The 57,671-nt window shown below is 71.7% G+C and carries 48 protein-coding genes and 1 pseudogene (2 of these 49 running past the window's edge); 25 read left to right on the top strand and 24 right to left on the bottom strand.

What is annotated here, in order from left to right:
- Positions 1–108: the final stretch of a methylmalonyl Co-A mutase-associated GTPase MeaB gene (gene meaB / locus AB0B39_RS27305; RefSeq protein WP_357496048.1), read on the top strand. It extends 897 nt beyond the left edge of the window; 108 of the gene's 1,005 nt are visible here — the last part of the coding sequence; its start codon lies off the left edge, out of view; its stop codon occupies positions 106–108.
- Between the two features lie 33 nt (positions 109–141).
- Here the strand turns inward: meaB and AB0B39_RS27300 are convergent, their stop codons facing one another.
- Positions 142–1,845 (bottom strand): hypothetical protein, encoded by a 1,704-nt coding sequence (locus AB0B39_RS27300; protein WP_357575741.1) that lies wholly within the window; start codon positions 1,843–1,845, stop codon positions 142–144.
- Between the two features lie 3 nt (positions 1,846–1,848).
- Positions 1,849–2,415, bottom strand: coding sequence for a LemA family protein (locus tag AB0B39_RS27295; RefSeq protein WP_357496052.1), 567 nt, complete (start codon positions 2,413–2,415; stop codon positions 1,849–1,851).
- Between the two features lie 156 nt (positions 2,416–2,571).
- Between AB0B39_RS27295 and AB0B39_RS27290 the strand changes: the two genes are divergently transcribed.
- The 5 genes from AB0B39_RS27290 (at position 2,572) to AB0B39_RS27270 (ending at position 7,804) form a co-directional block, all read left to right on the top strand.
- A complete protein-coding gene (locus AB0B39_RS27290) occupies positions 2,572–2,982 on the top strand; it encodes an Asp23/Gls24 family envelope stress response protein (RefSeq protein ID WP_234582055.1) in 411 nt (136 codons plus the stop codon).
- Positions 2,983–3,115: 133 nt separating this feature from the next.
- A complete protein-coding gene (locus tag AB0B39_RS27285) occupies positions 3,116–3,376 on the top strand; it encodes a hypothetical protein (protein ID WP_357575740.1) in 261 nt (86 codons plus the stop codon).
- 198 nt (positions 3,377–3,574) lie between these two features.
- Complete coding sequence (locus AB0B39_RS27280; protein WP_234582057.1) at positions 3,575–5,263, top strand: methylmalonyl-CoA mutase family protein; 1,689 nt, start codon at positions 3,575–3,577, stop codon at positions 5,261–5,263.
- A 161-nt stretch (positions 5,264–5,424) separates the two neighbouring features.
- Positions 5,425–6,348, top strand: a complete 924-nt coding sequence (locus tag AB0B39_RS27275; RefSeq protein WP_357575739.1) for a tetratricopeptide repeat protein — start codon at positions 5,425–5,427, stop codon at positions 6,346–6,348.
- Positions 6,349–6,433: 85 nt separating this feature from the next.
- The gene (locus AB0B39_RS27270; RefSeq protein WP_357575738.1) at positions 6,434–7,804 is read left to right on the top strand and encodes an arginase family protein; all 1,371 of its coding nucleotides are present in this window, start codon (positions 6,434–6,436) and stop codon (positions 7,802–7,804) included.
- A gap of 133 nt (positions 7,805–7,937) precedes the next feature.
- Here AB0B39_RS27270 and AB0B39_RS27265 read toward each other — a convergent pair whose 3' ends face one another.
- Positions 7,938–9,902, bottom strand: coding sequence for a penicillin-binding transpeptidase domain-containing protein (locus tag AB0B39_RS27265; RefSeq protein ID WP_357575737.1), 1,965 nt, complete (start codon positions 9,900–9,902; stop codon positions 7,938–7,940).
- Positions 9,903–10,188: 286 nt separating this feature from the next.
- On the opposite strand from AB0B39_RS27265, the gene AB0B39_RS27260 reads away from it, so the two are divergent.
- The gene (locus tag AB0B39_RS27260; RefSeq protein ID WP_357496062.1) at positions 10,189–15,270 is read left to right on the top strand and encodes an NAD-glutamate dehydrogenase; all 5,082 of its coding nucleotides are present in this window, start codon (positions 10,189–10,191) and stop codon (positions 15,268–15,270) included.
- A 72-nt stretch (positions 15,271–15,342) separates the two neighbouring features.
- Here AB0B39_RS27260 and AB0B39_RS27255 read toward each other — a convergent pair whose 3' ends face one another.
- Both AB0B39_RS27255 and AB0B39_RS27250 read right to left on the bottom strand, forming a co-directional pair.
- Entirely contained in the window at positions 15,343–16,050 is a 708-nt protein-coding gene (locus AB0B39_RS27255; protein WP_234582061.1) for a class F sortase, read from the bottom strand.
- A 1-nt stretch (position 16,051) separates the two neighbouring features.
- Positions 16,052–17,257: a hypothetical protein gene (locus tag AB0B39_RS27250; protein WP_357575736.1), complete on the bottom strand. Its 1,206-nt coding sequence runs from the start codon at positions 17,255–17,257 to the stop codon at positions 16,052–16,054.
- A 585-nt stretch (positions 17,258–17,842) separates the two neighbouring features.
- On the opposite strand from AB0B39_RS27250, the gene AB0B39_RS27245 reads away from it, so the two are divergent.
- On the top strand, positions 17,843–19,648 hold the full coding sequence (locus tag AB0B39_RS27245; RefSeq protein ID WP_357575735.1) for a glycoside hydrolase family 6 protein: 1,806 nt from the start codon (positions 17,843–17,845) through the stop codon (positions 19,646–19,648).
- A gap of 121 nt (positions 19,649–19,769) precedes the next feature.
- Here the strand turns inward: AB0B39_RS27245 and AB0B39_RS27240 are convergent, their stop codons facing one another.
- The 5 genes and pseudogenes from AB0B39_RS27240 to AB0B39_RS27220 all read right to left on the bottom strand — a co-directional run bounded on the left by AB0B39_RS27240 (position 19,770) and on the right by AB0B39_RS27220 (position 24,245).
- Entirely contained in the window at positions 19,770–20,156 is a 387-nt protein-coding gene (locus AB0B39_RS27240) for a hypothetical protein (RefSeq protein WP_234582064.1), read from the bottom strand.
- A 117-nt stretch (positions 20,157–20,273) separates the two neighbouring features.
- Positions 20,274–20,582, bottom strand: a complete 309-nt coding sequence (locus AB0B39_RS27235; RefSeq protein ID WP_357496068.1) for a hypothetical protein — start codon at positions 20,580–20,582, stop codon at positions 20,274–20,276.
- A gap of 16 nt (positions 20,583–20,598) precedes the next feature.
- Positions 20,599–22,257 (bottom strand): sodium:solute symporter family protein, encoded by a 1,659-nt coding sequence (locus AB0B39_RS27230; RefSeq protein WP_234582066.1) that lies wholly within the window; start codon positions 22,255–22,257, stop codon positions 20,599–20,601.
- A gap of 819 nt (positions 22,258–23,076) precedes the next feature.
- Positions 23,077–23,319, bottom strand: a pseudogene (locus AB0B39_RS27225) (hypothetical protein); the annotation flags it as partial.
- A 326-nt stretch (positions 23,320–23,645) separates the two neighbouring features.
- Positions 23,646–24,245 carry a hypothetical protein gene (locus AB0B39_RS27220; protein WP_234582068.1) on the bottom strand — a complete coding sequence of 200 codons (600 nt, stop codon included), beginning with the start codon at positions 24,243–24,245 and terminating at the stop codon, positions 23,646–23,648.
- 229 nt (positions 24,246–24,474) lie between these two features.
- Here AB0B39_RS27220 and AB0B39_RS27215 point away from each other — a divergent pair, with 229 nt between their 5' ends.
- The 8 genes from AB0B39_RS27215 (at position 24,475) to AB0B39_RS27180 (ending at position 34,844) form a co-directional block, all read left to right on the top strand.
- The gene (locus tag AB0B39_RS27215) at positions 24,475–25,965 is read left to right on the top strand and encodes a catalase (protein WP_357496071.1); all 1,491 of its coding nucleotides are present in this window, start codon (positions 24,475–24,477) and stop codon (positions 25,963–25,965) included.
- 243 nt (positions 25,966–26,208) lie between these two features.
- Complete coding sequence (locus tag AB0B39_RS27210) at positions 26,209–28,653, top strand: nitrate- and nitrite sensing domain-containing protein (RefSeq protein ID WP_357496073.1); 2,445 nt, start codon at positions 26,209–26,211, stop codon at positions 28,651–28,653.
- Positions 28,653–29,075 (top strand): roadblock/LC7 domain-containing protein, encoded by a 423-nt coding sequence (locus tag AB0B39_RS27205; RefSeq protein ID WP_234582163.1) that lies wholly within the window; start codon positions 28,653–28,655, stop codon positions 29,073–29,075. Before AB0B39_RS27210 ends, AB0B39_RS27205 begins: the two co-directional genes overlap by 1 nt.
- Positions 29,065–29,454 (top strand): DUF742 domain-containing protein, encoded by a 390-nt coding sequence (locus tag AB0B39_RS27200; RefSeq protein WP_234582164.1) that lies wholly within the window; start codon positions 29,065–29,067, stop codon positions 29,452–29,454. Before AB0B39_RS27205 ends, AB0B39_RS27200 begins: the two co-directional genes overlap by 11 nt.
- Entirely contained in the window at positions 29,435–30,037 is a 603-nt protein-coding gene (locus AB0B39_RS27195; protein WP_234582070.1) for an ATP/GTP-binding protein, read from the top strand. The genes AB0B39_RS27200 and AB0B39_RS27195 overlap by 20 nt, the downstream gene beginning before the upstream one ends.
- Positions 30,038–30,188: 151 nt before the next feature.
- Positions 30,189–31,226, top strand: a complete 1,038-nt coding sequence (locus tag AB0B39_RS27190; RefSeq protein WP_234582071.1) for a lactonase family protein — start codon at positions 30,189–30,191, stop codon at positions 31,224–31,226.
- A 165-nt stretch (positions 31,227–31,391) separates the two neighbouring features.
- The gene (locus AB0B39_RS27185) at positions 31,392–33,146 is read left to right on the top strand and encodes a substrate-binding domain-containing protein (RefSeq protein ID WP_234582072.1); all 1,755 of its coding nucleotides are present in this window, start codon (positions 31,392–31,394) and stop codon (positions 33,144–33,146) included.
- A 213-nt stretch (positions 33,147–33,359) separates the two neighbouring features.
- The gene (locus tag AB0B39_RS27180; RefSeq protein ID WP_357496077.1) at positions 33,360–34,844 is read left to right on the top strand and encodes a sugar transferase; all 1,485 of its coding nucleotides are present in this window, start codon (positions 33,360–33,362) and stop codon (positions 34,842–34,844) included.
- A 10-nt stretch (positions 34,845–34,854) separates the two neighbouring features.
- On the opposite strand, the gene AB0B39_RS27175 is transcribed toward AB0B39_RS27180, so the two are convergent.
- On the bottom strand, positions 34,855–35,985 hold the full coding sequence (locus tag AB0B39_RS27175) for a PP2C family protein-serine/threonine phosphatase (RefSeq protein WP_357496079.1): 1,131 nt from the start codon (positions 35,983–35,985) through the stop codon (positions 34,855–34,857).
- Between the two features lie 57 nt (positions 35,986–36,042).
- On the opposite strand from AB0B39_RS27175, the gene AB0B39_RS27170 reads away from it, so the two are divergent.
- Complete coding sequence (locus AB0B39_RS27170) at positions 36,043–36,723, top strand: MarR family transcriptional regulator (RefSeq protein ID WP_357575734.1); 681 nt, start codon at positions 36,043–36,045, stop codon at positions 36,721–36,723.
- A 1-nt stretch (position 36,724) separates the two neighbouring features.
- Here AB0B39_RS27170 and AB0B39_RS27165 read toward each other — a convergent pair whose 3' ends face one another.
- A complete protein-coding gene (locus tag AB0B39_RS27165) occupies positions 36,725–38,398 on the bottom strand; it encodes a SpoIIE family protein phosphatase (RefSeq protein ID WP_357575733.1) in 1,674 nt (557 codons plus the stop codon).
- Between the two features lie 117 nt (positions 38,399–38,515).
- Entirely contained in the window at positions 38,516–39,754 is a 1,239-nt protein-coding gene (locus AB0B39_RS27160) for an ROK family transcriptional regulator (RefSeq protein WP_357575732.1), read from the bottom strand.
- Between the two features lie 78 nt (positions 39,755–39,832).
- Between AB0B39_RS27160 and xylA the strand changes: the two genes are divergently transcribed.
- From xylA to AB0B39_RS27145, 3 genes are all read left to right on the top strand, one after another.
- Positions 39,833–41,020: a xylose isomerase gene (xylA, locus tag AB0B39_RS27155; protein ID WP_234582078.1), complete on the top strand. Its 1,188-nt coding sequence runs from the start codon at positions 39,833–39,835 to the stop codon at positions 41,018–41,020.
- Positions 41,021–41,029: 9 nt separating this feature from the next.
- A complete protein-coding gene (gene xylB / locus AB0B39_RS27150) occupies positions 41,030–42,454 on the top strand; it encodes a xylulokinase (protein WP_234582079.1) in 1,425 nt (474 codons plus the stop codon).
- Between the two features lie 84 nt (positions 42,455–42,538).
- The gene (locus AB0B39_RS27145) at positions 42,539–43,972 is read left to right on the top strand and encodes an MFS transporter (protein WP_357496086.1); all 1,434 of its coding nucleotides are present in this window, start codon (positions 42,539–42,541) and stop codon (positions 43,970–43,972) included.
- Between the two features lie 105 nt (positions 43,973–44,077).
- Here the strand turns inward: AB0B39_RS27145 and AB0B39_RS27140 are convergent, their stop codons facing one another.
- The 5 genes from AB0B39_RS27140 to AB0B39_RS27120 form a co-directional block, all read right to left on the bottom strand.
- Complete coding sequence (locus AB0B39_RS27140; RefSeq protein ID WP_357575749.1) at positions 44,078–45,736, bottom strand: glycoside hydrolase family 13 protein; 1,659 nt, start codon at positions 45,734–45,736, stop codon at positions 44,078–44,080.
- A 33-nt stretch (positions 45,737–45,769) separates the two neighbouring features.
- On the bottom strand, positions 45,770–46,816 hold the full coding sequence (locus AB0B39_RS27135) for a LacI family DNA-binding transcriptional regulator (RefSeq protein WP_234582081.1): 1,047 nt from the start codon (positions 46,814–46,816) through the stop codon (positions 45,770–45,772).
- A 67-nt stretch (positions 46,817–46,883) separates the two neighbouring features.
- Entirely contained in the window at positions 46,884–47,852 is a 969-nt protein-coding gene (locus AB0B39_RS27130; RefSeq protein ID WP_357496088.1) for a carbohydrate ABC transporter permease, read from the bottom strand.
- Complete coding sequence (locus AB0B39_RS27125; protein ID WP_357496090.1) at positions 47,849–48,898, bottom strand: sugar ABC transporter permease; 1,050 nt, start codon at positions 48,896–48,898, stop codon at positions 47,849–47,851. The genes AB0B39_RS27130 and AB0B39_RS27125 overlap by 4 nt, the downstream gene beginning before the upstream one ends.
- Before the next feature lie 70 nt (positions 48,899–48,968).
- Complete coding sequence (locus AB0B39_RS27120) at positions 48,969–50,315, bottom strand: ABC transporter substrate-binding protein (RefSeq protein ID WP_234582084.1); 1,347 nt, start codon at positions 50,313–50,315, stop codon at positions 48,969–48,971.
- 250 nt (positions 50,316–50,565) lie between these two features.
- Between AB0B39_RS27120 and AB0B39_RS27115 the strand changes: the two genes are divergently transcribed.
- On the top strand, positions 50,566–51,339 hold the full coding sequence (locus AB0B39_RS27115) for a peptidoglycan DD-metalloendopeptidase family protein (protein ID WP_357575731.1): 774 nt from the start codon (positions 50,566–50,568) through the stop codon (positions 51,337–51,339).
- A 54-nt stretch (positions 51,340–51,393) separates the two neighbouring features.
- Here AB0B39_RS27115 and AB0B39_RS27110 read toward each other — a convergent pair whose 3' ends face one another.
- The 5 genes from AB0B39_RS27110 to AB0B39_RS27090 all read right to left on the bottom strand — a co-directional run bounded on the left by AB0B39_RS27110 (position 51,394) and on the right by AB0B39_RS27090 (position 53,880).
- Positions 51,394–51,888: a TspO/MBR family protein gene (locus AB0B39_RS27110; protein ID WP_357496094.1), complete on the bottom strand. Its 495-nt coding sequence runs from the start codon at positions 51,886–51,888 to the stop codon at positions 51,394–51,396.
- A gap of 151 nt (positions 51,889–52,039) precedes the next feature.
- On the bottom strand, positions 52,040–52,183 hold the full coding sequence (locus AB0B39_RS27105) for a GPGG-motif small membrane protein (protein WP_007464364.1): 144 nt from the start codon (positions 52,181–52,183) through the stop codon (positions 52,040–52,042).
- Positions 52,174–52,950, bottom strand: a complete 777-nt coding sequence (locus AB0B39_RS27100; protein WP_234582087.1) for a metallophosphoesterase — start codon at positions 52,948–52,950, stop codon at positions 52,174–52,176. Before AB0B39_RS27100 ends, AB0B39_RS27105 begins: the two co-directional genes overlap by 10 nt.
- A gap of 10 nt (positions 52,951–52,960) precedes the next feature.
- The gene (locus tag AB0B39_RS27095; RefSeq protein ID WP_234582088.1) at positions 52,961–53,236 is read right to left on the bottom strand and encodes a hypothetical protein; all 276 of its coding nucleotides are present in this window, start codon (positions 53,234–53,236) and stop codon (positions 52,961–52,963) included.
- Positions 53,233–53,880 (bottom strand): nucleotidyltransferase, encoded by a 648-nt coding sequence (locus AB0B39_RS27090; protein WP_255786510.1) that lies wholly within the window; start codon positions 53,878–53,880, stop codon positions 53,233–53,235. Before AB0B39_RS27090 ends, AB0B39_RS27095 begins: the two co-directional genes overlap by 4 nt.
- 119 nt (positions 53,881–53,999) lie before the next feature.
- Here AB0B39_RS27090 and AB0B39_RS27085 point away from each other — a divergent pair, with 119 nt between their 5' ends.
- The gene (locus AB0B39_RS27085) at positions 54,000–54,788 is read left to right on the top strand and encodes a thymidylate kinase (RefSeq protein WP_357575748.1); all 789 of its coding nucleotides are present in this window, start codon (positions 54,000–54,002) and stop codon (positions 54,786–54,788) included.
- Here the strand turns inward: AB0B39_RS27085 and AB0B39_RS27080 are convergent.
- Entirely contained in the window at positions 54,773–55,465 is a 693-nt protein-coding gene (locus AB0B39_RS27080; protein ID WP_357496099.1) for an SDR family NAD(P)-dependent oxidoreductase, read from the bottom strand. The genes AB0B39_RS27085 and AB0B39_RS27080 overlap by 16 nt on opposite strands.
- Positions 55,466–55,558: 93 nt before the next feature.
- Between AB0B39_RS27080 and AB0B39_RS27075 the strand changes: the two genes are divergently transcribed.
- The 3 genes from AB0B39_RS27075 to murQ form a co-directional block, all read left to right on the top strand.
- Positions 55,559–56,575 (top strand): NAD-dependent epimerase/dehydratase family protein, encoded by a 1,017-nt coding sequence (locus AB0B39_RS27075; RefSeq protein WP_357496101.1) that lies wholly within the window; start codon positions 55,559–55,561, stop codon positions 56,573–56,575.
- Positions 56,576–56,650: 75 nt separating this feature from the next.
- On the top strand, positions 56,651–57,565 hold the full coding sequence (locus AB0B39_RS27070) for a MurR/RpiR family transcriptional regulator (protein WP_357575730.1): 915 nt from the start codon (positions 56,651–56,653) through the stop codon (positions 57,563–57,565).
- Positions 57,566–57,594: 29 nt separating this feature from the next.
- On the top strand, positions 57,595–57,671 hold the start of the coding sequence (murQ, locus tag AB0B39_RS27065) for an N-acetylmuramic acid 6-phosphate etherase (RefSeq protein WP_234582094.1). 847 nt of this gene lie beyond the right edge of the window; only the first 77 of its 924 coding nucleotides appear in the window; the start codon lies at positions 57,595–57,597; its stop codon lies beyond the right edge, outside the window.

Genomic DNA, 57,671 nt, shown 5'->3' with positions numbered 1-57,671 from the left:
TCACTGCGCGACGGTACGCAGCTGAGCACGCTCGCCGCCTCGGTGGCCGAGGGTGCCCTCGACCCGTACGCGGCGGCCGACGAGCTGCTCGATCAGCTCGGCTCCTGAGCCGCCCGCTCGACAGCCCACCCCAGCGGTGGGTCAGGCACCCGTGAGGGCGTCGCGCGCACATCTGGTGAGCAGCCACGGAAGGTGCGGCGTCCCGAGCCGCCCGCTGCCGAGCGCGGTGAGCACCAGCGTGCTGTCGCCAACGCGCAGCACCACCTTGTTGCCGCTGGCGTACGCCTCGTCGCCGACGCCCGGTAGCGGGGTGGCGACGCCACGCGCGTTGGCCCGCCACGCGATCTGTCCCGCCGTACCGTCCGCCCAGGCGGCGCGCAGCACGGTGCTGTCGTCGCGCTCGGAGCGGAAGTCGACGCGCCGCGGCCCGCGTGCCACGCGTACGGGATGGCCGACGACCCGCGCGACGTCCTCGACGGAGATCGGGAGCGGCCCGGCCGGCACCTGGCGTACCTCGCCGAAGACGTCCGTGACCAGCGGCTCGGTTCGCGCGGTGTCCGGGCGTGCCGGCGAGCGTCGGGTGAGGGTGTCGACCCGGCGGCTCCACGGCCGGGCGGTGATCGTCACGACGTCGCCCGGCCGGCAGCGGTCGGCCCGGCCGCCGGGCGTCGCCCAGGCGGTGGTCCGGTCGGCGGTCCCGTCGTCGAGCACCAGGTGGACCAGGTGGCGGCTGTCCCGCTGGTGCGGGCGCAGCGCCAGCACCTGCCCGGTGACGGTCACCGACCGCACCCGGTCCACCAGCGCGCCGACCAGCAGGTAGGCGCCGCCGGCGAGCAGCGGATACGCCGGCAGCGAGTACCAGCTGGTGTAGCCGGTGACGGCCAGCACCAGTCGTCCCGACACCACCGCCAGCACCGCCTGCCAGAGCAGGGTGGGCGTGGAGCTGCCGTACCCGGGTCGGCCGCGCGGATAGCGCACCCGGATCCGGTGCCAGCCGCCACGGTAGGACGACCAGAGGTCGCGCTGGCTGCCGACGTCGAGGCCGAGCAGGTAACTGGCGCGGCGGGTCACGCCCAGCGCGGCGCCGTACGCCAGGTAACGGTCCCAGATCGCCACCGCCGAGGGTGGCAGCTCGGCGAACTGCTCGTGGCTGCGCAACCAGGCACCCACCGCGAGCCACCGGGAGGTGGCTTCCAGCCCCGCCGGGGTCGCTCGCTCGCCGACGCGCTGCACCAGGCCCGCGAGCACCAGGGCGACGGTGAGGGAGAACAGGAACGTCCACCTCAGGTGCGTGCGGTGCACCGCCACGAGGCCGCAGACCACGCCCACCGCGGCCGCGCCGACGTAGAGCGCGGTCATCATCGTCTGCCCGAATCGGCGCCGGGACAGCCCGGCCGCCCGGGCGTCGGCGACCACGGCGGCGCGCAGCTGGCTGTTCCAGTTCTTGGCCTCGTCCTCGTCGCGCAGGGCCAGCGCGGTCAGCGGCACCACCCCGTCGACGGCGAGCCCCCGAACCCGCGCCAGGACCTGCCGCTCGTACGGCCGCAGGCCGCTGTCGTCCGGACGGCCCCCGGCGAGATGGATGGTGGTGCGATAGGGGTCGGCGTCCGGCTGCCGCAGCTCGTAGTAGCCGGCTGCGGCGAGGTCGAGCAGGATCGACTCGGCCGCACCCGCGCGCGTCGACCCGCCGTTGACCAGCATGCTCACCACGGCGGGTGGTTCCGAGCCGAGGTCCATGGTGGCCGGTCGGGCCGCCGGTGGCGCCGGTCGGGTGGCGACCCGGCAGGCTCCGTACGCGAGGAGCCAGAGCCCGACGGCGGCGCCGGCGAGGAGGAGGTCCGTCACCGCTCAGAGACCGACCGCGATCACGCCACGGTCGGAGTCCGTGGCGGCGAACAGTCCGCGCCGCTGGAAGCCGAGCGGGCCGGCGACCAGGTTCGCCGGAAAGCTCTGGATCGCCGTGTTGTACTGCTGTACCGCGTACGTCAGGAACTGCCGGGAGTAGGCGATCTTGTCCTCGGTGGTGGCCAGGTCGCCCTGCAACGCCGCGAAGTTCTCGCTCGCCCGCAACTGCGGGTACGCCTCGGCGAGCGCGACGAGCCGACCCAGAGCCTGACTCAGCGCGTTCTCGGCTTCGGCCCTCCCCGGGTCGCCGGCGGTGTGCGTGCTGGCCTCGCCGCGCGCGGCCAGCACGGCGGCCAGGGTGTCGCGCTCGTGCGACGCGTACCCCTTGACGGTCTCCACCAGGTTCGGGATCAGGTCGTGGCGTCGCTTGAGCTGCACGTCGATCTGGGACCAGGACGCATCCACCTGGTTACGCATCCGGACCAGCCTGTTGTAGAGCCGAACCAGCCACACCGCGACCAGGAGGACGACCGCCGAGCCCGCCAGCGCGGCGGCAAGAATCCATGCCATGGGGGGCAAGATAGCGAACCGGCGCCGGCGGGGCCCCCTCGCGTTCACAGCGGACGGTGTGCGGGCTCCGGGAGGCAGTAGGCTCGCGCTCGCGCGGGCACCGCTCGCGCGGGCCCCGGGCGGGGTCGGTGCGGGACGACGGCAGGGGAGCGGGACGTGAGTGACGAGGCGACGCGCGAGCTGGGCACGGTGCCGGCGGTGGCCGGCGGGACGACGAAGGTCTCCGACGAGGTGATCGAGAAGATCGCCGTCGCGGCCGCCAGTTCGGTGCCCGGTGTGGCCGAGATGGGCGGGGACGTCGCGCGGTTCTTCAACGCGGTCCTCGATCGCGTCGGGCTGGACCAGGTCGGCGACGCCCGGCGGGGTTGTTCGGCCCACGTCACCGGGGACGCGGCCGTGGTCAACCTGGTGTTGGTGATCCAGGCCGGTCAGCCGGTCCCGGAGATCACCGGGCAGGTGCGGGCCCGGGTCACCGAGGCGGTCGAGGCGTACGGGCTGCGGGTCGACGAGGTCAACATCCGGGTCGACGACGTGGCGATGGGCGGACCCGCGACTCCCACGGTCTGACCTCGACGAGCCGGATCGGCCGGCGGCCTGGTCGGCTGCACGCATGTCGGGCCGTCGCTTCGACGATCTTGGGTGCCACTAGTCTCCTGGCGTCAGGGACCTGATGGACCAACTCGTCAGGAATGGACTGTAGATGGCGAAAATTTCGCGCCGCCCCCGCTCTCGTAACGTCATCGCCGCTGTCGCTCTGGCTGGCGGCCTGGTGCTGGGCACTGCTTCGCCGGCTTTGGCGGATTACAACAGTCCGATGTACCCGACGATGGCGGCGTGCAAGGCGGCACGGCCGACCTACGTCTCCACGTGGACGTCGCCGCAGCAGTGCTACCCGATGTACAACTGGAACGGCACCACGGTGGTCGGCTACGCGTTCCTGGTGAAGACCCGCAACTACTAGATCAGCGATCTGGCTCGGCTGCGGGCGCGGGTGGTCGTTGATCACCCGCGCCCGTCGCGTCGTCGACACCTCGGCCCGCCTCCCGACCTGGGATTCCCGCACCTCACGTTACCCACGGGTACGACGTGACTTAGCGATCGTTCAGGCCAGGGCTCTACACTCGATGTGCAATCGAGGAACCGAGGAGGAGCCCTGCGCATGGACGCCGACGAGATCGACGCCGGACGGGCGCGCTGGCAGGCCCGGTACGACTCCGCGCGCAAGCGGGACGCCGACTTCACCACGCTCTCCGGGATGCCTGTGGAGCCGGTCTACGGGCCGCCGGAGGGCAGCGCGTACCCGGGCTTCGAGCGGATCGGCTGGCCGGGCGAGTACCCGTACACCCGGGGTCTTCATCCGACCGGCTACCGCGGGCGGACCTGGACGATCCGGCAGTTCGCGGGCTTCGGCAACGCGCAGCAGACCAACGAGCGGTACAAGATGATCCTCGGCGCCGGCGGCGGCGGGCTCTCGGTCGCGTTCGACATGCCGACGCTGATGGGCCGCGACTCGGACGACCCGCAGGCGCTCGGCGAGGTCGGCCACTGCGGGGTCGCCATCGACACCGCCACCGACATGCAGGCGCTCTTCGACGGCATCGACCTGGCCGACGTCACCACCTCGATGACCATCTCCGGCCCGGCCGTGCCGGTGTTCTGCATGTACCTGGTCGCCGCGGAGCGGCAGGGCGCCGACCTGTCCAAGCTGGACGGCACGCTGCAGACCGACATCTTCAAGGAGTACATCGCGCAGAAGGAGTGGCTCTTCGACCCCGAGCCGCACCTGCGCCTGATCGGCGACCTGATGGAGTACTGCGCGGCGGAGATCCCGCGCTACAAGCCGCTGTCGGTCTCCGGCTACCACATCCGCGAGGCCGGTTCGACCGCCGCGCAGGAGCTGGCGTACACCCTGGCCGACGGCTTCGGCTACGTGGAGCTGGGCCTCTCGCGTGGGCTGGACGTGAACGTCTTCGCGCCGGGGCTGAGCTTCTTCTTCGACTCGCACCTCGACTTCTTCGAGGAGATCGCCAAGTTCCGGGCCGCCCGTCGGATCTGGGCCCGCTGGCTGCGTGACGTCTACGGCGCGACCAGCGAGAAGGCCCTGTGGCTGCGGTTCCACACGCAGACCGCCGGAGTGTCGCTGACCGCTCAGCAGCCGGTCAACAACGTCGTACGCACCGCCGTCGAGGCGCTCGCGGCGGTGCTGGGCGGCACGAACTCGCTGCACACCAACGCACTGGACGAGACCCTGGCGCTGCCCACCGACGAGTCCGCCGAGATCGCCCTGCGTACCCAGCAGGTGCTGATGGAGGAGACCGGTGTGGTCAACGTGGCCGACCCACTCGGCGGCTCCTGGTACGTCGAGGCGCTGACCGACAAGATCGAGGCCGAGGCGGAGGAGATCTTCGCTCGCATCCGGCAACTCGGCGGGGACGGGCCGCACCAGATCGGCCCGATGACCTCCGGCATCCTGCGTGGCATCGAGGACGGCTGGTTCACCGGGCACATCGCCGAGTCGGCCTTCGTCTACCAGCAGGCCCTGGAGAAGGGCGACAAGAAGATCGTCGGGGTCAACTGCCACACCGGCACGGTGGCCAAGGAGCTGGAGATCCTGCGCATCTCGCACGAGGTGGAGCTGGAGCAGCGCCGGGTGCTCGCCGAGCGCAAGACCGGACGCGACGAGCCGGCGGTCCGCGCGGCTGTCGCCCGCATGGTCGACGCCAGCCGCACCGACGAGAACATGATCCCCGCCATGCTCGACGCGGTCCGCGCCGAAGCGACCCTTGGTGAGATCTGCGACGCCCTCCGGGCCGAGTGGGGCACCTACCGCGAACCCGCCCGCTTCTAACCCCGTCGATCTTGCACTTTCTGTCCCGGCGAACGGGGTCAATGCCCCGTTTCGGCGACAGAAAGTGCAAGATCGCGGAGGTGGGATTGGGGCGTGAGAGTTGCAACGTCGGAGTTGTGGGTGAGCCGGGAATCCGGGCTCGCGTGCGAGACTAGGTAACCATGAGCGACCCACGGATCACCTCGTCGATCTTCACCCGCGGCGCGGTCGACCTCAGCACGCTGCGCGGCCCCGCACCAGCCAGTACCCGCCCCGGCACACCCCCGCAGGGCGGCCCGTCCGCCGGCGTGCCCGGCGCGCAGACCGCCGACAGCAACGCCGCCATCGTCGACGTCACCGAGGCCACCATCCAGGCCGATGTGCTCGAACGGTCGATGGCCATGCCCGTCATCGTCTTCTTCGGTGCGGCCGGCTTCCCGGAGAGCGACGAGTTCGCCCCGGTGCTGGAGCGGCTGGCCGCCGAGGGCGCCGGCGCCTGGGTGCTCGCCCGGGTCGACGTGCAGGAAAACCCGCGGATCGCCCAGATGTTCCGGGTCCAGGGCATCCCCATGGTCTACGCGGTCGTCGGCGGCCAGCCGATCGACGCCTTCTCCGGCGTGGTGCCCGAGGCCCAGCTCCGCCAGTGGATCCAGGCGGTGCTCAAGGCCGGTGGCGTGGCCGTCGCCGAACCGGAGGACCCGCGCCTCGACGAGGCGGACGACGCGCTCATGAGCGGCGACCTGGACGCCGCCGAGCAGGCGTACCGCAAGATCCTCGCGGACGCACCGGCGGACGCCGCCGCCACTGCGGGTCTGGCCCAGGTCGGCGTGGCCCGCCGGGTCGCGGGCGCCGACCCGGCCGCCGCGCTGGCCGCCGCCGAGAGCGCCCCCGACGACGTCGCGGCCCAGCTGCTGGCCGCCGACATCGAGGTGCTCAGCGGCCTGGCCGAGCAGGCGTACGCCCGGCTCGTCGGCCTGGTCCGACGCACCGCCGGTGAGGACCGCGAGACGGTCCGCCAGCACCTGGTGTCGCTGTTCTCCATCGCCGGCCCGGACGACCCGGCGGTCGCCTCGGCCCGGCGGGCCCTGGCCAGCGCCCTGTTCTGAGTCAGCCGCACGGATCGTGAGTTCGTAGTACGCCAGCGCGGGCCGGCGTTTCGCCGGCCCGCCCGACCACCGAGGACGGGAGCTCATGATGCGCCGGATCGCCGTCCTCGACGCGCCGACAAATCTCGGCCTGCGACCGCCGACGTCCACCTCCGTGCCGGGCTGCGCCAAGGCGCCCGGCGCGTTGCGTGACCACGACCTGCTGGCCCGGCTGCGGGCCCGCGACGCCGGCTGCGTCACCCCACCCCGGTACGACCCGGGCGACTGGCGGCCCGGTGACGGCGTGTGCCACGCCCGGGAGATCGCCGACTACTCCCTCGCCCTCGCCGAGCGGATCGGCTCGATCATCGACCGGGGTGAGTTCCCGGTGGTGCTGGGCGGTGACTGCTCCGTGCTGCTCGGCTCCGCCCTGGCCATGCACCGCCTCGGTGAGGCGGTAGGCGGGCGGATCGGGCTGGTCTTCGTCGACGGGCACTCCGACTTCCGGCACCCCGGCAACGCCTCCTACGTCGGCGCGGCCGCCGGCGAGGACCTGGCCCTCGTCACCGGGCGCGGGCAGGCCGACCTGGCCGCGCTGGAGGGCCGTCGGCCCTACTTCCGCGACATCGACGTGGTGGTGCTCGGCATCCGGGCGCAGGACGAGTACCGCCTCGACCTCCAGGCCGCGGGCATCACCACCCGGCCGGTGCCGGCGCTGCGCGCCGAAGGCGCCGCCCGGACGGCCCAGTGGGCGCACGAGCAGCTCGCCGACTGCGCGGGCTACTGGGTGCACATCGACGTCGACGTGCTCGACCCGGCGGTGATGCCGGCCGTGGACGCCCCCGACCCCGGTGGCATCGCCTTCGCCGAGCTGGAGATCCTGCTCGCCGGCCTGGTCGACACCCCGCACTGCCTCGGCGTCGAGCTGACCGTCTTCGACCCCGACTACGACCCGGACGGCTCGTACGCCGCCGAGATCGTCAACACGGTGGTCGCCGGCCTGGCCCCGGTCACCGCCCCGGAGGCGGTGCCACCCCGACTGCTGTCGCCCCGGCCCACGCCCTCCCCACGGCGCGGCAACGGGCGGGGCGCGACAGCCGCCGAGCGCCTCGCGGGGCGTGACGGGCTCGACCGTTCCGCGCGCCTCGCCGGGCGCGACGGCCCCGATCGGGTCGATGAACGCGGCGGCGACGACCTCCCCGAGAGTGGCGTCTCCGATGACCAGCCCGCAGGCGTCCGTTCGTCGGTCGGCGCGGTGGCTGACGACGAGGTGGCTGACGCCGTCGCGCCCGCGGCGGAGCCGAACGGCGTGGGCGGGCGGCCCCCAGCCGAGCCAACCGGCCTCGCGGCCCAGATCGCGGCCACTGTCGATCGCGAACCGGTCGGCCCGCCTGCCTCGGCCGGCCCAGGTCTGCTCCGACGGCCCGCGCCGCCGGCCGAGACCCCGCCGGACCGGCACGAGGCCGACTCCGCCTGACCCGGTCCACCGCGCCGCGCTCCACCCCGCAATGAGCGGAACCGGGGTGCCCGGACGGCCCGGACACCCCGGTTCGCCGCACCACCGGGTGGATCACCGCTGGCGCGGGTGGCGACCAGCGGCGTACGGCGGGTCAGGTGGCGGGCACGGCCCGGAGGAAGCGCTCGGCGATCGGGACGGCCGAGGCGGTGCTGGCCCCGCCCTTCTCCACGAACACGGCGAACGCGACGTCACCCCGCCAGCCGACGAACCAGGCGTGGGTGTGGGCCGGGTTGTCGTCGTACTCGGCGGTGCCGGTCTTGCCGTACACCTCGCCGCCCGGAACGTCCTTGAGGGCGCTGCCGGTGCCGGCGGTGACGACCTCGCGCATCATCGTGCGCAGCGGCTCGATCGACTGCGGCTTGAGCGGTCCGTCGGTCACGGCCGGCTTGGCCGGCGCAGGGTCGACCAGCAGCTTCGGCTGGATGAACGCGCCCCGGGCGACGGCCGCCGTGGCGCCGGCCATGGCCAGGGGGCTGACCAGCGTGGTGCCCTGGCCGAACGACGCGGCGGCCTGCTCGGCCGGGCTGCCGCCGGTCGACACCTTGCCGGTGAAGGCGTCCACACCGAGATCCCACTGCCCCTCCAGGCCCAGCGAGCGGCCGGCGGCGGCCAGCCCGTCACCGCCGAGCTTCGGCGCCAGCGAGGCGAAAGCCGTGTTGCAGGACTTGGCGAAGTCGGTGCGGAACGGCACCGAGCCCAACTCGAAGTTGTCCGAGTTCTTGAAGGACCGGCCGTCGACGGTGAAGGTCTTCTTGCACTCCACCGGCCCGTCCAGGGTGACCGCACCCCGATCCAGCAGGCCCAGCGCGCTGACCATCTTGAACGTGGAGCCCGGCGGCACCTGGGCGGTGAAGGCCAGGTTCTCGCCGGCCGGCCCGGGACCGTTGGCGGCGGCGAGCACCGCGCCGTCGCTGACGCGTACCGCCACCAGGGCGGACCGGCGCGGCTCGGCGCGCAGGGCGGCGTCGGCCGCGTTCTGGGTGGCCACGTCCAGGGTGGTCTTCAGCGCCTGACCGGGCTGCGGCTCGCGGCGGAACAGCTCGGCGCCGGTGGGTGCCAGCTTGCCGTCCTCGGCGGGCCGCTCGACCACTACCGTCAGGCCGGGGGCTCCGCGCAGCCGCTCGTCGTAGCGGCCCTGCAACCCGCCGTGCCCGACCAGGTCACCGACGACGTACCGGTCCGGGTGGGCGGCGAGGTCGTCGGCCTGCGCCTGGTCGACCGAGCCGAGCAGGGCGCGGGCGAACTCCCGGGTCGGCGCCAGGTCGAGCTTGTCGGAGACGAACTTGGTGCCGGGCAGGTCGTAGATCCGAGGCTTGATCTGCCGGTACGCGTCCTCGCGCAGGGTCACCACCTCGACGAGCGCACCCGGGTCGGCCTCGGCCACCCGCTTGGGCAGGTCGCCCAGGTCGACGGCGGGGACCAGGGCCGGACGGATCGCCTTGAAGGCGGCGTCAAGATCCTTGACCAGCTTCTTGATGTCGGTGACCTGGTTCGGCTGCACACCCACCCGCACCACCGGACGGGGCGCGACGATCGGCGTGCCGGCCGCGTCCAGCAGCCCCGCCCGGGGGCCGGTGTCGCGGCGCAGCCCCAGCCGGTCGCCCTTGGTGAGCTGCTCGTGGAGCACCCGCGGCTCCCACATCACCTGCCACTGGTCGTCGTCGCCCTTGACGAGCCGCAGCTCCCGGTCGTACGTCCAGTGCGCCTGGCCCGGCAGGGACCAGTCGACCCGGATCGTCGTGGTCGCGATGTTCTTGGTGATCTTCGGCTCACCCTGGCGGGCCAGGGCGGGCGGGGTGGCCGCCAACTCGCCGGACAGCTCCTTGATCTCCTTGGTCACCTCGGCCGCCGGCACCTTGGCGCCGGTCGTGTCGACCATCGCGACCGCCTGCAGGTCGCCGCTGCGCCAGCCGGCGAGGAAGGCGTCGGCGCTGCGCTCCGGCCCGTCGTCGCCGGAACACGCCGCCAGGACGCCAGCGGTGAGCAGAGTCGCCGTGAGAGCGGCGATCCGCCGGGTGCGGTTCGGCCGGTGGGGCCGGGGGTAGGACAAGGTCATGAAGCGGTCCTTCCGGTCTCGGGCTGCTCTGCACGGTAGTACGCGAAGGGTGTCCCCAACGTCCCGTGTGGGGCTCGACGTGCGGAAAGACGGGCCGGGCCGGTGTGATGAACATCGCGGGGCGGGGTATCCCGCAACCGGCCAACCTCGGACCCGCAACGGGTGAAAGGACAAAGTCCCGATCCGGACGTCCGGCCAGTGGTCCGCCGACCAAGGCGGGAAACGACAGGCTTACGCTGGGCGGCAGAGTGACCCACAACGCGGTGGGTCGAGGGGAGTGGCACCGATGGACCGGCGTCCGGCGATCAAACCGGAACCCGACCTCCGGCAGGATGACTCCGGCCGGGACGACGACAGCTTCGATTCGGCGACCGACGGGGACGGCTACGGCCGGCTCGACACGGGCGTCACGGGGCTGACCGGGTCGAGCATCGACACCATCTACGATCTGGGCCTGCCGACCGAGGCGTTGGCCGACGACGTGGAGGACGCCGAGCTCGACGAACCGGTCCCCAACGCGGAGCGTCTGGTGGCCCAGGCTGTCGCGCTCGCAGGGGACGACCACGACGCGGCGACCCTGGTCGGCCGCTTCTGGCGGTTCGCCCCGGACGAGGAACTGGTCGGTTTCACGGCGGAGGAGATGCTCGACGCGGCCCGGGCACACCGGGACCTCGCGCAGCAGCGGGTGCCCGGCGAGTTGAAGCTGCGCATCCACGAGCCGCACGCCGACCAGCACCACACCGTCGTCGAGATCGTCACCGACGACATGCCGTTCCTGGTCGACTCCGTGACCGCGCTGCTCAACTCGTACCACCTGGACGTGCACCTGCTGGTGCACCCGCTCGTGGTGGTCCGGCGCGAGCCGCTGGGCCGCCTCACCGAGGTCTCGGCGGACGTGGAGCCGGACGACGCGATCGCCGGCGACATCATCGAGAGCTGGATGCGGATCGAGATCGACCCGGTCCGGGACGCCGCCGAACGCGACCGGCTGCGCCGTGAGCTGCAACGGGTGCTCACCGACGTGCGGGAGGCAGTGGAGGACTGGCCGAAGATGCGTCAGCGTGCGCTCGCGCTCGCCGACGAACTGGCCTCGGCCCGCACCTCGGACAACCGTCCGCCGGTGCCGGAGAAGGACATCACCGACTCGGTGGAGCTGCTGCGCTGGCTGGCGCACGACCACTTCACGTTCCTCGGCTACCGCGAGTACCGCCTGGTGGACGCTCCGGACGGGAACACCGCCGACCCGGTCGACGGCAAGGCGCTGGAGGCGGTGCTCGGCACCGGCCTGGGCATCCTGCGCTCGGACTCCCCGGAGGCCCGGTCGCTGTCGTCGATGACGCACGAGGCACACGAGAAGGTGCTGGAGAAGCGCCTGCTCATCATCACCAAGGCCAACTCGCGGGCCACCGTGCACCGCTCGGCGTACCTGGACTACATCGGCTTCAAGATCTTCAACTCCGACGGCGAGGTCATCGGGGAGCGGCGCTTCCTGGGCCTGTTCTCCACCGCCGCGTACCGGACCAGCGTCCGGGAGCTGCCGGTGGTGCGTCGTAAGGTCGCGGAGGTGCTCGACCGCTCCGGCCTGAGCCGGCGCAGCCACTCCGGCAAGGATCTGCTCCAGATCCTGGAGACCTACCCGCGCGACGAGTTGTTCCAGATCAAGACCGACGACCTGTACCACGCGGTGATCGGTGTGCTGCGGATGGCGGGCCGCCGGCAGCTGCGGGTGTTCCTGCGCCGGGACGCGTACGGGCGGTTCATCTCCTGCCTGATCTACCTTCCCCGGGACCGGTTCACCACCCAGAACCGGCTGCGTATGCAGGACATCCTGCTGCGTGAGCTGAACGGCGTCGGGGTGGACTACACGACCCGGGTCACCGAGTCGATGCTCGCCCGGATCCACTTCATCGTCCGCACCGACCCGACCCGGCCACCCGGCGACATCGACGCCGACCTGCTGGCCGAGGAGCTGGCCGACGCGACACGGCTCTGGGACGACGACTACCGGCTGGTGTTGGAACGCAAGCTCGGCGACGAGCAGGCCAAGCACCTGTTCACCAGGTACGCCGACGCGTTCCCGGAGGGCTACAAGGACGGGCACACGCCGTACGAGGCGATGAAGGACCTGGCCAAGCTGGAGCTGCTGGAGGAGCCCGGCCAGCTGGAGATGCACCTGTTCCGCAAGCAGCTCGCACCCCGGCCGGGCACCCGGGTGCCCGGTGCGGACCTCGCCGACACGACGAACGTGCGGTTCAAGGTCTACCGGTACGGCGAGCCGATGATGCTCTCCGCGGTGCTGCCGGTGCTGCACTCGCTCGGCGTCCGCGTGGTCGACGAGCACCCGTACGAGGTGGACCGGATCGACGGTCGCGTCTACCTGTACGACTTCGGCCTCATGCTGCCCGAGGGGCACCACGAGCTGTCCGAGGTACGCCCGCACGTGGAGAACGCGTTCGCGGCGGCGTGGCGCGGCGAGGCCGAGGTGGACCGGTTCAACGAGCTGGTGCTGCGCGCCGGGCTGACCTGGCGGCAGGTGGTGGTGCTGCGGGCGTACGCGAAGTACCTGCGGCAGGCCGGCACGGTCTTCTCGCAGGACTACATGGAGCAGACCTTCATCGCGTACCCGAAGCTCGCCAGCCTGTTGGTGGAGCTGTTCGAGACCCGGTTCGCGCCGGGCGAGTTCACCGCCGAGCAGCGGCAACAGCGCAGCGGCGAGCTGGTGGAGACGATCCGGGGCGCGCTGGACGACGTGGCGAGCCTCGACCAGGACCGGATCCTGCGCTCGTACCTCACGCTCATCGAGGCGACGCTGCGGACCAGCTTCTACCAGAAGCCGGTCGGCGGGCGGCCGAAGGCGTACGTGGCGTTCAAGCTCGACCCGCAGGCCATCCCGGACCTGCCGGCGCCCCGGCCGAAGTTCGAGATCTTCGTGTACTCGCCGCGGTTCGAGGGCGTGCACCTGCGGTTCGGGCCGGTGGCCCGGGGCGGGTTGCGCTGGTCCGACCGTCGCGAGGACTTCCGCACCGAGGTGCTGGGCCTGGTCAAGGCGCAGATGGTGAAGAACACCGTGATCGTGCCGGTGGGCGCCAAGGGCGGCTTCGTGCTGAAGCAGAAGCCGGGCGACCGGGACGAGGCGGTCGCCTGCTACCAGGAGTTCGTCGGCGCGATGCTGGACGTCACCGACAACATCGTCAGCGGGCAGATCGTGCCGCCCGACGACGTGGTCCGGCACGACGGCGACGACCCGTACCTGGTGGTGGCGGCGGACAAGGGAACCGCCACGTTCTCCGACATCGCCAACGAGATCTCCCAGGCGCACAACTTCTGGATGGGCGACGCCTTCGCCTCCGGCGGTTCGGCCGGGTACGACCACAAGAAGATGGGCATCACCGCCCGCGGGGCGTGGGAGTCGGTCAAGCGGCACTTCCGCGAGCTGGGCCTGGACACCCAGACCCAGGACTTCACGGTGGTGGGCGTCGGCGACATGTCCGGCGACGTCTTCGGCAACGGGATGCTGCTCTCCGAGCACATCCGGCTGGTGGCCGCGTTCGACCACCGGCACATCTTCCTCGACCCCGACCCGGACGCCGCCACCTCGTACGCGGAGCGTCGGCGGCTGTTCGAGCTGCCCCGCTCCTCCTGGGAGGACTACAACCCCGAGCTGATCTCGGCCGGGGGCGGCATCTTCCCGCGTACCGCGAAGTCGATCCCGCTCACGCCGCAGGTCCGGGCGGCGATCGGCCTCGACGACGACGTCACGCAGCTGTCGCCGCAGGAGCTGATGAAGGCGATCGTCACCGCTCCGGTGGATCTGTTCTGGAACGGCGGCATCGGCACGTACGTCAAGGCGTCCACCCAGACCAACGCGGAGGTGGGCGACAAGTCCAACGACGCGATCCGGGTGGACGGGCGCAGCCTGCGCTGCCGGGTGGCGGGCGAGGGCGGCAACCTGGGCTGGACCCAGCTCGGCCGGATCGAGTACGCGCTGACCGGTGGCCGGATCTACACCGACTTCATCGACAACGCGGCAGGTGTGGACACCTCCGACCACGAGGTGAACATCAAGATCCTGCTCAACACTGCTGTCGCCGACGGCGAACTGACCACTGCCGAGCGGGACGAGCTGCTGGCCGGGATGACCAACGAGGTCGCCGAGCTGGTGCTGCGGGACAACTACGACCAGGCCCGGGCGATCAACAACGCCCAGGCCCAGGCCGCCTCGCTGCTCCCGGTGCACCGCCGGATGATCAATGAGCTGGAGCGCTCCGGCGCGCTCGACAGGTCGCTGGAGGCGCTGCCGCCGGACGAGGAACTGGCGGTGCGCAGCGAGTCCGGGCTGACCGCGCCGGAGTTCGCGGTGCTGCTCGCGTACGTGAAGATCGTCCTGGAACGGGAGATCCTCACCGAGGGGTTGGCCGACGAGGAGTGGACGACCGACGTCCTGGTCAACTACTTCCCGACGCCGATGCGTGAGCGGTTCGCCGACCGGATGGGCCGGCACCGGCTCCGTCGGGACATCGTCACCACAGTGCTGGTCAACGAGGCGATCAACCGGGGCGGCATCTCGTTCGTCTTCCGGGTCGTCGAGGAGACGGCGGCCAGCGCCGCCGACGTGATCCGGGCGTACGTGGTGGTCCGCGAGGTCTTCGGGCTGCGTGAGCTGTGGGACACGGTGGAGGCGCTGGACAACAAGGTCTCCCCGGAGCTGCAGACGAGCGTCTACCTCGACACCCGTCGGCTGCTCGACCGCGCGGTGCGCTGGCTGGTCACCAACCGGCGCTCGCCGATCGACGTACCGACCGAGATCAACCGGCTGCGGGACGGGGTGGCCCGGCTGCTGCCCGGGCTCGAGGAACTGTTCTACGGCGGCGAGCGGCAGGCCATCGAGGCGCACATCGACTCGATGACCGAGCGGGGGCTGCCCCGCGAGCTGGCCGAGCGGGCGACGCGGCTGATGTACAGCTTCGGCCTGCTGGACGTGGTGGAGACCGCGACCCGCAGCGGACGGGACGTCAGCGAGGTGGCCTCGGTCTACTTCGTGCTCTCCGACCTCTTCCGGGTGGACTCGCTGCTGTCGAAGATCTCCCTGCTGCCGCGCGAGGACCGCTGGCAGACCCTCGCACGGATGGCGCTGCGCTACGACCTGTACGCCGCGCTGGCCGCGCTCACGGCGGAGGTGCTCGACTCCACCCCGGAGGATCAGCCGCCGCACGAGCGGGTGCAGCAGTGGGAGCAGTCGAACGCCACGTCGATCCACCGGGCCCGCCGGGCGATGGGGGAGTTCGACGAGTCGCGGGCGGACCTCGCAGCCCTGTCCGTGCTGCTGCGACAGATCCGCACGCTCGTGCGGACCTCTGGCGCGGCCTGATTCGGTACGCCGGACGCGGTCCGGCCGGTCGGGGTGACCCGACCGGCCGGACCGCTTTTGTGTACGTCCGCCTCACGCCGCCAGGGTGGCGAAGACGACCACGTTGTCCCGGTAGCTGCGCACCGCCTCGTCGAACTGGCCACCGCAGGTGACCACCCGCAGGCCGGGCCGGTCGTTCGGTCCGTACACCAGTTCGGTGGGGAACGACGTCTTCGGGTACGACTTCACCGAGTCGACCCGGAACGTCGCCGGCTGGCCGTCCGCCCGCTGCACCGTGATCGTGTCGCCGGGCACGAGAGAACCGAGGTTGAAGAACACGGCCGGGCCGAGCTTCGCCGAATCCACGTGCCCGACGATTACCGCGTTGCCGGTCTCACCGGGGCTCGCGCCCGGCTCGTACCAGCCAGCCTGGTCGGCCTGCTCCAACGGGGGGACCTGGACGGTGCCGTCGGGGTTGGTGCCGAGCGACATGATCGTCGCGTTGACGCCGATGCGGGGGATCTCGATGGTGGTCGGGGCGGCCCGGTCCAGCCCGACGGGAACGTCGCCCTGCGCGGCGTGCTCGCCGTCGCCCGGATTCGTGGCGTCGTCCCCGGTGGCCGTCGGCCCGGGGACCTCGGGGCCGGCCTGGGCTTGCGGCTGCGGAGGGCGGGGAGCGGGCCCGGTCTGCAACGAGGCGCCGATCATGCCGGCGCCGATCATGGCCAGGGTGACGACGACGGCCGCGCCGGCGGCACGCCACGGTCTCCCGTGACGGCCGCCGGCCCGTGTCGCCGTCACGTCAGACGAGGGAACCATCGGTCCGCCGACGACGCATCAGAACGATCCCGCCCAGCGCGGCAGCGCCGAGCAGGCTCGCGCCACCGGTGGCCAGGCCACGGTCGGTGCCGGCGCTGACGCCACCGTCACCACCGTCGACCCCACCGTGGGGCAGCACGACCAGTTCGCCCTCGCCGCACGAGCCCTTGAGCTCGTAACGGCCCGGCTTGGCGTCCTTGTCGACCTTGGCCTCGCCGTAGTACACGAACTCGCGCTCGTGCTCCCGGCCGTTCTCGCCCTTGCCGTGGTCGCCGTACTCGTCCGAGCCGTACTCCTTGTCCGAGCCGTACTCGTCGTCGGAGCCGTACTCGTGGCCCTTGGAGTCCCAGTCCTTCTTGTCCTCGTCCTTGGACTCCCAGTCCTTCTTGTCCTCGTCCTTGGACTCCCAGTCCTTCTTGCCTTCGTCCTTGGACTCCCAGTCCTTCTTGCCTTCGTCCTTGGACTCCCAGTCCTTCTTGCCTTCGTCCTTGGACTCCCAGTCCTTCTTGCCCTCGTCCTTGGAGTCCCAGTCCTTCTGGTCGCGGCTGTCGTCCGCGTCCTGGCCGTGCTCCTCGCCCTTCCAGTCCTTGCTGTCCTCGTCGCCGTAGGCGTCGGCGGCAGCGCCGCCGCCCTGGCCACCAGGCTGGGCGTCGTCGGCGGGCGGCTGCGACTCGTCGTCGCCGTTCTCGCCCTTGCCGTTCTCGTCCTTGCCCTCGTGGCCCTTGCCCTGCTCGTCCTTGCCCTTGTCGTCCTTGCCGTGCTCGTCCTTGCCCTTGTCGTCCTTGCCGTGCTCGTCCTTGCCGTGCTCGTCCTTGCCGTGCTCGTCCTTGCCCTGTTCGTCCTTACCGTGCTCGTCCTTGCCCTGTTCGTCCTTGCCCTTGTCGTCGTGGTCGTAGGAGTCCTCCTCCTCGCTCCACTCGCCGCGGTCCTCGCCCCGGTCTTCCCGCGCCGGCTTGAGCTTGACCTTGCCGGTGACCTTGGACCACACGTACGCGTGCTCCTGCCGATCCGGGCAGATCTCGAGGAGCTTGACCTCGTCGCCGGCCTTCACGACGTGCGGCTTGGCGTAGACCTTGCCGTCATCGTCGTGGTGCCCGTCGGCGAACGCGATCCCCGGCGCGAACACCAGGAGCGACGCGCCGCCGAGCGCGGCGCCCGCAACGACCTTCCCGAGCATCTTCTTAGCCATGACCTGCGTCACTCCATCCCTGTTGTCCTGAGCTCGGCGACAACCGAGCTAAGACCGACGTTAGACCGTTTCATGACTTATGAAGTGAAAGATTCGCGTTTTGACCTTTGCTGGTGGTAAGCGGCTAAGGAGTGCTACGCGGCTTTCCCGGCTCGCAGTGCCGTCTCGGAACCCGCGCGGCCTTGCGTGCGGCCCGCGCTGTTACCGCCCCCCAGTGCGCGACCCGCAGTGGTCATCCCGGTAAGAGGCGACAGGTGCCGCTCGCGCTGCTCGGGGGTATCGTCCGAGTTGAGGGCAGGCCGCGCATCGAGCCATTGCCATGGAAGCGCTCCCATGCAAGAATCGGCGCACGCGGTTCGGGGAGCCACACCGCGCAGGCAGGTCGTCGAGGGCATCCGGTTCGCCGGGCGACAACCGGCCGCCGAACGGTCGGCCTCGCGCCGGCCAATCACCACCACCACCGCCCGTCCGGGTCGGGCACCCCCAATGAATCCCGTGGCGCCGGAGGCCGTCCGTGCAGGACGCCCACCGGGCCGTCTCGCCGGGCCGAACGCGCGCCCGGTCTCGCCCAAGGAGATCAGTGGCATGAATGTGTGGAGAAGGCTGTCCGGCCCACGCCGGACCCTCGCGCTCGCCGGCGCGGGCGTTCTGGTCGCCGGCGGGCTGGTGACGATCCCGGTCACCGCGGCGCAGGCCGCGACGCAGTGCGACATCGCGTACACGACCAATGACTGGCAGGGCGGCTTCACCGCCAACATCACCATCAAGAACCTCGGCGACCCGGTCAACGGTTGGACGCTCGGCTGGACCTTCCCCAACTCGAGCCAGCGGGTGCAGCAGGGCTGGTCGGCGGAGTTCACCCAGTCCGGCAGCCAGGTCACCGCCCGCAGCATGTCCTACAACGGCACGCTGGCGACCGGCGCCTCGACGACCCTCGGGTTCAACGGCGCGTGGAGCGGCAGCAACCCGAAGCCGACCTCGTTCACCCTGAACGGTGTGGTCTGCAACGGTGGCACCGGTAACCCGACCACCCCGCCGCCCACCACGCCCCCGCCGACCACGCCCCCGCCCACCACGCCTCCGCCCACGACCCCTCCGCCCACGACGCCGCCGCCGACCACCCCGCCCCCCGGGACCAAGGTCGACAACCCGTACGCCGGTGTGCGCGGATACGTGAACCCGGAGTGGAAGGCCAAGGCGGACGCCGAGCCGGGCGGAAGCCGGGTCTCGAACAACCCCACCGCCGTCTGGCTGGACCGGATCGCCGCCATCAACGGCACTCCGAACAGCAGCTCGAACGGCGCGTTCGGGGTGCGGGAGCACCTGGACGAGGCGCTGCGTCAGGGCGCCGGCTACATCCAGTTCGTGATCTACAACCTGCCCGGCCGGGACTGCTCGGCGCTCGCCTCCAACGGTGAGCTGGGCCCGAACGAACTGCCCCGGTACAAGGCCGAGTACATCGACCCGATCGCCGCGATCCAGAGCGACTCGAAGTACCGGAACATCCGGATCATCAACGTCATCGAGATCGACTCGCTGCCGAACCTGGTCACCAACACGTCCGGCCAGGCCGGCGGCACGGTCATGTGTGACACGGTCAAGGCCAACGGCGCGTACGTGAACGGTGTCGGCTACGCCCTCGCCAAGCTGGGCGCGATCGGCAACGTCTACAACTACATCGACGCCGGGCACCACGGCTGGCTCGGTTGGGACAGCAACTTCGGCCCGACCGCCGACATCCTGAAGACCGCCGCTGTCGCCTCCGGCAGCACTGTCAACAACGTGCACGGCTTCATCACCAACACCGCCAACTACTCGGCGCTCACGGAGCCGTACTTCAAGGTCACCGACAACGTGAACGGCCAGACGGTGCGGCAGTCCAAGTGGGTCGACTGGAACTTCTACGTCGACGAGCTGTCCTTCGCCCAGGCGTTCCGTACCAAGCTGATCTCGGTCGGCTTCAACTCCAACATCGGCATGCTGATCGACACGTCCCGCAACGGCTGGGGCGGTGCCAACCGGCCCACCGGACCGGGCGCGACCACCAGCGTGGACACGTACGTCAACGGTGGCCGGATCGACCGTCGGGCCCACGCCGGCAACTGGTGCAACCAGGCCGGTGCCGGTCTCGGTGAGCGGCCCCGGGCCAACCCGGCGACCGGTATCGACGCCTACGTCTGGGTGAAGCCCCCGGGTGAGTCGGACGGCTCCAGCTCGGAGATCCCGAACAACGAGGGCAAGGGCTTCGACCGGATGTGCGACCCGACGTACGGCGGCAACGCCCGCAACGGCAACAACCCGACCGGTGCCCTGCCGAACGCGCCGATCTCCGGTGCGTGGTTCTCCGCCCAGTTCCGGGAGCTGATGCAGAACGCGTACCCGGCTCTCTGATCGGGTAGCTCACGCGCCAACCCGCTGCCGGCAGTAGGTGAGGCACTGCCGGCGGCAGGTTTCCCCGGGGTCCCCGGTCCGACCAGTACGGTCGGGCCGGGGACCCCCTTGTCCGCCCACGTCAGGGCACGGTGCGCTCGATCGCCGCGCGCCCGTGTTCGGCCAGGTCGCGACGGGCCTTCTCCAGATTCTCCGGGGTGAGGTCCTGCCCGCGGGCCATCACCAGGTCCTCCGGTTCCCAGGGCTGCTCGGCCCCGGTACGGATGTTGTCGCCGCCCGCGCCGGTGCCCGTTCCGGTGGCGCCGGTGCCGGCGGCGTACGGATCGCCGATGAGGTCGTCGATGTCCGGAGCGAGGTCCTCCGGCCGGTCGCGGGGCTCGGTGAAGGTCGGCGTGTCACGGTCGGGCCCGCCTCCGGTCCGCAGCTGCCCGACGGTGCTGTCGTCGTCCACGGCAGCTGCCGTTTCCGGGCTCTCCTCCAGCGGGGGTCGGCGGTCGCGATCGGTCATGGTGCCCTCCTGTGTCCGACACGGTGCCTGATCCCCCCTCGCGTACCCGGTGCGGGGAAGCCCATGCGCGACGCCGGCGCCGTCCGTGTGGACGGCGCCGGCGCGGCGGGCATGAGGTCAGCTGTCGGGCTGCTGCTCGTTCGGGGACGGCGCCTCCGCCGGGCGCAGCCACTGCCAGAGCAGCATGAGCAGGCCGAACGCGAGCATCACGAGCCCGGCCCACAGGTTGATGCGGACACCCTCGGCCTTGTCGATCTCGGCCCGGCTGTCGAAGACGCCGATCAGCGTCACGATGATCCCGTACGCCACGAAGAGGCCACCGATCACCCGACGGATGTCGAACAGTCGGGCGGCGGCGGAGCGGCGCTCCTCGGCCTGCGTCTCGTCGATCAACGGGTCCTGCGCCGGCTGGCCGTCGTTGCTCATCTGGCCGACTCCTTTCCTAGAAGACCGGGATGTAGAAGAGGGCGGCGAGCGCGACCGCGATCACGCCCAGCAGCACGGGGGAGCGGTACCAGACGGCGTCCCCGGCGAGCACGTCGCCCTTCAGGTCGACGCCGCCCATGCCGTAGACCAGCCCGCGCAGCTCCTCGTCGCGCTTGGCCGCCGTGAGCGGGGTGAGGATCGCGGCGACCACCGCCACGGTGACGAACGCGATGCCGGCGCCCCAGAAGCTCTCCTCCAGGTCGGAGTTGAAGTCAATCACGCCGCCCTTGTAGAGCAGGTAGGTCGCCAGCGACGCCAGCGTGCCGAGCAGCAGCGACCAGAAACCGGCAAGCGCGCTCATCCGCTTCCAGAACATGCCGATGATGAACGTGGCGAACAACGGCGCGTTGAACAGCGAGAAGAGCGCCTGGATGTAGTTCATGATGTTGCTGAACCCGGACGCGATGAACGCCGTCCCGATGCCGATCACCACGGCGCCGACAGTCGCCCACCGACCGATGCGCAGGTAGTACTCGTCGGACCGGCCGCGGCGCACGTACGCCTGCCAGATGTCGTAGGTGAAGACGGTGTTGAAGCCGCTCACGTTGGCCGCCATGCCGGCCATGAACGACGCGAGCAGGCCGGTGACCGCCACCCCGAGCACGCCGTTGGGCAGCAGGTCCCGCATGAGCAGCGGAATCGCGTTGTTGTACTGCAGGTCACCGCTGTCCGCGCCGAGCCCCTTCACCGTCACGAGGGCCACCAGGCCGGGGATGATCGTGACCAGGGGAATGAACAGCTTCGGGTACGCGGCGATGATCGGCGTACGCCGGGCGGCGCTCATGTTCTTCGCCGACAGCGCGCGCTGCACCTCGGCGAAGTTCGTCGTCCAGTAGCCGAACGAGAGCACGAAACCGAGGCCGAACACGATGCCGATCCACTGCGCGCCGAGCGGGTTGTCGGTGCTGGCGGTGTCCTGCCACGCGTGCAGACCCGCCTCGCCGAGCTTCGAGTCGCGGACCGCGTCCATCAGCCCGCTCACTCCGCCGACCTTGACCAGGCCGATCACGGTGACCGGGATGAGGCCCGCCAGGATGACGAAGAACTGGAGCACCTCGTTGTAGATCGCCCCGGACAGGCCGCCGATGGTGATGTACGCGAGCACGATCGCCGCGCCGACCACGATCGCCGTCCAGAGCGGCCAGCCGAGCAGCGCCTGCATGACCAGGGCCAGCGCGTAGAGGTTCACCCCGGCGATCAGCACCTGGGCGACGGCGAAGCTGAGCGCGTTCAGCAGGTGGGTCGGTCGGTTGAAGCGCAGCCGCAGGTACTCGGGCACGCTGCGGACCTTGGACCCGTAGTAGAAGGGCATCATCACGATGCCCAGGAAGACCATCGCCGGCACGGCGCCGATCCAGTAGTAGTGGACCGTCATGACGCCGTACTGGGCGCCGTTCGCCGCCATACCGATGATCTCCAGCGCGCCCAGGTTCGCGGAGACGAACGCGAGGCCGGTCACCCAGGCCGGCAGGGAACGACCGGAGAGGAAGAAGTCGACGCTGGTCCGGATCGCCCGCCGGGCGGCGAAGCCCACTCCGAGGACGGTGACGAAGTACAGCGCAAGAATCAGGTAGTCCAGCCCGTTCATGTTGAGCCGCAGACCGCCGCCGTCCATCCCGTCACCCCTCGTCCCGACGTTGGCACCGGATTTGATGCGCGCGCCCTATTACCCACTACGCGAGGTTTCACGCCTGCGCGTCCGCTCCGGTGCTTTCTCGCCCGCTCGGGCGGCTCGCCCTTCGACGGGTGGGGCGCACGCAGCGCCCCCAGGACGCGAAAGGGGCGCCCCGGCCGGCCGGCCGGAGCGCCCCTTTTCGATCGAGTCGCCTCAGCGACCCAGTACGCGGTCCAGGAAGTCCCGGTAGTTGCGGACGGCCATCCGCAGCTGCTCGGTGTCCGCCGAGCCGGCGTCCTGCCACCCGCCGAGGGTGTTCTTCTGCGCGGCCAGTGCCGAGGCGAGAGCCTGGATGGCCTCCTCCACCAGGGCCTGAGCCTCGCCGGCGGCGGCGTGCGGATCGTCGACGAAACGCAGCTGCACGTCCCGCCAGCGGTCCCGGAATCCCTGCGCGGTGTCCCCGTCGAGGAGCGTGGCCGGTTCGGCGGCGACTGTCGAGCCGGCGGGCCGCGACGTCCCGGCGGATTCCAGGGAGCCGCCGGCCGCCACGGCGGTGACCGGTTCGGCGTCGGCGTCCGGGTCCACCATCTCCGGAGACGCGCTGCCGTAGCCGGCCGCGCCCGCCGCGTCGGGATCGCCGGCCCAGTCGGTCAGGTCGCCGCGCCGCTCGGCCGCGCCGTCCGTGCTGTCGGCCGCGACGACGGTGCGGGTGGAGGTGTCGGTGTCCGAGCGCCGGCCCTCGGCGTCCAGGTCGGCGTCCTCGTCGGTCGTCGCTGCGGCGTCCAGGTCGGTCTCCGGGACGCCGTCGCGGCGGTGCAGCTCGGCGGTGGGGTCGGCGCGCAGACCCTCCCGCTCGCCGTCCTCGGCGCCGTCGCCCGGTTGGGCGGTTCGCTCGGCCCGCGGGTCCGGCTGGTCCTGCGGGTACGGGCTCGCCAGTGCGGACGCCGCCACCGCGTCGGCCACCGTGGTGGCGCCGAAGGCGGTCGGCAGCGGCCCCGGCTCGTGGAAGCCACCCTCGTCGTCGGGCCGGCTCCGGCGGTCGGTGTCCTCGGCCCGCTGGTCGTCGGCCCACTCGTCGGTCCGGTCGGTGGTCAGGTCGTCGTCGGTCCGGTCGTCGTCGGTCCGGTCCCGGAAGGCTCCCGGGTCGGTGCCGTTGGCCCGCTCGTGCTCGTCCGCCGGGTCGGGGTCGATGGTCGGGTCGTGGTCGGTGGCCCGGTCGTGGTCGGTGGTCGGATCGTCGAAGGTGCCCCGGTCGTCCAGGGCGTCCTCGGGTACGTCCGAGCGGGCGGCCCGGTCGTCGGTCGGCGGCACCGGCACCGGTGCGGACCGGACGGCCTCCGGATGGTCGTTGCTCACCTGCTGCTCTTCGTGGCGCATCGGTGGCCTCCTCAGCGGCTCGTGGCGTCGTGCGGAGTGTCCGGGTGGGAACCCTGTTCGGGCGTGCGCTGACCGACCGGCTCCTCGCCGAGCAGGTCGGCGAAGAGGGCCCGGTAGTGCACGACCGCCTGGCGCAGCTCCTCGGTGCTCGCCTCGCCCCGCGAGTTGCGGAGGTGGATCTCGTGCGCGTCCCGGTAGTTGGTCAGCGTGCGGGCGTGCTCGACGGAGAGGTGGGCGATCTGGTCGGAGAAGTCCCCGGTCGGATAGCCCTGCTCCTCGATGAGCCGGGTGACCAGTTCGTCGGCGTCACCCACGGTCTCGCCCGGCGAGTCGATGAAGCGGATCTGGAGCTCTTCCCAGGCGGCGGCGTAACGGGCCCGCGACTCCGGGCTGAGCGGGGTGAGCGTGAGCTCGGAGTGCCGGCGTTCCCGGTCGCGCAGCTCGCGCTCCGCGGCGGACCGGCTGTCCTGCTCCTGCACCACCCGGTCGTACTCCGGCCCGAACCGGCTGCGCAGCGCGCGGCGACGGCCGACCGTCCGGACGGCCACGGCGATCGCCGCGACGATCACCAGCACGACGAGCACGATGACGATTATCTGCGTGGGCGACATGGGCTCCTCCTTCGTCCTCTGGTATTCCCTCCGCGTACTGATCGCCAATCCCGATCCGAGGCACTTTCCTCGCTGGTCTCGGCCGGGGTCGCCACATTTCGGCGCAAAAACTTGACTCATTCCAGATAACGCGCTTGGGTGGGTGGTGCCCGCCGTACGCCCGCGAGCGACCCGCCCGACCGACCCGGGACCGGTCAGGCACGCCGCACCACGCATCCGGAGGAGACCGATGAGCGACCCGCAGGCCGACAGGCCGACCCTCACCACCCGCCAGGGTCACCCCGTGCACAACAACCAGCAGCAGCGGACGGTCGGCTCACGCGGGCCTGCCACGCTGGAGAACTACCACTTCCTGGAGAAGATCAGCCACTTCGACCGGGAGCGCATCCCGGAGCGGGTGGTGCACGCGCGCGGCTTCGTCGCGCACGGCGAGTTCGAGGCGTACGGGACGATCGGCGACAAGCCGGCCGCCACGTACACCCGGGCCAAGCTGTTCCAGACCAGGGGCGCGAAGACCCCGGTCACCATCCGCTTCTCCACGGTCATCGGCGGCCGGGACTCCTCCGAGGCCGCCCGCGACCCGCGCGGCTTCGCGGTGAAGTTCCGCACCCAGGACGGCAACTGGGACCTGGTCGGCAACAACCTGCAGGTCTTCTTCATCCGCGACGCGATCAAGTTCCCCGACGTGATCCACTCGCTGAAGCCCGATCCGGTGACCTTCCGACAGGAGCCGAACCGCATCTTCGACTTCATGTCCAACACGCCCGAGTCGATGCACATGCTGACCTGGCTCTTCTCCCCGTACGGCATTCCGCGCAACTACCGCACCATGCGCGGGTCCGGCGTGAACACCTACCGCCTCGTGAACGCGCAGGGCGAGGGCGTGCTGGTCAAGTTCCACTGGCTGACCCAGCAGGGCGAGCACAACCTGACCCAGGCCGAGGCGGACGCCATCCAGGCCACCGAGCTGGGCCACGCCTCGAAGGACCTGTACGAGGCGATCGAGCGCGGTGAGTACCCGCAGTGGGAGCTCAACGTGCAGATCATGAGCGACGACGAGCACCCCGAGCTGGACTTCGACCCGCTCGACGACACCAAGATCTGGCCGGAGGAGCAGTTCCCCTACCTGCCGGTCGGCATGATGACGCTCAACCGCAACATCACCGACCACCACAACGAGAACGAGCAGATCGCCTTCGGCACCGGCGTGCTCGTCGACGGGATCGACTTCTCCGACGACAAGATGCTCGTCGGGCGGACGTTCTCCTACTCGGACACCCAGCGCTACCGGGTCGGCCCGAACTACCTGCAACTCCCGGTGAACCGGCCGCGCGAGGACGTCCAGGTCAACACCAACCAGGGCGGCGGTCAGATGTCGTACGGGGTGGACGACCGCGGCGGCAACCCGCACATCAACTTCGAGCCGTCCTCGGTGGCCGGTCTCCAGGAGGCCGACGAGTCCTACCGGGAGTACCGGCCCTTCGTCTCCGGGCACGTCATGAAGGCCCCGATCGAGCGGCAGAACAACTACGCGCAGGCCGGCCGCCGCTTCCGCGAGATGACCGACGCCGAGCGCGACGACCTGGTGCACAACCTGACCACGCTGCTGGCCCAGTGTGACAAGCACATCCAGGAGAAGATGGTCTGGCACTTCAGCCAGTGCGACGCCAGCTACGGCCGCCGCGTCGCCGAAGGGCTCGGCCTCGCCGACAACGTCTGATCCGTACCGCGCCGGCACGAGCGCCCCACCGGTCACCGGTGGGGCGCTCGTCGTACCGGGAGGCAGGCGCGTTCCGCAGCGTCGATGTCGGTGCGACGGGCGGTAGTGCAACCGGGCGCGATTACGTATCCTGCCCAAGGCGCCCGCGCCGGTGCCCGGCCTGACGACCGGGTGCGCGACCGGCGAGCGCGTTGCCCGGCGGTGCCGGCGCCCCTCCTGCCACCCCTTGACGGGCGAGGTCTGATGAGAACCCGCGACTGGCCGATCCGCTCGAAGCTGACCGCGTTGGTCGTCGCTCCGGTGACCGCGCTCCTCGCGCTGTGGATCTTCGCGACGACGTTGACGTTCGGCCCCGCCCTCAACCTGCTCTCCGCGCGCACCCTCCTGTACGACCTGGGCCGTCCCGGCGAGGCGGTCGTCACCGAGCTGCAACGCGAGCGTCGACTGTCGGTGGTGCAGCTCGCCGGCACCACCGAGCTGCCCGCCCTGGCCGAGCAGCGCCAGCGTACGGATCGGGCGATCGCCGAGCTGCGCCGCCGGGTCGACGGGGAGGCGTTGCGCGACGCCGCCGACGAGCTGTTGGAGGACCGGGTCGACCGGCTGGTCACCGCGCTGGCGGCGTTGCCGACCGGACGCGACTTCATCGACGACGGCATGATGGACCGCGCCGGGGCTCTCGGCCTCTACAGCGGCATGGTCACGGCAGCCTTCCAGGCGTTCTCCGCGATGGCGAATCTGAGCGATCCGGCAATCAACCGACAGGCGCTGGCCCTCACCTCGCTGGGCCGTTCCCGGGAGCTGCTCGGCCAGACCGACGCCATGCTGGCCGGCGTGCTGACCGCCGGCACGTTCGCCGAGGGGGAGCACGCCCTGCTCGTGCAGGCCATCGGCAACCAGCGGTGGCTCACCGAGAGCGCAGTGGCCGACCTGCCCGAGGCCGGGCGCACCGCGTACCAGCGACTGACCGAGAGCCCGGAGTTCACCAGCCTGCGCGCGATGCAGGACGCGTTGATCGGGGCCAACCGGTCCGGGCGGCCACCTGTGGACGCGGCGTCGTGGCAGACCAGCCACGACGCCGTACAGCAGCAGTTGCGTGACTTCGAACTGTCCGAGGCCGACGCGCTCACCGACCGTTCGGTGCCGATGGCCGTCTGGATCCTGGTCCGGCTGGCAGCCGCCGGTGTGCTCGGACTCGCCGCCGTGGTGGTCTCGGTGCTGGTGTCGCTGCGGGTCGGCCGCACGCTGGTCCGGCGACTCAGCGGGGTCCGTACCGCCGCCCTGGAGCTGGCCGAGCACCGACTGCCGGACGTGGTGACCCGACTGCGCCGCGGCGAGCAGGTCGACGTCGCCCGGGAGGCGCCACCCCTGGAGTACGGCAACGACGAGATCGGCGAGGTCGGGCGGGCCTTCACCGAGGTGCAGCGCACCGCCGTCCAGGCCGCCGTGGACGAGGTCACCCTGCGCCGGGGGCTCAACGAGGTGTTCCTCAACATCGCCCGACGCAGCCAGGGCCTGGTGCACCGGCAGCTGCACCTGCTGGACCGGATGGAACGTCGCGCCGAGGACCCGGACGAGCTCGCCGAACTGTTCCAGGTGGACCACCTGGCCACCCGACTCCGCCGGCACGCCGAGGACCTGGTCATTCTCGCCGGCTCCGCGCCGGGCCGAGGGTGGCGCAACCCGGTCGCGATGGTCGACCTGGTCCGCGGCGCGATCAGCGAGGTCGAGGCGTACGACCGGGTGGACATCACCACCGTGCAGCCGGTCGGCGTGCTGGGTCGGGCGGTCGGCGACATCATCCACCTGCTCGCCGAGCTGGTCGAGAACGCCACCGCCTTCTCACCGCCGGACACCCGGGTGACCATCAGCGGGGAGCAGGTCGCCAACGGGTACGTCCTGGAGGTCACCGACCAGGGGCTGGGAATGTCCGCTGCCGCGCTGGAGAGCGCCAACACCCGGCTGGCCAGCTCGCCCGAGTTCGACCCGGCGCAGAGTGCCCGACTCGGCCTGTTCGTGGTGGCCCGGCTGGCGGCCCGGCACGCTGTCCGCGTACAGCTGCGGTCCTCCGCGGCGAGCGGCGTCACCGCCGTGGTGCTGGTCCCCGCCGACCTGATCACCACCGAGCCGCCGGCCGGCCCCGACCCCGCCACGCTGCCCGCCACGGCGGGCGACCGGCGGCTGGCCCGACCGGTGCGCCGAGGCGCGGTGCCCCGGCCCCGCGCCGGCCGTGGCAGCACGGCCGTGGCCGCGACCGCCACCGACGACCTGCCCACCCTGGCCCTTCCCACCGGCCCGACGCCCGACCGCCCGTCCGCCGACGGATCGGGCGCCAGCGCCGACGTCCCTGGCGCCGACGGCGGGTCGTCCTCCGACGGGACGGCTGACGACCTGGAGGGGCTGCCCCGCCGGGTGCGCCGGCGTACCCCCACCGCCCAGCCCCGGTCCACCGTCGCCGACGCGCCGTCGCCACGTTCGCCGGAGGAGGTACGCCGGGTCATGGCGGCCCTCCAGGCCGGTACCGCACGCGGCCGGGCCACAGTCGTCGCCCCGGGCTCGACCGCTCGGGGCGGTGCGCCCGGCACCACCGCTCCGGCGAACCGCGCGGATGCGACCCCGGCTGCGGCAGGCCCGACACCGGCGCCTCCGACGGCCTCCGAACCTCCGACCGCGACTGAGAGGGACGCCTAGTGCGGCAGACGACGAAGCAGAGCGCCAGCCTCGACTGGTTGCTCGACGAGTTGGTGCAACGGGTGCCGGCCGCCCGCGAGGCGGTGGTGCTCTCCGCCGACGGGCTGCTGCTCGGCGCCTCGGCCGAGCTGGAGCGCTCCGACGCCGAGCACCTCTGCGCGCTCGCCGCCGGGTTCTCCAGCCTGGCCCGGGGCGCGAGCCGGCACGTGGACGGCGGTCCGGTCCGGCAGACGGTGGTCGAGATGGAGTCGGCGTACCTCTTCGTCACCGCCGCCGGGCAGGGTGCCTGCCTGGCCGTGGTGAGCGACGCCGACGCGGACATCGGCCTGGTCGCGTACGAGATGGCGATGCTCGTCATCCGCGTGGGGGAGAACCTCACCGCCGCCGCCCGAGGATCGACGGATGCCGGTGATGCGGGCTGAGCCGCCCGGCCCCCAGCACGAGTGGCTGGACGGCGACGCGGGCCCGGTGGTCCGCCCGTACACGCTCACCGGCGGCCGGGTGCGCTCGGCCGTCGACGGGTTCGACCTGGTCGCGTTCGTGCTGGCCGCCTCGGACCTCGACCTGGCGGCCCACCCGCAGCTGCCGCCGGAGCACCGGCGGCTGGTCACGTTGGCCGGACGTCCGGTGTCGGTGGCCGAGCTGGCGGCCGAGCTGGACCTCGCGGTCGGGGTGATCCGGGTGCTGCTCGGTGACCTCCTCGCTCAGGGGCTGGTCGCGGTGCACGAGCCGCCGGCCGGCAGCGACCTTCCCGACGACGACATCCTCAAGGCGGTGGTCAGTGGACTCCGTGCGCTATGACCAGGCGGGCACCTCGGTCACCGTCCCGCTGGCACTGAAGATCCTCATCGCCGGGGGCTTCGGTGCCGGCAAGACGACGCTGGTGAGCGCGTTGAGCGAGGTTCGACCGTTGCAGACCGAGGAGGTGCTGACCGACGCCGGCGTCGGCACCGACGACATCTCCGGGGTGGAGGGCAAGTCGACCACCACGGTGGCGATGGACTTCGGCCGGATCACCATCAACGACGACCTTCAGGTGTACCTGTTCGGCACCCCCGGCCAGGACCGGTTCTGGTTCCTCTGGGACGAGCTGGCCTTCGGCGCCCTCGGCGCGGTGGTGCTCGCCGACACGCGGCGGCTGGCCGACTGCTTCCCCTCGATCGACTACTTCGAGCAGCGGGGCATCCCGTTCGTGGTGGGCGTGAACTGCTTCGAGGACACCCGTCGGTTCGAGCTGGAGACCGTACGCCGGGCGCTCGACCTGGATCCGGACGTGCCGATGGTGCTCTGCGACGCCCGGGACCGGCAGTCCGGCAAGCTGGTGTTGATCTCCCTGGTCGAGCACGTCGCCCGGCAGCGCGGTGAGCCGGTGCCGGCCGCCTGACCCGACCCCGCCGTGCGGGCGGGCGACCTGGCACCGGCCCGCCGACGCGGGATCGGCGGGCCGATCCGGTCCCCGGAAAGCCGGTTAGCGGGTCGGCTCCGTGGGCAGCTCTGGTTGGATCTACTCCAGGATGCCGGCAAAGGGGTGCAGCGTGACTGGTCAGGGCGGGATCGTCCACATCGGGGGTTACACCGCGCAGAGCGGAGGGCGGGGCAGCGGCATCGTCGCCGCTCACCGGGACCCGGCAACCGGGGTGCTGACCTCCCTCGGCACGGTGGCGGTCACGCCGTCGCCGTCGTTCCTCGTGCGGCACCCCACCCGTCCGGTGCTCTACGCGGTCAACGAGCTGACCGACGGGGCGATCAGCGCCTGGCAGGTCGGTCCGGACGGCGCGCTGGACGCGCTCGGCAGCTTCTCGACCGGCGGCGCCGAGCCCTGTCACCTGGCGGTGCTGCCCGACGGTGACCATTTGGCGGCGGCCAACTACGGCGGCGGCAGCGTCGCGGTCTTCCCGCTCGACGCGCAGGGCGTTCCCGGCGAGCGCACCGATCTGGTGGTGCACGAGGGGCACGGCCCCGACCCGGAACGCCAGGACCGGGCGCACGCCCACATGGTCTCCCCGGGCCGGGGTCGAGGGCCGCTGCTGGCGGTGGATCTCGGCACCGACTCGGTCTACCGGTACGACCTGGACGGGGCGAGCGGGCGGCTGGTCCCGCGCGGTCCGCGGATGCGGACGGCGCCCGGCACCGGGCCCCGGCACCTGGCCCGCCATCCCGACGGCCGGCGCTGCTATCTGGTCGGCGAGCTGGACGCCTCGGTCACCGCGTACGAGTTGACCGACGACGGGGCGCTGCACCAGCGTGGCCGGGTCGAGGCGAGTGAGCGGGCGGGCCACGTCCAGCCGTCGGAGGTCGCGGTCGACCCGGACGGCCGTTTCCTCTACGTCGCCAACCGCGGGGTCGGCACCATCGCCGTCTTCGACCTGGCCGGTGAGCTGCCCGAGCTGGTGGCCGAAGTGGACACCGGCGGTGAGTGGCCGCGGCACTTCGCCCTCATCGGCGAGCACCTGTACGTCGCCGACGAGCGGGCGGACATGGTGCGGGCCTTCCGGCGGGACGCGAGCACCGGCATCCCGGCACCGGTCGGCGAGCCCGTCGCGGTGGCGAGCCCGACCTGCGTGCTGCCGTGAGTCGGTCGGGCGGCGGGACCGGACGTGAGAGAGAAACCGGTTTGGCAACGGCGTGGGGCCATCTCGTCACACTCTGTTGCTAAAAAGTGATCAACTGTTTCTCCTGCGTAACTTTAGTCCGAACGGATGTGGCAGAGACGGCACCTAATACGCAAGATGGTCAGCGTGTCAGCAGGCCGCCATCGCATGCGTTCGAAACTCCATCTAGCAGCCGCCGCCGCGACGGCGACGGTTCTCGTCGTCACCACCGGCGTCTGGTTCGGCTATAAGGAGCTGATCCAGCCCAGCTGTTCAGGAGAGATTCGACTCGCCGTCGCGGTCGCCTCCGAGCTGGCGCCCGCGGTGGACGCCGCCGCGTCCCAGTGGGTCAAGGACGGCGCCGCGGTCGGCCCCACCTGCATCCGGGTGGACGTCTCGGCGTCCGACCCGGTCGACGTGGCCGCCGTGGTGGCCGCGAAGCACGGTGCCGTGCTGGCCGGCGTCGGTCAGGCCAGCGGAACGGCCGTCACCCCGGACGTCTGGGTGCCGGACTCGTCGACCTGGCTGCTGCGTCTGAAGAAGGACGCCACCGCGTTCGCGCCGACCAACGGCGCCTCCATCGCGCGCAGCCCCGTGGTCGTGGCGATGCCCGAGCCGGTGGCCACGCGGCTGGGGTGGCCCAACGCCAAGTTCACCTGGACCGATCTGCTCAAGCAGGTCAACAGCAGCAAGCCGCTGCGTACCGGCATCGTCGAGCCGACCCGGGACGCGGCCGGCCTGTCCGGCCTGCTCTCGCTGACCACGGCCGCCAGCGGCTCCGGCGGGGACGCGCAGCGCAAAACCGTCGGCGCGCTGCGGGCGCTGGCCACGGGTCGCTCCTCGCTCCGCAACGACCTGCTGGCCCGCTTCCCGACCGCCACGGACCCGACGTCCATCGCGAGCGCGCTCGGAGCGGCGGCGCTCTCCGAAGAAGACGTGATCGCCTACAACAGCAAGAAGCCCCCGGTGCCGCTCGCCGCGCTCTACATGGAGCCGGCCCCGATGCCGCTGGACTACCCGTACGCGGTGCTGCCCGGCATCGAGCCGACCAAGGCGGCCGCGGCGAAGGTGCTGTTCGAGCTGCTCACCGCCCCGAAGTTCCGGGACCGGCTGGCGGCGCAGTCGCTGCGCGGTCCGGACGGCAACTGGGGTGCCGGCTTCAACGCGCCGCAGGGCGCCCCGAGCCCGGCCGGCGGCGCGTCGACCGCCCCGGCGGCCGGCGGCACCGCGGCGGGCGGCCTGGACCCGGCCGCGATACAGCGTGTCGTCTCCAGCTGGTCGATCGCCACCCAGTCCGGCCGGATGCTCGCCGTCATCGACGTCTCCGGCTCGATGAAGGACCAGGTGCCCAGCGCCAACAACCGCAGCCGCGAGGAGGTCACCGTGGACGCGGCCCGCCGCGGCCTGGGCCTCTTCGACGACTCCTGGTCCATCGGCCTGTGGACCTTCTCCACGAAGTTGGTCGGCAACCGGGACTACCGGGAACTGGTCCCGATCGGGCCGCTCTCCGGCCAGCGGACGCAGTTGGAGGGGGCGCTGGCCACGATCAAGCCGTCCAGCGGTGACACCGGCCTCTACGACACCATGCTGGCCGCGTACCAGGCGGTGCAGGAGGACTGGCAGCCTGGCCGGGTCAACTCGATCGTGCTGTTCACCGACGGCAAGAACGAGGACGACAACGGTCTCAACCAGGCGCAACTGCTCGCCAAGCTCAAGCAGATCGCCGACCCGGAGCGGCCCGTGCAGGTCATCATGATCGGTATCGGCGAGGGCGTCAGCAAGACCGAGTTGGAGTCGATCACCAAGGTGACCGGCGGCGACGTGTTCGTCACCAAGGACCCGAACGAGATCGGCAGCATCTTCCTCACCGCCATCGCGCGCCGCCCCCCGGCGCCGCGCTGACCGGCCGCACAGCAGGAGAAACCCGCCGTACCGCGTCAGCGGTGCGGCGGGTTCCTTTTATGGCCGCAGGGTTGAAGAAAAGTGACGGCAATACGTCGGAAGCAATCGGCAGTCATAGTTATCAGGGCAGGATGTCGACGTGTCCCGGCATCGTCCGTCCGCCTCCGGTCCGACTCGTCGGCCGGGGCCGTCCTGAGCAGAGTGGGAGGGCCGGTGACCGCGGCGACCCTGTTGACCCCTGCCAGCACCTCGGCGACTCCGGAAGGCCCGCCGAACGGGCTGGTGGCCCGCGCCGACGAACGGTCCTACGTCCGGGTCCTGGTCGTGCTGGACACCACCATCCTCATCATCGCGCTGCTCGTCGGGTACGTCGGCCGGTTCGGGGACGAGGAGCCGGTCGGCTCCAAGATCCCGTACGTGCTGGTGGCGCCGGGGTTGGTCCTGGCCTGGCTGATCTCCCTCAAGGCGCTCGGCTGCTACGACGACCGGGTCGTCGGCTACGGGGCGGACGAGTACCGGCGGGTCAGCTCGGCGAGCCTGCGGCTGGCCGGCGCGATCGCCATCGCCGGCTACATCGCCGACGTCGGCGTCTCCCGGGGTTTCCTCGGCATCTCGTTCGCGGTCGGCACCCTCGGGCTGGAGGTGACCCGGTTCGTCGCGCGCAAACGCCTGCACCGGGCCCGCTCGAAGGGCGCCGGCTGGTCGCGCAAGGTGCTCGTGGTGGGCGACACCGCACACGTCCTGGAGTTGGTGCACACCCTGCGCCGGGAGCCGTACGCCGGCTATCAGGTGGTCGGCGCGTGCATCCCCGACGCGCTGCTCGCTCCGGTGGCCCAGCGACTCGGTGACGTGCCGGTGGTGGGTTCGTTCCGGGGCATCCCGGAGGCCGCCACCGCGATCGGGGCGGACACGGTCGCGGTGACCGCCTCCGGTGAGCTGACGGCGGCCCGACTGCGTCGGCTCGGTTGGCAGTTGGAGGGGACCGGCGTCGACCTCGTCGTGGCACCCGCGCTTACCGACGTGGCCGGCCCGCGCATCCACACCCGTCCGGTCGCCGGGCTCCCGCTGATCCACGTCGAGGCGCCCGAGTTCCGCGGTGCCCGCAAGCTGGTCAAGGGGTTCGTCGACAGGTCCGCGTCGTCGCTGGCGTTGGCGTTGCTGCTGCCGCTGATCGCGGTCATCGCGGTGGCCATCAAACTGGACAGTCGGGGGCCGGTGCTCTTCCGCCAGGTCCGGGTGGGCCGGGGCGGGCAGGAGTTCGGCGTGTTCAAGTTCCGGACGATGGTGGTCAACGCCGACGCGCTGCTCGCCGAGCTGGCGACCCGCAACGAGACCGACGGCCTGATGTTCAAGATGCGCGACGACCCTCGGGTGACCCGGGTCGGCCGGCTGCTGCGCAAGTGGTCGCTCGACGAGCTGCCGCAGCTGGTCAACGTGCTGCTGGGCCAGATGAGCCTGGTCGGGCCGCGTCCGCCGCTGCCCTCGGAGGTCGCCCGCTACGACGGTGACGTGGCCCGGCGGCTGCTGGTCAAGCCCGGCATGACCGGGCTGTGGCAGGTCAGCGGCCGGTCCGACCTGAGCTGGGAGGACGGCATCCGACTCGATCTCTACTACGTGGAGAACTGGTCGCTCGCCGCCGACCTCACCATCCTCTGGAAGACCGCCGGTGCGGTGCTGAACAGCCGCGGCGCGTACTGACCGCCGCCGTTCACTCCTGCGGGCCGGTCCAGTCCAGGCAGACCACCACGGCGTCGTCGACGAGGTCGCCGGCCACGAACGCGCGCAGGTCGCCGATCAGCGACCGTACGGCGTCCAGCGGCTCCATCGGGCCCGTCCGGCGCAGGAACCGGTCCAGTGCCGTCTCGCCGTAGCGCACGCTCTGCCCGGTGGCCTCCACCACGCCGTCGCTGACCACGAAGAGCCGGTCGCCGCGTTCCAGCGTGAACGTCTGCTCGTGGTAGTCGGTCGCCTCGAACATGCCGAGCGGGAACTGCGCCTCCAGCGGTTGCTCGGTGACCTCCCCGTGCCGCAGCAGGACGAGCCGTGGCGAGCCGGCGTCCACCACTGTCATCGTCCCGGAGCGCAGGTCCAGCTCCATCAACAGCACGGAGAGGTGCCGCTTGCCCCGGTACTCGTCGTAGATGGCCTGGTCGGCGAGGGCTGCCTGATCACCCAGACCGAGGCCGGCCCGGCGGGCGTTGCGCAGCGCGTGGGTGGCCAGCGACGTGAGCAGGGAAGCCGCGACGCCCTCACCGGTTCCGTTGACCGTGGAGAGCCAGAGCTTCTGCCCGTCGTCGGACCAGTCGAAGCTGTCCCCCCGCACGGCGTACGCCGGCTCCAGCTGCCCGGCCAGGCTGAACGAGGGGCGGATCCGGCTGCGGCCGGGGAGCAGGTCCCACTGCATCTCGGCGGCCAGCGTGAGCCGCTGGCTGCGCCGCGCGACGCTGTAGACGTCGGTGCCGGGGGAGACGGCCGCCAGCTCGTGCGCGAGCGCGGTGGCGATGTCGGCCAGCTCACCGAGCACTGCCGGGTCGTCGGCCACCGGCGCCAGGCGCAGGACGCCCCGCCGCTCGCCGCGCATGCTGACCGGCACCCAGGCGGTGCCGTCGACCAGCAGGGGCGACTGGTGGTCGAAGGCACGCCAGGCGGGGTGTCCGGCCCCCCGCAGGGAGTCACCCTCGGTGAGTGGCAGCAGCTCCGAGAGGCGGTAGTCGACCTGGTACAACTCCGCTTCGGTGATCCCGTACGCCTCGTCGAGGATCCCCCCGATGCCGCCCACGAGACGGTCGGCGGGTGTCTCGTTCAGGGTACGTCGTGCCCGATTGACCGGTTCGCTCATCAGGCCTCCTTGATCAAAGCTCGACGACCAGTGGCTTCGGAGTACTCTCGGGCCACCATGGCCGAAGAACACGGTCCACCGGACCCTGCGACGAGTATGGCTGCCGCATTGGACGCGGCGGCGGGTGCCCTGTTGGGCGTATGGGATTCCGCCCGGGAGGCGACCGCCAGCCGGGTTTCCGGAGCCCAACTACGGGCTGTGATGGTGGTCGAGCAACACGACGGGATCAACCTACGCCGGCTCGCCACCCGCCTGGACATGTTGCTCAGTTCCGCGAGCCGGCTCTGCGACCGCCTGGTGGCGGCCGGCATGCTGGAGCGCGAGCCGGGCCGCTTCGACCGGCGGGAGATCTCCCTGCATCTCACCCCGGAGGCCCGTCGACTCCTCACGGAGCTGCGTGCGGACCGCCAGAAGCGGATTTCCGCCGTGCTGGCGGCGATGACGCCGGCAGGCCGGGCCGCCCTGGTGAGCGGGATGCGGGAGTTCGACGACGCCGCCCGTCGGCAGCAGGCCCGAAGCGGCTCGGCGCCGGATGACGGGGACCGGCCGCCGGGGCGGGACGACTGGCCGGACGACGCGGACCCGCGGGACCCGGACCGGCCCACCAGGCCGGCGAGGGACTCGTCGGAGCACCCGGAGCCGTCGACCCGAGCGGTGTGGCAGAGCGGCCCCGAGCGGGCGGTGGGCCCGGCCCGCGAATGGCCCACCGGTGAGCCGCCGGTGGCCCGGACCGCCTGACTCAGTCCGGCGTCGACGCGCACACCGCCAGCATGGCGATGTCGTCGTGCGCCTGCCCGCCCAGCCATTCGTCCACCACCTGGAGCAGCCTGTCGACAAGCGCGGCCGGAGGCAGCCCGGCAGCGGCGGCGAGCGCGGCGCGCAGCCGCTGCGCACCGAACTTCTCGGCGTGGATCGGCCCGCCGTTCGCCTCGGTCACCCCGTCGGTGTACGCGAGGAGCAGGTCGCCCGGGTCGAGGTGCACCCGGGCCTCGGCGAACCGGGCGTCGGCCAGCGCGCCGACCGGCATTCCACCCACCGGAACCGGGACCACCGAACCGGCGGCGGTGACCAGCAGCGGCGCGGGGTGGCCGCCGCCGGCGATCCGGATGTCCACCCCCGCCGGCCCGCGCTCCAGTGACCCGAGCAGCAGGGTGGTGAGCTGGCTGCGCCGTGCGGCGTCGGGCGCGTCGAACAGGGTGCGGTTGAGCAGGTGGATCAGCTCCAGCGGTCGCTGCTCGACAAGTCGCAGGGTCTGCAGCGACTGGCGGACCCGGCCGGTGAGCACTGCCGCCCCGACGCCCTTGCCGGACACGTCGCCCAACGCGAACAGCGCGCCCCGCGCGTGCGGGAAGACCTCGTAGAAGTCGCCGCCGATGCGCAGCGTGTCCCCGGCGGCCCGGTAGCCGCCGGCCATGCGCACACCGGGCACCGCCGGCAGCTCCGGCGGGAGCAGGCTGGTCTGCAACACCCGGGCCAGGTGGGCCTGCTCGCCGTACAGCTCGGCGGCGGCCAGCGCCGCGCCGGCCCGCGCGGCGAACTCGCGGGCCAGCTCGACGTCGCGTGGATCGAAGCCGGCCCGCCCGGCACGGCGGACCAGCACCAGCGCGCCGGCCGACCCCCCGGAACCGGGCATCGGGCTGACCAGCACCGCGCCCGGCCGGCCGAACCCGGCCGGAAGCACCGCGCTCAGGGCCGCGGCCTCGACGTCCCGCCGAGGGCTCGGCTCGGTGGGTACGCCGTCGAGCGCCTCGCTGAGGCCGGGGACGGCGTCGGCCAGCTCCGGGCCGGCGACCCCGGTGACCGGGGCGGGGTCACCGTCGGCGTACCGCGTCCAGCGCGGGTGCGGCTCGGCCGGCGCGGGCGGCCGGAGCACCGCCACGGCCGCGTCGGCCAGGTACGGCACGGCGAGGGTGGCGGTGGTGCGGAGCGTCTGGTCCCGGTGCAGGGACAGGCCGAGCCGGCTGCCGGCCTGGGCGAGGAACGCCGTACGGGAGCGTTCGGCCAGCAGGGCGTCGGTGCGGGCGTGTTCCTCGGTGACGTCCCGGACGTACCAGGCGTACCGGCTGCCGGCGAGCTGCCGTCGACCACCCCGCAGGTGCCGGCCGTGGTGCTCGGCGTCGAAGCTCTCGGCGCCGTCCCGGACGGCCCGGGCCAGTGCCGCCACCTGACACTCGGACAGCTCGACACCCGTGACGATCTCCGGGAGCAGGTGGGCGGCCCGGGCGTTGACGAGGGTGACCCGGCCGGTCTCGTCGGTCGTCAGCACGGCCTCGGCGAGCCCGTCGAGCAGTTCGCGGGCCAGCGGCGAGTCGGCCGGCAGCGCACCGCCGCCGGACTGGCGGGTCGGTCGGCGCGACGCCTGCCCGTCGCCGTCGACCGGACCGGCGATGCCGCCCCGTCGGGTCGTGGTCACGGCCCGACGCCGCCGGGTGTCCGACGACCTGTACGCATGCTGCTCCCGGCTCCTCGCCTGCCGATCGTTGCTCGACGGCAAGCGTACCGAGCCGTACCGACGCACGCCCAGAGCGCGTCAGGCGGAGCGGTTCAGCCAGCCTGCGGGGCGGGCGACGATCCGCCGTACCACCGAGCCGGCCGCGCCCACGGCGGCGGCCTCCGGACCGAGGGTCGAGGGCCGGACCGTTACGGGTGACCAGGCGGCGGTGAGCACCCGGGCCGCGATCTCGGCGAGCACCGGCGGGCACAGCCAGGGCGCCAACGGGGCGTACCCACCGCCGAGCACGACGGTGTCCAGGTCCAGCAGGTTGACCACGCCGGCCACCGCCACCCCGAGTGCCGTACCGGCGTCGTGCAGCGCCCGCAGCGCGGCCGGGTCACCGGCCTCGGCCAACTCGGCCAGCCGCGCCGTCGCGGTGTCCGCGGGAAGCTCCGCGCGTACCAGCCCGGCGCCGGCCACGATCGCCTCCTGGCCGGCGTACTGCTCCAGGCAACCCTGCCCTCCGCAGCGGCACGGACGGCCCTCGGGGTGGACCGGGAGGTGGCCGATCTCGCCGCTCCAGCCGCGTACGCCGCGGAACAGCGCGCCGTCCAGGACGATCCCCGCGCCGATGCCGACCTCGCCGGAGATGTGCAGGAAGCTCGCCGGGCCGGGCGGGCGGGAGTGCAGCTCGCCGAGCGCCGCGAGGTTGGCCTCGTTGTCCACCACCAGGGCCGGTACGCCCGGCACCTGATCGGTCAGGGGCGGGTGCCCGCTGAGCAGTTCGGGAACCGCGACGTCGCGCCAGCCGAGGTTCGGCGCGAGCCGGACCAGGCCGGCGTCGTCCACCAGGCCGGGTACGGCGAGCGCGGCTCCGGCCAGGGTGAGGCCCTGGCGGGCCGCGTCGGTGCGGGCCTCCCCGGCCAGGTGGACGAGGCGGGCCAGCGCGTCGGCGGGGGCGACCGGGCGCAGGTCGGCCCGGTGCACGGTGCGGTGCCGGACCTGGCCGGCGAGGTCGACGACGCATACCGTCAGGTAGTCGACGTTGACCTCCAGGCCGAGCCCGGCCGGGCCCTGGTCGGCCAGGACCAGCCCCCGGGCCGGCCGTCCGGCGCCCGCCCGGGGCGCCGGGTCGGCCTCGCTGACCAGTTGGCCCGCGAGCAGGTCCTCGACCACCGCCGAGACGGTGGCTCGGGTCAGGCCGGTGGCGGTGGCCAGGTCGGCCCGGGACGGGGGGCGGTCGGCGGCGGCGATCCGGCCGAGAACCAGGGCGAGGTTGAGCTCGCGGAGGCTGCCCTGACGGGCTGCGCCGGCCGGGGCGTGGGTGGGGCTCACCCCTTGACAGTGCCATAGGGCGGGCAAATAATTCAATCGCTGAACAAATACCTGACATCACCACCCCGGAGGTCCCTCATGGCACCCCGTCCCACCCCCGCCGACAAGTTCTCCTTCGGGCTCTGGACCGTGGGCTGGCAGGCCCGCGACCCGTTCGGCGACGCGACCCGTCCCGAGCTCGACGCGGTCGAGGCAGTGCACCGGCTCGCCGAGCTGGGCGCGTACGGCATCACCTTCCACGACGACGACCTGATCCCGTTCGGGGCCGACGCCGCGACCCGCGATCAGCACATCGCGCGGTTCCGCAAGGCGCTCGACGAGACCGGCCTCGTGGTGCCGATGGTGACCACCAACCTCTTCACCCACCCGATCTTCAAGGACGGCGGCTTCACCAGCAACGACCGCGACGTTCGCCGCTACGCGCTGCGCAAGGTGCTGCGCCAGCTCGACCTGGCCGCCGAGCTGGGCGCGAGCACCTTCGTCATGTGGGGTGGCCGGGAGGGCTCCGAGTACGACCTCGCCAAGGACGTCCAGGCCGCCCTGGACCGCTACCGCGAGGCCGTCAACCTGCTCACCCAGTACTCGATCGACAAGGGCTACAACCTGCGGTTCGCCCTGGAGCCCAAGCCCAACGAGCCGCGCGGCGACATCCTGCTGCCCACCATCGGCCACGCGCTCGGCTTCATCTCCCAGTTGGAGCACCCGGAGCTGGTCGGCCTCAACCCGGAGGTCGGGCACGAGCAGATGGCCGGGCTCAACTACGCGCACGGCATCGCCCAGGCGCTCTGGCAGGGCAAGCTGTTCCACCTGGACCTCAACGGCCAGCGGGGCATCAAGTACGACCAGGACCTGGTCTTCGGCCACGGTGACCTGATGAACGCGTTCGCCCTGGTGGACCTCCTGGAGAACGGCGGTCCGAACGGCGGGCCGGCCTACGACGGGCCCCGGCACTTCGACTACAAGCCGTCGCGCACCGAGGACATGGACGGGGTGTGGGCGTCGGCCGCGGCCAACATGAGCACCTACCTGCTGCTCAAGGAGCGCGCCGCGGCGTTCCGTGCCGACCCCGAGGTCATCGAGGCGCTCGCCGCCAGCAAGGTCGGCGAGCTGAGCACGCCGACGCTCGGCGACGGCGAGGGCTACGAGGAGTTCCTGGCCGACCGGTCCGCGTTCGAGGACGTCGACGTGGACGCGGTGGCCGCGCGGGGCTTCGCCTTCGTCCGGCTCAACCAGCTCGCCGTCGAGCACCTGCTCGGCGCTCGCTGAGGCCCCGCCATGCCGTTGGTCGCAGGCGTCGACTCGTCCACCCAGTCGTGCAAGGTGGTCATCCGGGATGCGGAGACCGGCGCTCTGCTCCGGCAGGGCCGGGCACCGCACCCGGACGGCACCGAGGTCGACCCGGAAGCCTGGTGGCAGGCGCTGCGCAGCGCCGCCGACGAGGCCGGCGGGCTGACCGACGTCGCGGCGGTCTCCGTCGGCGGCCAGCAGCACGGCATGGTCTGCCTCGACGAGGCGGGCCGGGTGGTCCGCCCGGCCCTGCTGTGGAACGACACCCGCTCCGCCGACGCCGCCGCCGACCTCATCGAGGAGGCCGGCGGCGGCTCGGCCGGGCGGCGGTTCTGGGCCGAGGCCACCGGCAGCGTGCCGGTGGCGAGCTTCACCATCACCAAGCTGCGCTGGCTGGCCCGGCACGAGCCGGATCTGGCTGCCCGGGTGGCGGCCGTCTGCCTGCCGCACGACTGGTTGACCTGGCGGCTCGCGGGTGCGCCGGGGCTGGCGGGGCTGCGGACCGACCGGGGTGACGCCAGCGGCACCGGCTACTGGTCTCCGTCCACCGGTTCCTACCGTCTGGACCTGCTGGAACGGGCCTTCGGCCGGCAGCTCGTCGTGCCCGAGGTGCTGGGCCCGGCGGAGTCGGCCGGCACGCTGGCCGACGAGCTGGGTGGGGGTGGCGCGCTGCTCGGCGCGGGCACCGGCGACAACGCCGCCGCCGCGTTCGGCGTCGGCGCGGGCCCCGGTGACGTGGTCGTCTCGATCGGCACCTCCGGCACGGTGTTCAGCGTGGCCGACGTGCCGGCCGCCGACGAGAGCGGCGCGGTGGCCGGCTTCGCCGACGCGTCGGGCCGCTTCCTGCCGCTGGTCTGCACGCTCAACGCCGCCCGGGTGCTGGACGCGGCCGCCACGATGCTGGGCGTCGGCCTGGACGAGCTGGCCGAGCTGGCGCTCTCCGCGCCGGCCGGCGCGGACGGGCTGGTCATGGTGCCCTACCTGGAGGGTGAGCGGACGCCCAACCGACCGCTCGCCACCGGCGCGGTGCACGGGCTGACCCTGCGCACGTCGACCCCCGCGCACCTGGCCCGGGCCGCGGTGGAGGGCATGCTCTGCGCGCTCGCCGACGGCCTGGACGCGCTGACCGCGCAGGGTGCCACCGTCCGCCGGGTCATCCTCGTCGGCGGCGGGGCACGCTCGGCCGCGGTCCGCCGGATCGCACCGCAGGTCTTCGGCTGCCCGGTGGTCGTCCCGCCCGCGGGGGAGTACGTGGCCGACGGTGCCGCCCGCCAGGCCGCCTGGGTGGCCCTCGGCGGTCCGACGCCGCCGCAGTGGGAGATCAAGGGCACCGAGGAGTACGCGGCGGAGCCCGTCCCCGCCGTCCGCGACCAGTACGCCGCGGCCCGCGGACTGGTCCTCGATCGCCGCTGATCCGTCGGAGTCGACGCGGGTGGGAGCCGACCGGCAGCCACCCGCGTCGCGACGTGCGTGCCGGAGTCTGGTTGGCTGCCCGTCATGAGCGTGACCAGTGGCGGGCCCGGCCAGCGCCGGCGGGGCCGGGGCGGCGGCCGGGCGCACCGGCTGTACAGCGTCGCGGTGTTCGTGCTGCTCGCCTCGCTCGACAACGTGGCGATCGGGCTCGTCCCACCGCTCTACAAGCCGATCGCCGGCGCGTTCGACGTGTCGGGGCGGCTGCTCGGGCTGGTCACCGCCGTCAGCTTCCTGGTCAGCGCGGTGGCCGCGGTCGGCTGGGCGTACGTCGGGGACCGGAGCAACCGCAAACCGCTGCTCATGGTGGGCACACTGCTCTGGGCGGCGGGCACCGGCGGCAGCGCGTTCGCCGGCGGGTACCTCACGTTCCTGGCCGCCCAACTCGTCGCGGCGGTAGGTCTCGGCGCGGTCGGCTCGGTGGGCTTCTCGGTGGTCACCGACCTGATCTCGCCGGCCCGGCGCGGGCTGGTGATGAGCTTCTGGGGGCTCTCCCAGGGCGTCGGCACGCTCGCCGGCACGCTGGTCGGCGGCCTGCTCGGCGCGGCGGACTGGCGGCGGCCGTTCCTGCTGCTGACCGGGGTGGGCCTGGCCGCCACCGTGGCGTACCTGTTCACCTACGACGTTCGGCGCGGCCAGAGCGAGCCGGAGTTGGCCGACGCGCTGGACGCCGGCGCGGACTACGACTACCGGATCAGCCGGGCCGACGTGCCGAGAATCCTGGCCCGGCGGACCAACCGGTGGCTGATCCTGCAGGGCCTGACCGCGCAGGCGGCGTTCGGCTCGCTGGTCTGGCTGCCGGTGCTGTTCGCCGAACGGGCCGAGGCCCAGGGCTACTCGGAGTCGACAGCAGTGGTGGTGGGGAGCGTCTTCGCCACGCTGTTCCAGCTCGGTGGCGTGCTCTCCATCGTGGGTGGGCTGGTCGGTGACGCGGTGCAGCGGCGTACCCCCCGGGGGCGGGCCCTGGTCGCGGCGGTCGGCATCCTCGCGGCGCTGCCGTTCTACCTGGTGTTGTTCTTCGTGCCGGTGACCATCGACGTGCCCGACGGTGGCAGCGCCGGCGCGGTGATCGGCGCGGTGCTGTCCAGCGTGGTCACCGAGCCGTCGGTGGGCCTCAGCCTGCTCACCGCCGTGGTGGCGCTCGCGTTGACCTCGGCCAACTCGCCGAACTGGTTCGCGCTGATCGCCGACGTGAACCCACCCGAGCACCGGGGGACCGTCTACAGCCTCGGCAACCTGGTCAACGGGGTCGGCCGGGCGGCCGGCAACGGGCTGGTCGGCGTGGCGTTCCAGGGACTGCGCGCGGCCTTCCCGCCACCGCTGAACTTCGCCGTCGGGCTGGCCGCGTTCCAGCTCTTCTTCATTCCCACCGGCGTCATGTACTGGCTCGCCTCGCGAACCTCACCACGGGACATCGACAACGTCCACAACCTGCTCCACACCCGCGCCAACCGCCTCTAACCCCGTCACCCACCCACCCCGCGATCTTGCACTTTCTGTCCCGACAATATGGGCGAAGTGCCTCATACCATCGACCGAAAGTGCAAGATCGGCGCGGTAGGTAGGTCAGGCGTGGAGCCAGACCGTCACGTCGGTCGGGATCGCGGACTGGTCGTCCAGGGGTGCGCTGGAGGCGAGCACCTCGGCGCCGGCCGGAAGCGGCACCGGCGTGTCGCCGAAGTTGGTCAGGACCGTCAGCTCGCCGTTGCGGAAGGCCAGCACCTCGTCGTTGGAGGACAGCCACTCCAGCGTGCCCCGGCCCAGGCCGTGCGCGCGGCGCAGCCGCAGGGCCGAGCGGTACAGCTCGTACGTCGAGCCGGGCACGTCGCGCTGCCGGTCCAGCGCGTACTCCGCCCAGGACGGCGGTTGCGGCAGCCAGCTGGCGTCGGTGGGCCCGAAGCCGTACGACGGGGCATCGGCCTCCCACGGGATCGGCACCCGGCAGCCGTCCCGGCCCCGCTGGGTGTGCCCGCTGCGCGCCCAGGTCGGGTCCTGCCGGGCCTCGTCGGGCATCGTGGTGTGCTCGGGCAGGCCCAACTCCTCGCCCTGATAGAGGTACGCCGAGCCGGGCAGGGCGAGCATCAGCAGAGTGGCCGCCCGGGCCCGGCGCAGGCCGAGCGCGGCGTCCGGCTGCGGGTCGCCGATGCCGATGCCGTTGGGCCGGCCGCCGCCGATGGCCAGTCCGAGCCGCGAGGCGTGGCGTACCACGTCGTGGTTGGACAGCACCCAGGTCGTCGGCGCCCCCACCGAGTCGGTCGCCTCCAGGGAGCGGGTGATCACCGCGTACTGGGCCGGCGCGGTCCAGGAGGCGAGCAGGTACTCGAAGTTGAACGCCTGGTGCATCTCGTCCGGGCGGACGTAGCGGGCCAGCCGCTCGGCCGGCTCCACCCACGCCTCCGCGACCAGCACCCGCTCGCCGGGGTAGCTGTCCAGGACCCGCCGCCACTGGCGGTAGATCTCGTGGACGCCCTCCTGGTCCCACATCGGCGGGCGCGGCTTGTCCACCTCGTTGCCGGAGAGGATCTCCTGGGGCTCCTGCCAGTCGGCCAGGTCGGCCTGCTTGACGAGGCCGTGGGCCACGTCGACGCGGAAGCCGTCCACCCCGCGGTCCAGCCAGAACCGCAGCACGTCCAGGAACTCCTGGTGCACCTCCGGGTTGTCCCAGTTGAGGTCCGGCTGGCCGGTGTCGAACAGGTGCAGGTACCACTGGCCGGGTCGGCCGTCCGGGTCGACCGTCCGGGTCCAGGCCGGCCCGCCGAAGACGCTCTGCCAGTCGTTCGGCGGCTGGTCACCGGCCGGGCCGAGGCCGTCGCGGAAGATGTACCGGGACCGTTCCGGGCTGCCCGGCGCGGCGGTCAGCGCGGCCTGGAACCAGCGGTGCGCCGACGAGGTGTGGTTCGGCACCAGGTCGACGATCACCCGCAGGCCGCGGGAGCGGGCCTCGGTGATCAGCTTGTCCGCGTCGGCGAGCGTGCCGAACAGCGGGTCGACGTCCCGGTAGTCGGCCACGTCGTAACCGGCGTCGGCCTGCGGCGACGGATAGAACGGGGAGAGCCACACCGCGTCCACGCCCAGCTCGACGAGGTGGTCGAGGCGGGCGGTGATGCCCGGCAGGTCACCGATGCCGTCGCCGTCGGAGTCGGCGAACGAGCGTGGGTAGATCTGGTAGATGGCGGCCTCGGTCCACCAGCCGGTGGTGGTCTGCTGAGTCGGGTCGGTGTTCAGGGTCGTCTCCTGTGTCGTGCTGCGGTTGATGTGTCAGTGTGCCCGCGGCGGCGCGGTGGACTCGCGGACCACCAGCCGAGTGGGCAGGATCACCGGCGTGTCGCCGTCGGCGGTCCGTTGACCGATGATCGGGCTCAGGTTGCGGGCGCCGAGCGGGTCGAGCAGCATCCGGGCGGCCAGCCGGCCCTGTTCGGCGGCGGGCTGGGCGACGGTGCTGAGCCCGAGCACGCCGGCGAGGTCGTGGTCGTCGATGCCGACCACGCTGACGTCCTGCGGTACGCGCAGCCCGGCGTCGCGCAGGGCCGTCATCGCGCCCATCGCCATCTCGTCGCAGGCGGCGACGATCGCGGTCGGCGGAACACCGCGGGCCAGCAGTTCGGCGGCGGCCCGGTTGCCGCCGTCGATGGTGAACGACGATTCGACGTCCAGGCTCGGGTCGGGTCGCAGGCCGGCGGCCCGCAGCTCCGCCTGGTAGCCCCGGCGCCGGTCGAGGTGGGTGGTGAAGGCCAGCTCGTCGTCGGGGTCCCCGGAGATGTGCGCGATCCGCCGGTGGCCGAGGTCGAGCAGGTGGCGGGTGGCCATCCGCGCGGCGGCCACGTCGTCGATCCGTACGCACGGCCAGTTGGGCACCCGGCTACCCGAGCTGATGGTCACGCCGGGCAGGTCCAGGGTGGCCAGCGCGGTCAGGTCCGCCGGGCGCAGCGGTGTGGCGACAAGCATCATGGCGTCGACCCGCTTGTGCAGGTTGGCGGTGCGCAGCACCCGCTGGCGGATCTGCTCCCGACCGCCCAGGTTGTAGAGCAGCAGGTCGTAGCCGGAGTGGTGCAGATACTCCTCGACGGCCTCGACGACCGTGCTGAAGAACCAGCGGGTGATCCGGGGTACGACCACCGCGACCGTGCCGGTGCGGCCACCGGCGAGCCGGGACGCGCTCGGCGACACCGCGTAGTCGAGCTGCTCGGCGGCGGCGAGGACTCGGCGTCGGGTGGCGGCCGAGACCGTCGGCAGCCCGCGTAGGGCCCGCGAGACGGTTGCCGTGGAGACCCCGGCCAACCGAGCCACATCATCAATCTTCGTCACGGTTCCCCCGCTCGATACCCCTCGCCCGCCGCCGCCTTCAGGGGCCGGGCGGCGGCGGGCAGACGGGTCAGCCCTTGACGCTGCCGGCGAGCAGACCTCGCACGAAGAAGCGCTGCAGGGACAGGAATACGACGAGCGGAACAACGATCGAGACGAACGCTCCGGCGGTCAGTCGCTGCCACTCGTTGCCCCGCGTACCGGCCATCTCGGCCAGACGGACCGTGAGCGGGGCGGTCTCGTTGCCGCCACCGGCGAAGATCAGCGCGACCAGCAGGTCGTTCCAGACCCAGAGGAACTGGAAGATGCCGAACGCGGCCAGGGCCGGGGTGATCAGCGGCAGCACGATGGTCCGGAAGATCTTCGGGTGGGTGGCCCCGTCGACCCGGGCCGCCTCCATCAGGTCTCCGGGGAGTTGCGAAATGAAGTTGTGCAGCAGGAAGACCGCGAACGGAAGCGCGAAGCAGGTGTGCGCGAACCACACCTGGGCGAACTTCTGTTCGTCGACCAGGTCCCAGGCCGGCATCAGGGTGACGCCGCCGAGGGTGACGCCTGTGGAGAAGAACTTCAGCAACGGCACCAGGGCCATCTGCAGCGGGACGATCTGCAACGCGAAGATCCCGATGTAGAGCCAGTCCCGTCCGCGGAAGTTGATCCACGCCAGCGCGTACGCGGCCAGGGATGCGAAGGCCAGGGGGAACAGCACGGACGGGATGGTGATCGCCAGCGAGTTGATGAAGTAGCTGGCGAGCTGCCCCGACGACGAGGACCGCCCGAACAGGACCTGCTGGTAGTTCTCGAACGTGAACTGCGGGTTGGTGAACGCCGTCCACCAGCCGGTCGTCTTGATCTCGTCCTCCGGGCGGAGGGAGGAGACGAACAGACCGAAGGTCGGAATGGTCCAGACCAGCGCGATGACGATCGAGACGAGCGTCGCGGTGCGGCTGTTCAGGCGCTTGCGGACCCGGCCGGCAGTGGTGGTCGGAGTGCCCTCGGTCTGCTGTGCGCCGACGGCGACGGTGGGCGTTGCGGTGGTCATCTGCCCTCCCGCTGTTGACGGAGGTTACGGATCTGGTAGATCACGACCGGGATGACCAGGATGAAGAGGAAGACCGCGAGCGCGGAACCCCGCCCGTTCTCGCCGTACCGGAACGCCTGGTTGTACATCTCGTTGGCGATCACACTCGTGTCGTAGTTGCCGTTCGTCGAGGTCCGGACGATGTCGAAGACCTTGAGCGTGGCGATCGTGAGGGTCACCACCACGACGATCAGCGCCGGCCGGATGCTCGGCAGGGTGATCTGCCAGAACATCTGCCACGGGCTGACACCGTCCAGCCGGGCGGCTTCGACGATGTCACCGGGGATGGCCTTGATCGCGGCGGAGAGCACCACCATGGCGAAGCCGGCCTGGATCCAGATCATGATGACGATCAGCAGCAGCGTGTTCAGGGGTGATTCGAGCAGCCACTGCTTGGGCTCACCACCGAGGCTGACGACGATCTGGTTGAGCAGGCCGATCTGGTCGCCGTCGCCGCGGTACGCGTAGATGAACTTCCAGATGATGCTCGCGCCGACGAAGGAGATGGCCATCGGCAGGAAGATCAGCGACTTGGCCACTGCCTCGAACCGGGCCTTGTCCACCAGCACGGCGTAGATCAGGCCGAACCCGGTCGCCACCAGGGGGACCAGGAGCACCCAGACCAGGGTGTTGATCAGGACTCGGACGATCGAGTCGTCGGAGAACATCCAGCCGAAGTTGTCCAGCCCCACCCACTCCGTGCTGGTCCTGTTCATCAGGGAGAGCAGCAGAGTGCGGATGGCCGGCACGACCAGGCCGATGGCGAGCAGCAACAGCGTGGGCAGCAGGAAGAAGAACGCGAAGATTCCTTCCCGTGGCCGCGTTCGGCGGGGGAGGGGAGCTCCACTCGCCGAGGCGGCGACGAGCTGCGCCTCCCGTCGCCGGGCGAACCAGGCCGGCACCGCGTCGAGCAGCAGGAGTAGACCACCCACCACCAGCACGAAGGCGACCAGCCCGTACATCAGCATGAGGAGCTTCGGCTGCTCGTCGGCGAAGTCGAACTCCATCAACCCTCCCTTCCGGGTCCACCTCGGCCGGTGGCCCGGTCCGCGCTCGCGGACCGGGCCACCGCCGGGATCACTTAGGCCAGCTGCTCTCGATGCCCTGGAGCACCGGGGCGGTCGCCTTGCCGTTCAGCCAGTCGACCATGCCCTTCCAGAACGTTCCCGCGCCGACGGCGGCCGGCATCAGGTCGGATCCGTCGAAGCGGAAGACGCCGGTCTTGTCCTGCAGGAGCTGGACGGAGAGCTTGTCGATCGGGCTGGCGACGTTGGCGATGTCCAGCTTGTTGTTCGCCGTGACCCAGTTGCCGAGCTTCGCGCGGCTGTTCACGTACTCGGCGGAGGCCAGGTAGGTCTGCACCGCCTGCACCTCGGGACGGTCGGCGTAGGCGACGACGAACTCGCCCGCGCCCAGCACCGGCTTGCCCTTGGCCGCATCGATGGCCGGGAAGTAGAAGGCGAACGCGTCGCCGTCCTCGGCCACCTTGGTGCCCTCGGGGAACTGGTTGGCGTAGAACGACGCCTGTCGGTGCATCGCGCACTTGCCGGTGGTCACCGGCAGGCCCGCCTCCTGGAAGGCGGTGGTGGTGATGCTCTTGACGCCGCCGAAGCCGCCGTTGACGTACTTCTCGTTCTTGAGGATGCTGCCGGCGCGGTCGACCGCGTCGACGATCTTCGGGTCGTTGAACGGGATCTGGTGGGTGGTCCACTGGTCGTAGACCTCGGCGCCCGCCGTACGCAGGAGGACGTCCTCGATCCAGTCGGTGGCCGGCCAGCCGGTGGCGTCACCGGACTCGACGCCCGCGCACCACGGCTTCATGCCACTGGCGGCGATCTTGTCGCTCAGGGCGATGAGCTGGTCCCAGGTGGTCGGAACCTCCCAGCCCTTCTCCTTGAACGTCTTGGGCGAGTACCAGACGAAGGACTTGACGTTGGCGCCGAGCGGCACGCCGTAGAGCGTCCCGTTCACGGTGCCGTACTTCAGCCAGTCGGCCGGCATGTTCTGCTCGGCCAGGGCCTTGGTGTCGGCGCCGAGGGACTTCAGCTTGCCGGCGTCCGCGAACCGCTTCACGAGGCCCGGCTGGGGCACGAAGGCGATGTCGGGCGCGTTGCCGCCGTCGACCCGCACGGGGAGCTGGGCCTCGAACTCGCCGCTGCCCTCGTACGCGATCTCGATGCCGGTGCAGTCGGTGAACTGCGACCACGAGCGCTCGAGCAGGTCGGCCTCGGCGTCACGGATGGACGCGTAGATGGAGACCTTCTTGCCGTCGTTGCCCTGGTACTTCTCGTATGGGGCGCACTCCGCGGAGCCCGCCTTGTCGCTCTTCTTGTCGTCACCGGTACCGCAAGCGGTGGCGCTGAGCGCCAGCCCGAGCACACCGGCGATCACGAAGGCCTGGCGTGGTCTGGTAAAGACCGCCATGCCGTCCTCCTTCCTAGCCGGCGTGGTCTCCGCTGGTGACCCTCGCCGGTCCGATTGGGCGTGCACACATGTAAGCGCTTGCATCCGGTCTGGTCCACCCCCTGTCAGACACGAGCGAGTAACAATCCCGAAACCTCGTGGCCGCTGGTTGGGCGCGCTCCCAGTCGGGAATCCCGCCTCTTTCGAAGATTGGCGATATCTGTCAGGCTGAGGCCACCTCATCGAAGGTTTTGAACATAGGAGGAGCTGGATGCGTAAGCGGTGGATCAGCCTGCTGGTGACGGGCCTGCTCGTCGGGGGAGTCCTCGCGCCGGCGAGCCCGGCGCTGGCCGCGCCGACCTTCAAGGTGCCGTTCCCGTGCGGCCAGTCCTGGTCGGGGCAGACCCGGTCGGATCACAGCCCGGCGAACGCGGTCGACTTCAACCGCACCGACGACGTCGGCGACCCGGTGGTGGCCAGCGCCCCCGGTACGGTCGACCGGGTGACCGACCTCGGTGGCACCAGTTACGGCAAGTACGTCCGGATCGACCACGGTGGCGGCTACACGACCTACTACGCCCACCTCCAGGGCTTCAACGTCTCGGTGGGGCAGACCGTCGGCTACGGCAAGGTGATCGGCTGGGTGGGCAGCACCGGCGGATCCACCGGCCCGCACCTGCACTACGAGCAGCGCCTCAATGGCAGCGACATCAAGGTCAGGTTCAACGGCACTTTGGCCCTGTACTGGGGCACCAAGACCTACACCAGCAACAACGGCTGCTCGTCGGGCACCGGCAACGCCACGGTCGACACCAGTGGCACGCCGCTGACCGTCCGCTCCGGCCCGGGCACGGGCTACGCCTCGGTCGGCACCGTCTCCGACGGCACCCGGGTGACCATCGCCTGCCAGACCAGCGGCACCACGGTCACCGGCACGTACGGCACCAGCTCGATCTGGGACCGCATCGGCAGCGGGCGCTTCATCGCCGACGCGTACGTCTACACCGGTTACGACGGCTACATCCCGGGCATCCCCCGCTGCTGAGCGGAGGCGCACGGTGGTCCCCGGTAGGCACGCGCCTGCCGGGGGCCCCGCCGGTCAGGTGTTCAGCCGCCAGATCGCCAGGTTGAGCGCGGCGGCGAACGTGACCCACGCCCAGTACGGCAGCAGCAGCGCGGTCGCGACCCGGGACACTCGGGCGAAGAGCGCCACGGTGAGGCCGATCGCCAGCCACATCACCACGATCTCGGCGAACGCCAGCCCGTACCGCCCCGCGCCGAAGAACAGCGGCGTCCAGATGGCGTTCAGGACGAGTTGCGCGGTCCACGCCCAGAGCGCGGGGGAGAAGCCGACCCGACGCCACACCAGCCAGCCGGCCAGGGCGATCAGCGCGTAGAGCACCGTCCAGACCGGGCCGAAGAGCCAGGACGGCGGTGCCCAGCCCGGCTGTCGCAGGCTCGCGTACTCGTCGGTGGTGCCCTGCACACCCAGTCCGCCGATCGCGGCCGCGACGAAGACCGCCGCCGCGAAGCCGGCGAGCGCCCAGCGCGACCGTCGGCCGGACGTGGGCCGTGCCTCGCGAGATGTCTCCATGGTCGAGATATTGCCGCTCGACCGTCGGGTCAAACCCACACAGCAGCGCCGGGGCCGCCGCGGCCGGTGCTTCTGTCGGGAGGACGAAGCTCCGGTCGCGGCGACCCCGACGGGTCCCGGTGTTCCGATGAGTTGTCAGAGGGTGCGAACGTCAATTGAAGATGCTGACACCACCCGGGCCGACCAACAGCCCGACGACGATGAGGACGATGCCCCACAGGATCTGCCGGCGGAACAGCGCGAGGATGCCGGCGACCACGAGTACGACTGCGAGAATCCAGAGAATCAGCTCCATGACCTCTGACTACCCGACCCTCCGATCGGGGAAACCTGGTCGGTGTCGAGTTGATCCCCGACATGAAAGACGCTGTACGCCTGCTTGATCACCGGGTGCGCCACATTGCGGACGCGGACGCCTCCCGGGGTGGTGCCGCGCTCGGTGCCGGCGTGGGCGTGCCCGTGCACGGCCAGCGCCGTGGGCGCCGAGTCGATCGCCTGCCCGAGCTGGTACGACCCCAGGAACGGGTAGATCTCCAGCGGCTCACCGACCAACGTGTCCGGGACTGGCGAATAGTGGGTCAGCGCGACGAGCATGTCGCAGTCCAGCGAGCGCAGGGCCGCACCGAGGCGCTCCGCGCTCTCGTTGGTGGTCCGGACGAACGACTTCATCTCCGGCTCGCCGAAGTCGCTCGCGCACCGGCCGGCGAACCCTCCGCCGAAGCCCTTCACGCCGGCGATGCCGAGCCGGCCGCCCGCGCAGTCCAGCACCACGCCGTCGCCCTCCAGCACGGTGATGCCCGCGTCCTCAAGCACCTTCACGACCTGCGGCACCTGGTCACACTGGTGGTCGTGGTTGCCCAGCACGGTCACCACCGGCACGGCCAACCCGCCGAACTCCTGCGCCACGCAGCGCGCCTCGGCCTCGGTGCCGTGCCGGGTCAGGTCGCCGGCCAGCAGCAGCACGTCGGCGCACTCCGGCAGCTCCTCCAGTGCCGGGCGGAACCGGCCGACCACGTCCTCGTCCAGATGCACGTCGCCCACGGCGGCGATCCGGATCACCATGAAACCTCCCTCAGGGCAGTTGCTCGATCTCCGTGGGCGCCTGGGCGCGGATCACACCGATGTCGCTGGAGATCGGCACGTCCGGGAAGCGCTCCGCCACCCGGCGCAGGATCTCCTCCCGCCGGTGCGCACTCTCCACCTCGCCGTACAGCACGAGGGTGTCCTCCCGGCGGATGACGGTGATCCCCTGTTCGGCGACAGCCGGATCCTCGGTGAGCAGCCGTTGGATCTCCGCTTCGACGTACTCGTCGGGTGGCGCCGCGCCACCGGCCTGATCGCTCGTCACGGTGTCTCCTCTCCTGCCGTGGTGCCGGGCTCCGGCACCACCTCCAGCCGGTCCAGCAGCACCAGGAACGCCTCGGCGTACGGCGAGTGCTGCGTCTCCTTGCGTACCCGTTCCCAGTCGATCTGCTCCCGCAGCGACCGGGCCAGTGGCAGGCCGCGGGCGAAGTCGCAGTAGTGCTGGGAGAAGCTCAGCAGCTTGTGCACCATGAGCTGGGTGGCGGAGAGGACCGGCATGTGGATGGCGTCCACCGGCCGCACGACGGTGTCGGCGAACGTCTCCTCGGTCACCGGCGTCTCGATCGGCCGGTGGATCAGATCCACCATCCGCCCGTCGTCGAAGACCTTGACCAGCCAGTCCTCCGGCGGCCGCTCGGCGCGGAAGCCCGCTGCCACGAGCGCCTCCAGGGACCGCTCGACGTCGGCCTCGCGGATCAGGAAGTCGACGTCGTGGTCGCTCGAGTGGCCGCCGTGGGCGTAGACGGCGAAGCTGCCGCCCAGGGCGAACGGGATCTCGGACTGCTTGAGCACGGCGGCGACCTTCTTGAGGGTGTGCACCAGACTCTCGTCCCCGCGCTCAGCCATCTGGATCTCCCGTCGGTCGTGTTGGTGGACAGGCGGTTGGATTCGAACTCCCGTACCCGGCATTCCGGTCGCCCACACCTGCTGTCGTCGCGCTCGGGTGCCAACGGGGACAAACGGCCACAAACAGCGCGGCGCGCAAGCATCGGTCGGATATTCTGTCGAGGGTGGCCAGATCATCGGGGATGCGACGCGGCCGAGCCCGATTGCGCACCGTCGCCCTGATCGGCATCGACGGCTCGGGCAAGACCACGCAGGCACACCGGCTCGCCGACGCGCTGACCGCCGCCGGCCGCCCCGCGACGTACCGCCGCAACGCCAGCGGGCGTCGCTGGCTCGGCCGCGTCGCGCACCGGCTCGGCCTCCCGGACGCCCAGCGGCTCGTCGGGCGCGACGGCGTGCTCGCGGTGGAGTCCGTGCTGCGCTGGCTCGCCATCGCCGTGGCCCTGCTCAGTTGCCTGCTCACCGGCCGCACGGCGGTGATGGACCGCTACTCGGCCTGCCAGTACGCCAGCATCCGCGCGCACGGCGGGCACCGCTGGGAGCGTCTGGCCCGGGCCGGCTACCGGCTGTTTCCGACGCCCCAGGTGACCTTCCTGCTCGCCGTCGACCCAGCCGTGGCGTACCAGCGCATCGAGGAGCGCGGCACCGACCACGAGTCGATGGGTTGGCTCACGGCGGCGGACACCGCCTACCGGACCCTGCCCGAGTACCCGAGCTTCGTCCTCGTCGACGCGGGCCGCTCGACCGAGGAGGTGACCGAGCAGATCCAGGCGCACCTGGCGACCTGGCTGCGCTCGGACGTCCGCCCGGATCCCACAGGTGCAGCGGCGGAGGGACCGCCGCCCCCCGACGAGCCGCAGCCGGCGCCCCCGCCCGCGTCGGCGCAGGCGGCGCCCCCGCCCGCCGCGCCGCCGCAGGAGCGCACCGGCCGCGGCGAGGTCGCGTCCCTGCTCGTTCAGGCGCGTCCGTAGACCGGAACGCTGGCCCCGGTGGTCGGCGCGGAGTCCGTCGAGGCGAGGAAGCGGATCACCGGCGCGATCTCGGCAGGCGTGACCCAGCGGGAGTGGTCGGCGTCGGGCTGCGCGGCCCGGTTCGCCGGGGTGTCGATGACGCTGGGCAGCACGGTGTTGCAGCGCACGTTGCGGGAGCGGTATTCGACCGCCACCGCGTTGGCGAACGCCAACACCGCAGCCTTGGCCGTGACGTAGCCGGCCGCTCCGGCGAACGGGGTGAGGGCCGCACGGGCCGAGACGCACACCACCGCGCCGCCACCGGCCGCGACCAGGTGCGGCAGCGCGGCCTGGGTGACCAGGTAGGTGGGTCGCAGGTTGACGGTGAGCATCCGCTCGAACTCCTCGACAGGTGTCTCGTGCACCAGGCCACCGCTCGCGTACCCGCCGACGAGGTTGACCACCGCCCGCAGCGGCGCCGCGGGGTCGCCGACGGCGGCCTCGACGACGCGGGCCGCGCCGGCCGGATCGGTCAGGTCCGCGACGAGCGGGACCACCCCGTCCGCCGCCGGCTCCGAGCCGGGCCGGGCGGCCCGCTGCGGTACGACCACCCGCCAGCCCGCCTCGACGAACGAGGCGACGACCGCCCCGCCGAGCCCACCCGTGCCTCCGGTCACCACCACGCTGCGCTCCGCCATGCGCCACACGCTAACGCGTCCACCGGGCGGGGTGCTGTCTGCCGAGAGCAGAGGGATTCGTCTTTCTGGTCGGCCTCGGCGCAGGATCGGCGGATGCGGATCCTGATTCTCGGTGGCACCCGGTTTCTCGGCCGGGCGGTGGCCCGGCTCGCCGTGGCGCAGGGCCACGACGTGACCTGCGCGGCTCGGGGCGTGTCAGGTGTCGTGCCGACCGGTGCGCGGTTCGTGCCGGTCGACCGCGACGACCCCGAGGCGCTGGTGCCGCTCGCCGGCGCCGGGTTCGACGCGGTGGTGGACGTGACCCGCCAGGTCAGCCATGCCCGGCACGCGCTCGCCGCACTTGCCGATCACGTCGGCCACTGGTCGTTCGTGTCCACGATCTCGGTGTACGCGGACAACACCACCCCGGGTCAGACCGCTGCGGACGCGCCGCTGCTGTCGCCCGCCCCGCCGGACGTGGACGCTCCGGTCGGCCCGGACCACCGCTGGTACGGCGAGTGCAAGGTCAGCATCGAGCGGCTGGTCCGCGAACTGAGGGGCGCGCGGCCGTCGTTCATCTGCCGGGCGGGGCTGATCGTCGGCGCGGAGGACCCGAGCGACCGCTTCCCGTACTGGGTGCGCCGGTTGGCGCGCGGCGGGGAGGTTCTCGCGCCCGGACGGCCGACCGACCGGGTGCAGTTCGTGGACGTCGCCGACCTGGCCGGCTGGCTGCTGCACGCCGCCGACTCCCGCCTCGCCGGCACCTACGACGGCATCGGCCCGGCGATGTCCCGCGCCGATCTGCTGACCGGTGTGGCGGCCGGTCTGGGTGCCACCGACGCGCGCCTCACCTGGATCGATCAGGACTTCCTGTCGGCCCACGACGTACGCGAATGGTCGGGGGAGCGGGCGTTGCCGCTCTGGGTGCGGCTGCCGGAGTCGGCTGGCCTGATGGACCGGGACGCCCGGCCGGCACTGGACGCGGGTCTGACGGTCCGTCAGTTGTCCGACACCGTTCGGGCGACAGTGTCCTGGATGACAGCGCGGCCCGACGCCGTACGGCAAGGTGGACTCGACCCGGCGGATGAGGCGGCGATTCTCCAGGAGTGGCAGGCTGGGCGGAACGCGTGATCCCGGTCGTCGACACTTTTCCCACTACATGTGGTCATGGTTGACGCTCACGCCTCGTGAAAGTAAGTTTCATCCGTGGCGAAGAGTCCGAAGATTTCTGCGAGTCACGAGCCTGGTGGGCTGATCGTCCACATCAGCGGGCTGTTGCCATCGCTGTCGCCCGCCGAGCAGCGGGTCGCCCGGCTGGTCGTGTCCGATCCGGCCGCTGCCGCCCGGCGGACCATCACCGACCTCGCCACCGCAGCGGAGACGTCGGAGGCGACAGTCATCCGGTTCTGCCGATCGGTAGGCATGGACGGCTATCCACAGCTGCGGATCCGGCTGGCAGCCGAGGCCGCCCGCCGCGTCGAGCCGCCGGACGCCCGGGTCGTCGGCGGCGACATCCCGCCCGGCGCGGACCTCGCCCAGATCATCGCCACCATCGCGTTCAATGACGCCCGAGCCGTCGAGGAGACCGCCGAGCAGCTCGACCCGGCCGTCTGCGAGCAGGTGGTCGAGGCGATCGCGGGCGCGGGCCGGATCGACATCTACGGCGCCGGCGCCAGCGGCTTCGTCGCCTCCGACTTTCAGCAGAAGCTGCACCGCATCGGGCGGATCGCCTTCTACTTCCCGGACGTGCACACCGCGTTGACGTCGGCCGCCCTGCTCGGCCGCGGTGACGTCGCGGTCGGCATCTCGCACACCGGCAGCACCTCCGACGTCATCGAGGTGCTGGAGCAGGCCCGGACGCGGGGCGCGGTCACCGTGGCGCTGACCAACTTCCCGCGCTCGCCGATCACCGAGGTCGCGGACTTCGTGCTGACGACCGCGGCCCGCGAGACCACCTACCGCTCCGGAGCGACGGCCAGCCGGCTCGCCCAGCTCACCGTCGTCGACTGCCTCTTCGTGGGGGTGGCCGCCCGCAACCGGTCCCGGGCCCGCAAGGCCCTGGAGGCGACCGCCGAGGCGGTTCAGTCGCACCGGGTGGGTGCCAGTCGGAGGCGGGCATGACGCCCGGTTCGGTGGAGCCGGACGAAGACATGTCAGCACCGCCAGCCCGCCCGACGGTCCGGGTGGGAGCGCCCACCGAACGGCGCAACCCCCTCAGCGCGGACCT

The organism is Micromonospora sp. NPDC049114 (genome assembly GCF_040648635.1).
In the GTDB taxonomy this organism is placed as follows: domain Bacteria; phylum Actinomycetota; class Actinomycetes; order Mycobacteriales; family Micromonosporaceae; genus Micromonospora.
The sequence above is the reverse complement of the archived record's forward strand: the minus strand, read 5'-3'. Positions and strand labels throughout refer to the sequence as shown.

Excerpts from the sequence above, each read along its gene's own strand:
- AB0B39_RS27295 (WP_357496052.1), bottom strand. The coding sequence starts at position 2,415 with ATGGCATGGATTCTTGCCGCCGCGCTGGCGGGCTCGGCGGTCGTCCTC.
- AB0B39_RS27285 (WP_357575740.1), top strand. The coding sequence starts at position 3,116 with ATGGCGAAAATTTCGCGCCGCCCCCGCTCTCGTAACGTCATCGCCGCT.
- AB0B39_RS27280 (WP_234582057.1), top strand. The coding sequence starts at position 3,575 with ATGGACGCCGACGAGATCGACGCCGGACGGGCGCGCTGGCAGGCCCGG.
- AB0B39_RS27275 (WP_357575739.1), top strand. The coding sequence starts at position 5,425 with ATGAGCGACCCACGGATCACCTCGTCGATCTTCACCCGCGGCGCGGTC.
- AB0B39_RS27270 (WP_357575738.1), top strand. The coding sequence starts at position 6,434 with ATGATGCGCCGGATCGCCGTCCTCGACGCGCCGACAAATCTCGGCCTG.
- AB0B39_RS27265 (WP_357575737.1), bottom strand. The coding sequence starts at position 9,902 with ATGACCTTGTCCTACCCCCGGCCCCACCGGCCGAACCGCACCCGGCGG.
- AB0B39_RS27260 (WP_357496062.1), top strand. The coding sequence starts at position 10,189 with ATGGACCGGCGTCCGGCGATCAAACCGGAACCCGACCTCCGGCAGGAT.
- AB0B39_RS27250 (WP_357575736.1), bottom strand. The coding sequence starts at position 17,257 with ATGGCTAAGAAGATGCTCGGGAAGGTCGTTGCGGGCGCCGCGCTCGGC.
- AB0B39_RS27245 (WP_357575735.1), top strand. The coding sequence starts at position 17,843 with ATGAATGTGTGGAGAAGGCTGTCCGGCCCACGCCGGACCCTCGCGCTC.
- AB0B39_RS27240 (WP_234582064.1), bottom strand. The coding sequence starts at position 20,156 with ATGACCGATCGCGACCGCCGACCCCCGCTGGAGGAGAGCCCGGAAACG.
- AB0B39_RS27235 (WP_357496068.1), bottom strand. The coding sequence starts at position 20,582 with ATGAGCAACGACGGCCAGCCGGCGCAGGACCCGTTGATCGACGAGACG.
- AB0B39_RS27230 (WP_234582066.1), bottom strand. The coding sequence starts at position 22,257 with ATGGACGGCGGCGGTCTGCGGCTCAACATGAACGGGCTGGACTACCTG.
- AB0B39_RS27220 (WP_234582068.1), bottom strand. The coding sequence starts at position 24,245 with ATGTCGCCCACGCAGATAATCGTCATCGTGCTCGTCGTGCTGGTGATC.
- AB0B39_RS27215 (WP_357496071.1), top strand. The coding sequence starts at position 24,475 with ATGAGCGACCCGCAGGCCGACAGGCCGACCCTCACCACCCGCCAGGGT.
- AB0B39_RS27210 (WP_357496073.1), top strand. The coding sequence starts at position 26,209 with ATGAGAACCCGCGACTGGCCGATCCGCTCGAAGCTGACCGCGTTGGTC.
- AB0B39_RS27200 (WP_234582164.1), top strand. The coding sequence starts at position 29,065 with ATGCGGGCTGAGCCGCCCGGCCCCCAGCACGAGTGGCTGGACGGCGAC.
- AB0B39_RS27175 (WP_357496079.1), bottom strand. The coding sequence starts at position 35,985 with ATGAGCGAACCGGTCAATCGGGCACGACGTACCCTGAACGAGACACCC.
- AB0B39_RS27170 (WP_357575734.1), top strand. The coding sequence starts at position 36,043 with ATGGCCGAAGAACACGGTCCACCGGACCCTGCGACGAGTATGGCTGCC.
- xylA (WP_234582078.1), top strand. The coding sequence starts at position 39,833 with ATGGCACCCCGTCCCACCCCCGCCGACAAGTTCTCCTTCGGGCTCTGG.
- xylB (WP_234582079.1), top strand. The coding sequence starts at position 41,030 with ATGCCGTTGGTCGCAGGCGTCGACTCGTCCACCCAGTCGTGCAAGGTG.
- AB0B39_RS27145 (WP_357496086.1), top strand. The coding sequence starts at position 42,539 with ATGAGCGTGACCAGTGGCGGGCCCGGCCAGCGCCGGCGGGGCCGGGGC.
- AB0B39_RS27130 (WP_357496088.1), bottom strand. The coding sequence starts at position 47,852 with ATGACCACCGCAACGCCCACCGTCGCCGTCGGCGCACAGCAGACCGAG.
- AB0B39_RS27125 (WP_357496090.1), bottom strand. The coding sequence starts at position 48,898 with ATGGAGTTCGACTTCGCCGACGAGCAGCCGAAGCTCCTCATGCTGATG.
- AB0B39_RS27120 (WP_234582084.1), bottom strand. The coding sequence starts at position 50,315 with ATGGCGGTCTTTACCAGACCACGCCAGGCCTTCGTGATCGCCGGTGTG.
- AB0B39_RS27115 (WP_357575731.1), top strand. The coding sequence starts at position 50,566 with ATGCGTAAGCGGTGGATCAGCCTGCTGGTGACGGGCCTGCTCGTCGGG.
- AB0B39_RS27110 (WP_357496094.1), bottom strand. The coding sequence starts at position 51,888 with ATGGAGACATCTCGCGAGGCACGGCCCACGTCCGGCCGACGGTCGCGC.
- AB0B39_RS27105 (WP_007464364.1), bottom strand. The coding sequence starts at position 52,183 with ATGGAGCTGATTCTCTGGATTCTCGCAGTCGTACTCGTGGTCGCCGGC.
- AB0B39_RS27100 (WP_234582087.1), bottom strand. The coding sequence starts at position 52,950 with ATGGTGATCCGGATCGCCGCCGTGGGCGACGTGCATCTGGACGAGGAC.
- AB0B39_RS27090 (WP_255786510.1), bottom strand. The coding sequence starts at position 53,880 with ATGCCGGGTACGGGAGTTCGAATCCAACCGCCTGTCCACCAACACGAC.
- AB0B39_RS27085 (WP_357575748.1), top strand. The coding sequence starts at position 54,000 with ATGCGACGCGGCCGAGCCCGATTGCGCACCGTCGCCCTGATCGGCATC.
- AB0B39_RS27080 (WP_357496099.1), bottom strand. The coding sequence starts at position 55,465 with ATGGCGGAGCGCAGCGTGGTGGTGACCGGAGGCACGGGTGGGCTCGGC.
- AB0B39_RS27075 (WP_357496101.1), top strand. The coding sequence starts at position 55,559 with ATGCGGATCCTGATTCTCGGTGGCACCCGGTTTCTCGGCCGGGCGGTG.